Below are 57,671 nucleotides of genomic sequence, written 5' to 3' on the forward strand. Positions count from 1 at the left end.
CCGCGAGCGGCCATAACGGGCGACCGCGTATTCGCTGGCCTCGAGGCCACGGTATTCGATGCCCGGCCGGAGCTTGCGCAGCACCGCCCGCCATGGGGCCTCGCCGCAACCCACGTCGAGCACGTTGCGCACCGGGCGGCCGAGGTAGAACTCGGCCTGCCCGAGCACCATGGCGACCTTCCGCTGGAGTTCGGCCGGCGAGCGGACGGCGTGGTCCGCGCTGCGGTACCACTTGTCGAAATAGGCCTGGTCGTAGGTCTTGGTCATGGGCGTCGATGCGCAAAGAAAGCGATGGTAGCCGGGCGTACACTTCAGGCATACATGTCCGGCCGCAGCATCGGACGATATCGACCGAAGGAGATCACCATGCCCCGCATCCAGCTGCGTATTACCGGCGACCGCGATGTGTTCGAAGACGTGCAGACCGCGATCCACGGTATCGACCGTGTTGAGCGGGTGGAGGAAATCGACGATTTCATGAACGATTTCCGCGACGACTCCAGCTCGCAGAATCTGTCGGACGACATGAGCTCGCGGACCTATACCCTCGAGGTCGAAGTACCCAACGAGAAGATCGGCGAACGCGTCCGCGAGATCGCCGAAGAAACCGCCGGCACCCGCGAAGCGGCCATCGAGTTCGTCGATCCGGACGAAAACGAGATCTGACGGACCGGTTGCGTTTCAGGCGTGCGCTTACGCGTGATGGGTGCTCGCCACGGGAACGCATCGCGCGCGAGCGCGCTCCCACAGGAGTAATCCACGGAGGGGTTTGCACGAGCTGTCGCTCACGGCTGCCACACCTGCCCCTGTGGATGCGACAGCTGCCTGTCGAGGTAATAGGCGGCGCTGATGAACGCCAGGTGCGTGAGCGCCTGAGGGAAATTGCCCAAGGGATCGGCGCGAAGGCTGAGTTCCTCGGAAAACAGGCCGAGGTGGTTCGCGAACTGCACCCCGCGCGCCATTACTTCGCGCGCCTCCTGCAGCCTGCCCGCGCGGGCAAGGCATTCGACGTACCAGAACGTGCACGTCGTGAACGCGCCCTCGCCACCTTCCAGCCCGTCCGCATTGCGGTAACGAAACACGAGCCCGTCGTCGGTGAGCTGGTCGCGTATGGCGTCCAGCGTCTTCAGCCAGACGGGATCCGTCGCCGACACGAACCGCACCAGCGGCATCATGAGCAGCGAGGCGTCGAGGTCGGTGCCGCCGCGCGACTGCACGAAATGCCCCAGCTCCGGATGGCGGAAGTTCGCCCAGATGTCTTCGGCGATGCGGTCGCGGTCGTAAGCCCACTCGACCAGCGGACCGGGTAGCGAGCGCTTGATGGCGAGCCGCACCGCGCGGTCCAGCGCGACCCAGCACATCAGGCGCGAATGGAGGAAATGCCGCGGCGTGTCGCGGATCTCCCAGATGCCTTCGTCGGCATCGCCCCAGTGCGCACGCACGTGGTCGACGAAGCGCTTCACGTGCTCCCACTCCGCGTGGCTGATCGCCGAGCCGTACTTGTTCGAGAGGTACACGCTGTCCATCAGCTCGCCGAAAATGTCGAGCTGCGTCTGCGTGCGCGCGGCGTTGCCGATGCGTACCGGCTTCGATCCCGCGTAGCCCGCGAGGTGGTCGAGCGTGGATTCTTCCAGCGCTTCGTCGCCATCGAGCGCATACATGATCCGCAGCGACGCGTCCTCGCCCAGCGCCATGATTCGCGCGGCCGTCCAGCGACGGAAATGCTCCGCCTCGTCGGTATGGCCCAGCCGCATGAAGGCGTAGACGGTGAACGACGCGTCCCGGATCCAGCTCGCCCGGTAATCCCAGTTGCGTTCCGCGCCCGTCGCCTCGGGCAGGCCGAACGTGGCCGCCGCGGCGATCGACCCGTGCTCGTGCGACGTGAGCAGCTTCAGCACCAGCGCCGACCGCTCGACATGCTCCCGCCAGCGGCCGCGATACGTCGACCGGCGGGACCACGCTCGCCATGCGGCGTTGGTCGCTTCCAGAGCACGGGCGCACTCCGCGACATCCGGCGGATCGATGGCCTCGTCGCAAAGCGCGAACCACACCTCGCCACCCGGCTCGAGCTCGAACTCCGCGGCCGCCTCGCCATCGCCGACGAGCAGCGGCACGCTGGCGCCGAGACGCAGCGAATGGGCGCCATCGTGGAAGACCACCGTGTCGCCGTACTCCGCGGCTTCGGGCACGCAACGCGCGTAGTCGAGGCGCGGGCGGCAGCAGACGCGGATGCGCACCGTGCCGCGCAACACGCGGATGCGGCGCATCAGGCTGCGCGGTACGCGTGCGCCGGCGTCGGGATGCGGCATGACGTCGAGCAGTTCGACGCTGCCCTCCTCCGCCATCCAGCGAGTCACCAGCACGTTGGTCTCGGGCACGTACAGCTGCATGTTGCGGGCGTCGCGGAGCGCGGGCGTCACCGAGAATTCGCCACCCTCGACCGGGTCGAGCAGCGCGGCGAAGACGGAGGGACTGTCCATGTGCGGCCAGCACATGAAGTCGACGGTGCCATCGAGGGCGACCAGCGCCGTGGTGTCCATGTTGCCGATGATGCCGTGGTCGCCGATGGTGCGCCCGGGCATCGGGTTCGCGCGGTGGGGCACTGCCGTTTCTCCGGGACCATTCCGTGCAGAGAAATGCCACACCGGATGTGAAGAGCGGCTCTTCAGAACTCGAGACGGTATGCCACCTTCACCAGCCCCTCGTTGACGTCCTTCAGGCTGAACCCGTGGCGGAACTGCGAGCTGACGTCGTCGTTCGTGTCGTCGACGTAACCGCCGCGGTTGTAGACGACGTAGAGGTTCGACAGCGGCGCGATCTCGTAGCGATAGCGGATCTGGAAGCCCAGGTTCGCCACGCCGAGATCGTCGACGGGCTCGTTACTCGCCACGGTACCGCCCGTCGGCGTCACTTCCAGCCGCTGCCGCAGCGTGGCGCCCACCGCGAGCGTCTGCAGCTTCACGCGAAGCTCCTGCTTGTTGCCGAGATTCCAGTTGAGGCCGCTGTCGAGGCCCACGGTGCGCCCGTCGAACACGCCCACGAGGTTGTCGTGCTGCCAGATCAGCCAGTTCGGGTCCCACTCGTAACTGGCCCCCGCGAAGACGCTGAAGGCGTCGGTGATGAAGTACGTCGGCGTGAACTTGAAGTAGTAGCTCAGCCGGTGATACCCGGTGAGCTGGTTGCCCATGACGAAACCTTCGGCCTCCCAGCCCCAGCGTCCGACACGCGGACGTTCGCGCTCGTACGTCAGGCGGGCGGTGGGCGGCGTGTGCAGGTTGTTGTGACCGCGCGTCAGCAGGTCGTCGTAGGCGGCGCTGAAGGCGTCGAGTCGCCACAGCTCCTCGCCGCCGTCGCGCCGGTGGCTGTCGCGCTGCACGCGGAAACGGCGATGCACCGTGACGCCTTCGGTGTTGTCGAGCGCGGAGATGCGATACCGCCACAGGTGCGAGGTATAGGCCGAGTCGGCAGGAAGGCCGGTGACGCGGCGACGCACTTCGTAGTGCAGGTAAGTCATGTCGTTGCGCGGCAGGTAACCGAAATCGTCGATGTCGAGCCGCTTGCCGAAGAACATGCCAAGCCATTGCTGGCTCCACACGTCGTTCATTTCCCAGAACGCGACGCTGGTGGCGGCCAGGCCCGACGACTTCGCCTGCGGCTGATCGATCTTGCTCCCCACGACGTTGCTCGTGATGGTGAAGGCCTCGGTCGGCTGCCAGCGATGGTCGATGCCCAGCACGTTGGCGTCGCGATCGAGGTAAGGGTGGCTGACATGCGTGGCGAGCATGCCGAACGTCTGCGTGCCGGCGTTCTGGCTCAGGCGGAGCGCGCCGAAGGATCGCCCCGCATCGCCCTTTTCCTGCGCCGTGAGGATGCCGTAGCTCGTCGAGCCCACGCTGCCGTTGACCTTCACGGCGGCCGAAATGTCCGCGGCGCCGTGCCCGTCGTCCGACGCGCCACCGACGCGGCGCGTGTACACGAGCTGCGAATAGTCGTTGAGCAGGCTGAAATCGAAGATGCCCTGGTTCTCGGTGAAGAACGGGCGCTTGTCGGTGAAGAACGTTTCCTCGGGCGAGAAATTCACCACGAGGTCGTCGCTCTCCACCTGGCCGAAATCGGGATTGATCGTGGCGGTGAGCTGCGTCTGGCCGTTCGGCTTCCAGAGGATGTCGGCGCCTTCCTCGAACGACGCGCCGCCATGGCCGTGCTCCACCTTGCCCACGACATAAGGCGTCACGGCGAACAGCGATTGCGTATAGGCCGGCAGTTCCACACGCTGGAAACTGGACAGGAAACGCCCGCGATCGAAGCTGACGGCCGGCCAGGCCATGCGCTCGCCGGTGCTGCCGATCACGCGATCGATGTACAGGCCGATCGTGCGCGTGTCGCCGCCAGGCTTGCGCATGGGAGCGATGTACCAGGGGATAAGCACCTCTACCGTGTAGCCGTCGGCATCCTCGCTGACCGCGTGATCCCAGCGGCCGTCCCAGTCGTAACTGAAGTCGGATTCGTTGGTGATGACCTCGTCGGCGACACCGCCCTGCGACTTGATCTCGAAGTCGTAGCCCACGCGTCCGTCCGCGTCGAAGTCGACCATCACGTTGACGCGGTCGACCAGCGCGCTCTCGTCGCGGCGGCTCTGCTGGCGCGAACGCGGGATATCGGACGACTGCACCACCCGGATCGCCACGGCCAGTCCCTTCGGCGTCGACAATACCCACGCCTCCGTCGGCTGCGTGCCCGGCTTGCCGGTCATCGGCTGCGTCTGGCGAAAATCGACGATGTGGCGCGCACCCGACCATTCGGCGGGATCGATACGGCCGTCGATCGTCACGTCCGCGAAGGCGGGGGCGGCGAGGCCGAGCAGGCTGGCGAGGACGAGGCGACGGCGCATGAACTTTCCGGGACGTGGAAACTTACGAAAGGATGCCTGCACGCCCGGAAAGGTTTGCCATGACCCTTGGCCCATTGCGCTTCAGCCCGTTTCCTTGATCAGGCCGATCAGGGCCCGGAGCGCGGCCGGAACATGGCGGCGCCCGGGGTAGTAGAGGCAGAGTCGCTCGAACGATGGCGTCCAGTCTTCGAGCACGCGCTCGAGACGCCCGTCGGCGAGCGCCGGTGCCACGTTGAACTCCGCGAGGTACGCCAGGCCCAGTCCGGCCTCGGCCGCTTCCACCATCAACTGCGATTCGCCAAGGGTGAGGGGGCCGTCGACGTCCACGGCGATCGCCTGTCCGTGACGTTCGAACTCCCAGTGGTAGATGTGACCCGCGGGCATGCGCGCACGAATGCAGGCATGGCGCGCGAGATCGGTCGGCACGCGCGGCCGGCCGTGCGCGGCGAAGTAGCCCGGCGAACCGACCACCGCGAAACGGACGGCGGCGCCGAATGGCACGGCGATCATGTCGCCCGGCACGGTATCCACCGTGCGGAACCCCGCATCGAACCCTTCGCGCACGATATCGATCAGGCGATCCTCGGTGACGAGGTCGAGGTGCACTTTCGGATAACGCCGCAGGTAGGGGATCAGATACGGCGCCATCACCCAGCGCGCCGCGCCGGTCGACGTATTCAGTCGCAGCGTGCCCGACGGCTCGCCTGTTTCGTCGCTCGCGCGCTCGAGCGCCGTGTGGATGTCGGCCACCGCGGGGCCGATGTCCGCCACGAAGCGCTCGCCCGCTTCGGTCAGTCGCACGCTACGGGTCGTCCGGTGAAAAAGGCGGGTGCCGATGCGGGCCTCCAGCGCGGCGACGGACTGGCTCAGCGCGGAGGTCGACATCTCCATGGCGCCCGCGGCGGCGCGGAAGCTGCCATGACGCGCCACGGCGAGCACGGCTTCGAGTTCGGTCAGTCCCGGGCGCATTGTCCGTCTCCGCTTAACAAGTCATTTGGATTTATCCGTCTTATCAGATTAATCCCTCGTCCGCATCCTTGGGATCGAACCCGCTAACCGTCATTCCGAGGACATCCCCATGCACAGCATCGACCACATCTACATCGACGGCGCCTTCGTCGTGCCGCACGGCGACGAACGCTTCGACCTCTTCAACCCCGCCACCGAAGAGCGCATCGGCACCGTCCGGCTGGCCGACGCCGACGATGCCCGGCTCGCCATCGCCGCCGCGAAGCGCGCCTTCGCGACGTTCTCGCGCACCACGGTCGACGAACGCATCGCCCTGCTCCAGCGCATGCACGACGCGGTGGTCGCGCGCGAAGACGACCTGTTCGAGGCGGTCCGCCTCGAATACGGCGCGCCCGTGTCGCGCGGCAGCTGGATGACGAAGCACGCGTCCAGCGTGTTCCTCGATGCGATCGCCACGCTGCGCGACTACGCCTTCGAACGCCGCATGGGCACCGCCACGGTCGTCATGCAGCCGGTCGGCGTCGCGGGCCTCATCACCCCGTGGAACAGCAACGCCGGATTCATCTGCGGCAAACTCGCCGCGGCGATCGCCGCCGGATGCACGGCGGTGATCAAGCCCAGCGAGATGAGCGCGCTGCAGACGAAGATCGTGACCGAGGCCCTGCACGCCGCCGGCGCGCCGGCAGGCGTCTTCAACATCGTCACGGGTCGCGGCGACGTCGTCGGTGCCGCGATCGTGTCCAGTCCGGACGTCGCAAAGGTATCGTTCACCGGTTCGACCGCCGTGGGCAAGGGCATCGTCCGCGCCGGTGCCGACACGATGAAGCGCGTGACCCTGGAACTCGGCGGCAAGTCGCCCAGCATCGTCCTCGACGATGCCGACTTCGCCAAGGCCGTGCCGCTCGCGGTCGCCGCTGGCTTCAACAACAGCGGCCAGGCCTGCATCGCCGGCTCGCGCATCCTCGTGCCGCGTGCGCGGCTCGCCGAGTTCGAAGCCCTGGCGAAGGACGTCGTCAACGCCGTGGTCTCGGGGGATCCCGCCGATCAGGCGACGACGGTGGGCCCCATGGTGAGCGCGAAACAATGGGAGCGCGTCCAGGGCTTCATCCGCAAAGGCATGGAAGAAGGCGCGCGCCTGCTGGCCGGTGGCGAAGGCCGCCCCGATGGGCATACCCGCGGGTGGCTGGTGCGCCCCACGCTCTTCACCGACGTCAGCAACGACATGACGATCGCCCGCGAAGAAATCTTCGGGCCCGTGCTGTCGATCATCGCGTACGACGACGAGGAAGACGCCATCGCCATCGCGAACGACACGCCGTACGGCCTGCAGGCGTACGTGCATTCGACCGATGGAGCGCGTGCCCTGCGCGTGGCGTCGCGCATCGATGCGGGGCGCGTGCTGATCAACACGCTGAGCCACGAGCCGAAGGCACCGTTCGGCGGCTTCAAGCAGTCGGGCCAGGGCCGCGAATACGGCGTCTTCGGCCTCGAGGCCTATCTCGAACCGAAGGCGATCCTCGGCGCCTGATCTCCGACAATCCCGCTCATCTCTGCTAACGTCCCCGGGGTCAAACCACCCCGGGGATCCCATGCTCGCACGCACCTGCCTGACGCTCGCCATCGCGGCCGCCGCCCTGCCCGCCCTCGCCGACGACGCCGCGAAGACGCCCACGCCCAAGGAAATCCTCGCGAAGGCACCGGCCGCCGACTGGCGCACGCCGGATCCGCAGAACCTCGTCTACATGGACCTGCCGCAGGGTCGCGTCATCATGGAGCTCGCGCAGGATTGGTCGCCGCTGCACGCCGCGAACATCCGCACGCTGATCCGCGAGCACTATTTCGACGGCACGCAGGTGATCCGCGTGCAGGACAATTTCGTCACGCAGTGGGGCGACCCCGACGGCGACGACAAGAAGAAGGCGAAGTCGCTCGGCACCGCGAAGGAAACGCTCGCGCCCGAGTTCACCCGCAAGGACGGCAAGGCCTATCCGTTCACCAGGCTGCCCGATGGCGACGTCTACGCGGCGGAGGTCGGCTTTTCCGACGGCTTCCCCGTCGCCCGCGACGGTCAGGGCGAAGCGTGGATCACGCACTGCTACGGCACCGTCGGCGTGGCGCGCGACACGGGTGCCGAGACCGGCAACGGCAGCTCGCTCTACGCGATCATCGGCCAGGCGCCGCGCAACCTCGACCGCAACCTCGCCGTCGCCGGCAAGGTGATCAAGGGCATGGAGATCCTGTCGGCGTATCCGCGCGGCGGGGAACCCATGGGTTTCTACGACAAGCCCGAGCAGCGCGTCACGATCAGGAGCGTCCGCCTCGCGGCCGACGTGCCCGAAGCACAGCGCACGCCGATCCAGGTGCTGCGCACCGACAGCAAGACGTTCGCCGCGGTGGTGGAAGCCAAGCGCAATCGCAAGGACGCCTTTTACGCGCGCCCGGCGGGCAAGATCGACCTGTGCAACATCAGCGTGCCGGTAAGGGATCCGTCGAAGAAATCCTGATCGCTCTGGTGGGAGCCAGCCTGCTGGCGATGGGTGCTTGCCGCGAGCACCCATCGCCAGCAGGCTGGCTCCCACCAAGTCGGCATCGGGTCAACGAACCGGCGCCGTTTCCACCGGACTCGCATCCGCCGGCGCATCCGCCACGATCGCCTCGCGCAATGCCTTCAGCTTGGCCTTCAGCGTCGCCTCGTTCTCCGGCCCGACGCGGATCATGAACTGCTGCCCCACCGAGAGCTGCTCGTACGCCGGATTGGCGTAGACGTAGCCCTCCTTCGCCGGAATCAGCTGCAACGCCCCCTTCGGCTCGGGCGCCTCGAGCAGATGGTCGATCACCTCGATCAACCGATCGTTGAAGTACCCACCCGTGCCCAGATCGGCGTACGCATGCTGAAACAAGGGGTAGTTTCGCTTGTACCAGGCCGCCGCCGTCGCGGGATTCACACGATTCGCCACGTACATGTAAGTGGCGTAGCGCTCGGCGTTCTTTTTCGACACCACGAACATGCCGTCGTCCGGCTGCACCTGGAACCGCCCCGTCGGCGTGCGCAACGGCAGCACGTTCATGCCCACCGTCTTCTTCGGCAGCGCATCGATCGTCGCGACCATGCGCGACACGATGGCGTCGGAGCGCAACAGCGATTTCAGCGCGTCATCGCTGGTCAGGGCGAAAAGCCCCGCGAGAATGGCGTCGTCGCTCTGGTCGAGCGGCGGAAGTGCCGCGGTCGACGAGGAAGCCGGATCCACCGGATGCTTTGGCGCGTTCGCCTTGCCGGGCGCGGCGGACGCCGCCGATGTCGAGGACGACGCGACCGCGGAAGGCGGTGCGGCGGCACGCTCGCGAGCCTCTTTTTCCCGGTAGACGAAGACGCCCGCCACGATGGCGATAGCGACGATCAACCCACCCGCGATCCACTTCGAACCCGACGACTGACTGCTCAAAACGACCACTCCAACGGCAAAACCAAGCCTCCATGGGACTACGAAGTGGCGGTGGAGTTCAAATCCGACGTTCTCACCGACGAGGTCGCCGACGGTAAGGAGTGCGCGGAGCTCGCGAGGGGCCGCGGAATAGCGACACGTCAGTCTGGCGCACACCGGGGTGATGGTAGGGAATGCGCAGAGCTTGCAGAAGCCCGCGAAATAGCGACACGTCATCCCGGCGCACACCGGGGTGACGGTAAGGAATGCGCGGAGCTTGCAGAAGCCCGCGGAATAGCGACACGTCATCCCGGCGAACGCCGGGATCCACGGCGACGCAATCGGTCTTCGCGAACGCCCTTCCCTGCTGTCCGACCGGCGAACCGTCCCGCCCGAAGGAGGCGACGGCTGCCGTTTTCCGCGCGTCTCCGCAGGGAGGCGAAGGCCGGACGAGGACTGAGCGAGGAAAACGACAGCCGTCGCATCCCCCTCACCGCCACGCGAACGAATGCGATGGCGAAGCCGAGCCCGGCGAGCCGGCCCTCACATGTTGCGCCGGTACTCCCCGCCCACGTCGTAAAGCGCATGGCTGATCTGGCCGAGTGAATTGTGCTGCACCGCCTCCATCAGCTGCTCGAAGACGTTGCGACGCTCGCGGGCCGTGGCCTGCAGCGTCTTCAGGCTCTCCGGCGCGAGGCCGTTACGGGCCTTGCCGTAGAGCAGCACGTTGTCGATCTGCTGGCCCTTCTCTTCCGGCGTCGAACGGATGAGTTCGATCTCGGTGGCGATCTCGCCGCCATGATCCTTCGGCAGGAACGTATTGACGCCGATGAGCGGCAGCGAGCCGTCGTGCTTCTTGTGCTCGTAGTACATCGACTCTTCCTGGATCTTGCCACGCTGGTACATGGTGTCCATCGCGCCGAGCACGCCACCGCGCTCGCTGATCGCCTCGAATTCCTTGTAGACGGCCTCTTCCACCAGGTCGGTCAGCTCGTCGACCACATAGCTGCCCTGCCACGGATTCTCGTTGAAGTTCAGCCCGAGCTCGCGATTGATGATCAGCTGGATCGCCACCGCGCGGCGCACGCTCTCTTCCGTCGGCGTGGTGATCGCCTCGTCGTAGGCGTTCGTGTGCAGGCTGTTGCAGTTGTCGAACAAGGCGTACAACGCCTGAAGCGTGGTACGGATGTCGTTGAACTGGATCTCCTGCGCGTGCAGCGAACGGCCCGACGTCTGGATGTGGTACTTCAGCATCTGGCTGCGCGCGCTCGCGCCGTAGCGCTCGCGCATCGCGCGGGCCCAGATGCGGCGGGCGACGCGGCCGATCACCGTGTATTCCGGGTCCATGCCGTTCGAGAAGAAGAACGACAGGTTCGGCGCGAAGTCGTCGATGGCCATGCCGCGCGCGAGGTAGTACTCCACGATGGTGAAGCCGTTCGACAGCGTGAAAGCGAGCTGGCTGATCGGATTCGCGCCGGCCTCGGCGATGTGATAACCCGAGATCGACACCGAGTAGAAATTGCGCACCTTGTGGTCGACGAAGTACTGCTGGATGTCGCCCATCATCCGCAACGCGAACTCCGTGCTGAAGATGCACGTGTTCTGGGCCTGGTCTTCCTTCAGGATGTCCGCCTGCACGGTGCCTCGCACCGTCGCGAGCGTATACGCCTTGATTCGCGCGTAGGTCTCGGCATCCACGACTTCCTCGCCCGACACGCCGAGCAGGCCCAGGCCGAGCCCGTCGTTGCCCTTGGGCAGGTCGCCGTTGTAGCGCGGACGATGGCCATCGGGGTAGAGCTCGGCGATGCGCGCGTTGGCGGCCTCCCACCGCGACGCGTCCTCGTTGAGGTACTTCTCGATGTTCTGATCGATCGCGGTGTTCATGAACATCGCGAGGATGATCGGCGCGGGCCCGTTGATCGTCATGGAGACCGAGGTCGACGGAGCCGAGAGGTCGAAGCCCGAATAGAGCTTCTTCATGTCGTCGAGCGTGGCGATCGAGACACCGGAATTGCCGATCTTGCCGTAGATATCGGGGCGCGGCGCGGGATCTTCGCCGTACAGCGTGACGGAATCGAAGGCCGTGGACAGACGCGCGGCACCGCCGCCCAGCGAGAGGTAGTGGAACCGACGATTGGTGCGCTCGGGCGTGCCCTCGCCCGCGAACATGCGGGTCGGATCCTCGCCGGCGCGACGATACGGAAAGACGCCGCCCGTGTACGGATAATGGCCCGGCAGGTTCTCGCGCATGAGGAACGAGAGCAGCTCGCCCCAGTCCTTCGTCTTCGGCGGCGACACTTTCGGGATCTTCTGGTGGCTCAGCGATTCGCGGTAGTTCTCGACGCGGATGACCTTGTCGCGCACCTGGTATTCATTGAACTCGGCCGTGACCGACTCGAATCGCGCCGGCCACTCGCGCAGAAGGTGCACGGCTTCGCTGGACAGCTCGCGCACGGCCGAGTTGTAGCGCTGGCGAAGTACCGACAGCGCACGGTCGCCATGCACCGCCAGCAACGCGTGGTCGTACAGATCGAACGCGCGCGGCAGGTCCTCGTCGCCGATGTCCTTCAGGGACTCGTAGTAATGCTGCGCCTTGCTGGCCGCCTCGGCCTGCTTCGCGATACCCGCGTTGACGCCGCGCCCCTGCTCGGCGATCTCGGCCAGGTACCGCACGCGGTTGCCCGGAATCAGCACCGTGGCCCGCGGTTCGCGCAGGCGGGTGTCGACGTCGGGCGTCCATGCGGCCTCCGGCAGCGCGAGCTTCTCGCGCATGAGGCGGCAGAGATTGGCGAACATCCAGGTGACGCCCGGATCGTTGAACTGGCTGGCGATGCTCGGGTAGACCGGCACCTTGTCGTCCGCCAGCTGGAACGCGGTGCGGTTACGCTTCCACTGCTTGCGCACGTCGCGCAGGGCATCCTCGGCACCGCGCTTGTCGAACTTGTTCAGTACGACCAGCTCGGCGAAGTCGAGCATGTCGATCTTCTCGAGCTGGCTGGCCGCACCGTATTCGCTGGTCATCACGTAGACCGGGAAGTCGACGAGGTCGACGATCTCGGAATCGCTCTGTCCGATGCCGGCGGTCTCGACGATCACCAGGTCGTAGGCTTGTGCCTTCAGGAAATCGATGCAGTCGTGCAGTACGACGGACGTCGCGGCATGCTGCCGACGGGTGGCCATCGACCGCATGTACACGCGCGGACTGCGCAGCGAGTTCATGCGGATGCGGTCGCCCAGCAGCGCGCCACCGCTGCGACGGCGCGTCGGATCGACGGCGAGCACGGCGATGCGCATCTGCGGGAAGGCGTGCAGGAAGCGCAGCAGCAGCTCGTCCACCACCGACGACTTGCCGGCGCCGCCAGTACCGGTCAGACCGAGGACGGGCGTCTTGCCGCCGGCCAGTTTCCAGGCCTTGCGCAGACGCGCCAGGTCGTCGGCGGAGAGACCGTCTTCCTCGATCGCGGAGAGCATCGCTCCGATGGAGATCTCGTCCTCGACCGACGCATCGGACTGCACGTTCGGTGTGCGTTGCTTCGCGGCGGCGCGCGTGCGCGACATCACGTCTTCGATCATCTCGGTCAGGCCGAGCTTCATGCCGTCGTTCGGATGGTAGATGCGCTCGACGCCGTAGGCCTGGAGTTCCTTGATCTCCTCAGGCGTGATCGTGCCGCCACCGCCGCCGAACACGCGCACGTGGCCCGCGCCGCGTTCGCGCAGCATGTCGACCATGTACTTGAAGTATTCGACATGGCCACCCTGATAGGACGACAGCGCGATCGCATCGGCGTCTTCCTGCAGAGCCGCGCGCACGACGTCTTCGACCGAGCGGTTATGGCCGAGGTGGATCACTTCGGCGCCCTGGCTCTGGATGATGCGGCGCATGATGTTGATGGCCGCGTCGTGGCCGTCGAACAGACTCGCGGCCGTGACGAATCGCAGCGGCGCCGCCTCCGCATCGGTGTGGCTGGCGGGGATGTGCTTGGGCTGCGAGCTCATGGAAACTCCGGGAACGACCGACGACGGGGGGTGGGAACCGGTCGATTCTACTGCGGAGGTGGTCGGACCCCTTGCTGCGCCGCAGCGTCGCGGGTACGCACGCGAGCTACGCGTGGGAATCCGCGCCGCCCAGGAAGGCGATCGCGGCGGCCACCACCGACGCGTCGTCGACGATGCGCCGATGTCCGAGGTGCCGCGTTTTCAGCAGCGTGGAGCCGGGCCAGTGCATCGCATACTGCTCGGCCTCCTCCACCGGCACGTCGCGATCGAACTCGTCGTGCACGATGAGTGCCGGCTGGGTACGGCGCGGTGCATGGTGTTCGATGTGAAGGCCGTCGATGGGCACGCCGGTACGTCGCGCCAGCATCTCGTGAAGACCGGGCCGCAGGTGCTCGCCCAGCCGGACGAAACGCGCGAACCGTCGCGTCGCCGCCTTCGGGTCCGCCGCGGCCGCGATCAGCACCACGCGCTTCGCGGTCCATCCGTCGTCCAGCGCCAGCGTCACGGCCGCGCCGCCGAGCGAATGGGCAACGACACCTTCGGCATCGCCGTAATGTTGGCCTACCACCGTCACGGTGCGCACGAAGTCGGGCAACGTGCACAGGCGGCCACCACTGAGGCCGTGAGCCGGCTGATCGAACGCCACGGCCGCCCAGCCTTTCGCAAGAAGCTGCGGTACCCAGTTCTCCCAGCGCAGGCCCATGCTCGACCAGCCGTGGGCGAGTAGCACGTAGGGCTGACGTGATGGATCGCCCCATACGTACGTGGCTACCGACTCGCCATCGACCGTCACCGTCTCGCGTCGCGCGGTCATCGAGCGCGCGGCGTGCTCGGCTCGCTCGCGACTGCTCGGCAGCGGTGTCTGGAACACACGCGCCGCGTGGGCCACGGTACGCACCGGCGCGAAGCGGCTGCCAAAACGGTAAGCCACGCGAATGCCGAGCAGGGTCGCTACGGTACGAACGCCGAATCGGCGGGGTGGCTTCATGCGGGAACCGATAGTCGAGGGGGCGTGATGCGGGGGCCTGGAGCACGCGTCGATCAGGAAGGTTCTCGTCGCCCGGCGCTTTCACGAAGCTGAACATTCCCGGAGGCGGTGGTCAACCACCGCTGCGAGCAGGCGTTCTGTCGCCCACGAGTCCGCACCGTGCGGCCGATGCAAAGGAGGTATCCCATGACCTTTCTGACCCGCAGTCTCGTCGCCGTGGCCGCTCTGGGCCTCGCCATCGGCGCCGCGAGCTATGCCCCGCCCGCCCCCGCGCGCGAGTACGTCTCGGTCACCGTCGGCTCCCGCCCGCCCCCGCCGCGCTTCGAGCGCGTGCCGCCGGCGCGCGCCGGCTATGTCTGGGCGCCGGGGTACTGGAACTGGGCCGGCGGCCGGTACGTGTGGGTCGGTGGCCACTGGTACGGCGCCCGCCCGGGCTACGTCTATCGTCCGCCGGTCTGGCGCCCGTACGGCCGCGGCTGGCGGATCGAGCGTGAGACCTGGCACCGCGACCCCCGCTGGCACCGCTGAGCCCCCTTGCTGCGGCGCACCCACACGGACGCGCGCAAGGGTTTAAACTAGGCAGCTGACACGACATATCGCCCCACCTCCCAAGGTTGGGGCGATTTTTTTGATTCGTCCCATACCGGTGGTCCCCACCACCGGTTTTTCATCCAGACGGCAGTGCTGACCGCCGCCGCTTGTAACCGGAGTAACGCGTTCGATGATTTTCGAAACCATCGCCAACACGGGCCACGAAGAAGTCGTCTTCTGCCATAACAAGGACGCAGGCCTCAAGGCCATCATCGCGATCCACAACACCGTGCTGGGTCCCTCGCTGGGTGGCCTGCGCATGTGGCCGTACAAGACCGAGCAGGACGCCGTCAACGACGTACTCCGCCTCTCGCGCGGCATGACGTACAAGAACGCGGTGGCGGGCCTGAACCTCGGCGGCGGCAAGGCCGTGATCATCGGCGATCCCTCCAAGGACAAGTCCGAAGCGCTGTTCCGCGCGTTCGGCCGTTTCGTCAACTCGCTCAACGGCCGTTACATCACGGCCGAGGACGTCGGCATCGACGTCAACGACATGGAATACGTCTACCGCGAAACCGAGTACGTCACCGGCGTGCACCAGGTCCATGGCGGTTCGGGCGATCCGTCGCCGTTCACCGCGTTCGGCACGCTGCAGGGCCTGATGGCCGCGCTGCAGGCGAAGCACGGTAACGAAGACGTCGGCAAGTACAGCTACGCCGTGCAGGGCTGCGGCCACGTGGGCAGCGAGTTCATCAAGCTGCTGCGCGAACAGGGCGCCAAGGTGTTCGTCACGGACATCAACAAGGATGCCGTGCAGCGCTGCGTCGACGAACTGGGCTGCGAAGCGGTCGGCCTCGACGAGATCTACGACGTCGACGCCGACGTCTACAGCCCGTGCGCCCTGGGCGGCACGGTCAACGAGCAGACGATCGACCGCATCAAGGCGAAGATCATCTGCGGCGCGGCGAACAACCAGCTCGCCACCGACGCCATCGGCGACGAGCTCGCCCGCCGTGGCGTGCTCTACGCACCGGATTACGCCGTCAACGCGGGCGGCGTGATGAACGTCTCGCTCGAAATCGACGGCTACAACCGCGAGCGCGCGATGCGCATGATGCGCACGATCTACTACAACGTCGGTCGCATCTTCGAAATCTCCGGCCGCGACAATATCCCGACCTACAAGGCCGCGGACCGCATGGCCGAAGAGCGCATCAACGCGATCGGCAAGATCCGCCTGCCGCACATGGGCAACGGCGCGCCCCGCTTCCAGGGTCGCATGCGCGGCCAGTAAGCCGTTCGCGCCACACCACGAAAAGGCCGCCCGCGTAAGCCGGCGGCCTTTTTCATGCCTGAAATGGGCCGACGTTCCTACACCCGATGGAAGATCGCAGTGCGGAGCCGCGGAGCGTACGTTGGACCCACACTGCAACGGTTGGCCAGGGAGAGTGACATGCAAGGATACGTAAAATTTTATAACCTTGAAAAAGGCTTCGGCTTCATCACCCCCGATGATGGCGGACCCAATGTCTTCGCTCATTACAGCGCGATCGTCGGCGCGTTTAAGGAACTCAGTGAAGGTCAACGGGTGGAATTCGATCTCGTGGGAGGCTCGGACAAGCCGCGAGCCAGCAACATCAACCCTATCTGAATTACTGAGGCCGCGTCCCCGATATCCGCTCTGGACAGCGTCATGGTGGAGGCAGCCGCGACATCGCGCCCGAACGTTCACCGCGAAGAAGCCGCCGGAGCGATCCGGCGGCTTCTTTGCTCCTGGACGGCAGGCGCCGACAGCGCACGGCACCCATCGGGTCATGCCGAAAAATGCTATCGGCACCTACGACGTTCTGCGGATGGCCATGACTGCGCCACCTGCGTAGAGTCGTCCCGAGCCGATGCGGAGTTCGTCGGCGTGCGCAGATCAGGGATGAGGCCATGAATCGCAGACACACGCACGACGGAGAGCACCACCGCGCCGGACCCCTGACACCGTCGAAACTCGACGGGGAGTTCGGCGTTGGCGGCGTGCTGCGAATGAAGGGCGATCGCGCGTGGGCGGCGAACGCCTCTCGCCCCGCCGTTGGCCCCGACGGCAGCCTGTACGTCGCGTACTGGGGTTTTTACGAGGAAACGGGTGCGCTCGCGCGATGGGCCGTCGTCAAATCCCGCCCCGGCGGCGCCCCCGATGAGTCATTCGGACCCTCCGGGGATGGCTTCAGCTTTGGGCCAGCGACGGATCCGCGCGAGCCGACGCGTCTCTGTGTCCTGCCGGACGGCCAGGTACTGATCGCGCTCCATCTGAAGCCACGGGGCGAGAACAGGAATTTCGCCAGTCTATCGATGATGTCGCGGGAGGGCGCCTTCGAATCGGCCTTTGGCGAGCAGGGCATCCTCGTTCCGCAGCTCGGCGAAGGCTTCGTGCCGATTTATGGAATCGATCTCTTTCTGCACACGCAGAACGCCATCTACGTGTCGGGACGCGCCCAGAACGCCATGCAGGAAACACGAGGGTTCGCCGTGCGCCTCGTACGGCAGGGCCCTGACGATACCTTCCGGCAGGATCCGTCGTTCAACGGCGACCTTGGGTACATGCTCATGCCGTTCCATGTCGGAGATCGCTCTCACGGCGGCGAGCAGATGTTCGGGTGGCCGATCGACGGCGATCGTTTTCTGCTGGCCGGAAGCACGCAGAGCCAGGTCGAGGTGCGTCGTTACGTGCCGGGCGACAACGGCGACATGGTGCTGGACCCGACCTTCGGCAAAAACGGGACCTACGTGGTGCCCAACGATGCGAACCCCAGCGACGCCGCGGATCTGCTGGTGGGAATCGCCGAGACGAACTCCCGCTATGTCCTCGCAGGGCGCAGACGCGACGACCTCGGCTTCGTCGTCGGCATCACGAAAGACGGTTATCCGGACATCACGTTCGCGAGGGGCGCGCCCGCTCTCACCCCGTCCTGGGCGGGTGGCTGTTTCTACACGGACGCCGGGATCGACAAGGACGGCCATGTCGTCGTGACGGGCGAACCGACGGGAGCCAACATGCGTGCAGGCTTCCTTGCCGCCCGGTACCTCGGCGATGGTGAACTCGATCCGAGTTTTGGCGACCGCGGTTTCGCGTGGGACCCGATCACGCATACCGTCCGTTCATCGGGCGTCGTCGTGCAGGGGGATCGCGATGTAGTGATGACAGGACTCACCGGAACGACGGGCGGCTATGACCTGGAAGTCATCTTCGGCCGCTTTCGTTTCCCCCGAACCGGGTCCACCGAGCGGTCGGCGGATGCCGAAGTTGGGTCGGCATACCGATAGCCGCCGGAACGCTTCGCCTGCCGCACATGAAGTTCTTCCGGCCCGACCAGGGATCGACAACGAGGTCGTCTCGGCGGCCCAAGCACGAAACACGACGATGGCATGGAGCCATCGCGAATCGACCAAGGGAGTGGAGCGCGACATGAAAGGTACGGTGAAGTGGTTCAATTCGGCGAAGGGATTCGGATTCATCACCCCCGAGGATGGCACGAAGGACGTCTTCGTCCACTTCAGTGCCATCGAGGCATCGGGCTTCAAGTCCCTGGAGGAGCACGACGAGGTTTCGTTCGACAAGGTGCAGGCGCCGAAAGGGCCGCAGGCCGTGAACGTCAGGAAGCTCGGGCACGCCACTGGCACGCCGATGCACGGCGACGACCACGAAGGCCTGCGCAAACGGCAACGTTGATCGCAAGCCGCTGACCCGAAGGAAAATCCGGGCCGCTCACCTACGACAAGTGGCCGAGCCGGCCGGGACGACCGCGCGCAGGAATCGGCATACGCTGGAAACGGCGGCGACGGGCGCCGCCGTTGGCACGACCATCCAGCGGAGCGACATGTCATGAACGAGGCAGACACGCGGCACGCGAAGCACCGCGCTTCAGAGCGCACGATCGTCTCTATCGGCGGTCACGGCAAGGTCAAGTGGTTCAACGAACCCAAGGGCTTCGGATTCATCTGCCAGGACGTCGGCGAAGATCTCTTCGTGCATTATCAAGACATCGACGTCAAAGGATTCAGGACGCTCAAGCAAGGGCAGCGCGTGAAATTCGACGTCGCAAAAGGCGAAAAAGGCCTTTCCGCCACGAACGTCGTCCCGGTAGAACCTGTTGCCGACGGCCAGCGGAACCCATCGGGCAGCCCCAGGGAGAAACGCCATGAGCAGTCATCGGCATGAGTCGCCACGGAACGACGGGGCATCGCGCATGCCCGCCGACGCACGCCGGCTGATGCCGGGCGATCGCGTGGCGTTCGATCTCTTCGAGGGCGACGACGGTCCACCGTATGCGCTGAACGTGACGCTGATCGACGCGACGGATGCGACGCCCCGCACCGACGAGTCTTAAGCGGAATCGGAAGGGACCGCGGGATCGCGCTGATCCGTCATCGGCTTCGCGTATCCCCGCCTACGACGCATGGCCGAGCGCGTGCGATAGGCCGATACGGCATGACCGACATACGCTGTATGCGGCGGCAGGCAGATGTCGTCACAGGCTGCACCACATCAAGGAGTGGATACGGTCATGAGCGAGACGCTGCATAAAAAGCACAGCGGGAAGGTCAAGTGGTTCAACGACCAGAAGGGATTCGGCTTCATTACCCGCGACGTCGACAAGGAAGATTTCTTCGTGCACTTCAGGCACATCGTGGGAACCGGCCATCGCACGCTGCTGGACGGCCAGAAGGTGACTTTCAGGGGCGTGCGAGGTCCGAAGGGACTGGCCGCCGAGGAAGTGACCGCGGCCTGACGCGAGGCCCCGCGGCAACCGGCCACCCGTCCGCGAGGGCGGGTGGCCGTCTCCGCCGTCAGCGCGCCTGCGCGACGAGCTGCGCGGTCGCGGTGGACGGCGCCACCACCATGGCCCCGAAGGTCAGCGCGCAGGTCAGCACGGCCGCGGCGAAGAAGGTCTTCAGCAGGAGGGTTTCGAATTTCATGGTCGGTGTCCTTTCTCGATGGAGGGAGTGGCTTTCGCGGGAGATGTCGCAAGAGCCGTGCCAACCCGGGAAACATCGCGCAGACCGCATTCCTCCATCTTCCCCTGGCCCCCGACCGTCGCAACGACGGTGTCCGCGGACGTTGTGTCCGGGGCGGCCGGACAGCATCGGCCGCCCCGGGACCGCCTTCACGTGAGAATTTTCGCAAGTCCGATTGTCACGGATTGCGATCTGCTACACTTTGCCGGCCCCAACGATCTTGTAAGGCTTTGCCTGCACGAGGCTTTTGGGACAGGGGATGCCACCGGCCGGTGGCGACAACCAATGTATTTCGATCACCTTCGTCGCCTCGGTGGTGGCGCGGTCGCTTTCGCCCAAGGGCGCTGGCGTGCAGCGCGATCCGGGGATGAAATGGACTTACCGAGCTATGAGCGCGATCCCAGCTGACACCTTCACCTCCGACGACGTCCTCGTGCGCCTGCGCTCCGTGCTGCATGAAACGTTCGAAATCGACCCGGCCCGGGTCGTTCCGGAAGCGAACCTCTTCACCGACCTCGAACTCGACAGCATCGACGCGATCGATCTCGCGATCCAGGTCCAGGACATGACCGGCACCCGGATCAAGCCCGAGGATTTCAAGAGCGTGCGTACGGTCGGCGACGTCGTCGCCACCGTGCAGGCGCTCGTCGCGCGCTGAGCGACACCGATGTCGGGCAGCACCGGACCGCTCGTCGACGCGGCGCGAGGTTTCGCGCCGTGCGCCGTCATTCCGATCTACAACCACGGCCGCACCATCGCGGCCACCGCGAACGCCCTCGCCGCCCATGGCCTGCCGGTCATCATCGTCGACGACGGCTCCAACGCCGAAACGCGCACGATCCTCGACGCGCTCGTCGCGGGACGCGACGATCTGCGCCTGATTCGCCTGCCGCATAACGGCGGCAAGGGCGCGGCGCTGACCGCCGGCTTCCTCGCGGCCCACGACGCGGGGCACTCGCACGTGCTGCAGATCGACGCCGACGGCCAGCACGACACCGCGGACGTACCGCGCTTCCTCGCGGAAAGCGCGAACGCGCCGGATGCGATGATCTGCGGCCGCCCGGTCTACGACGACTCCGTACCGAAGGCCCGGCTCTACGGCCGCTACGTCACGCACGCCTGCGTCTGGCTCGAAACGCTTTCGTTCGACATCGACGATTCGATGTGTGGGTATCGGCTCTATCCGCTCGCCGCGACGCGCGCCGAGATCGCCCGCAAGCCGCTGCCCGCACGCATGGATTTCGACACGGAGATCGCGGTGCGCCTGCACTGGCGCGGCGTGCCGGTCCGCAACGTACCGACGCGCGTGACCTACCCGGAAGACGGCCTTTCGCACTTTCGCATGTGGCGCGACAACGTGCGCATCAGCGCGATGCACACGCGCCTCATCCTTGGCATGCTCCCGCGTGCGCCGCGCCTCGTCATGCGCCGGCTGGCACGCGCGGGCAAACGATGAACCCGCACACGATGAACGCACAGCAGCACAGCACGACGGGACGCGCGCCGAAACGCGTCGTCGTCACCGGATTCGGCGGCATCACCCCGCTCGGTCACGACTGGCCTACCATCGCGGCGCGACTCCGCGCGGGGCGTAACGCCATTCGCCGCATGGGCGAGTGGGATTACTTCGACAAGCTCAACGGCCGCCTCGGCGCGCCCGTGGACGACTTCGTGCAGCCCGCTCACTGGTCGCGCAAGCACGTGCGTTCGATGGGCCGCGTGGCGCAGCTCGCGGTGGCGGCCAGCGAACGCGCGCTGACCGACGCCGGCCTTCTCGGCGACGCCCGGATCACCGATGGCCGCATGGGCGTCGCGTACGGATCCTCGGGCGGCAGCATCGAGCCTGCGCGCACCGTCGGACGGATGCTCGAGACCGGCTCCATGCAGGGCGTCACCGCGACCAGTTACATCCAGATGATGGCGCATACGACGGCCGTGAACGTCGGCGTGTTCTTCGGCCTGAAGGGCCGCGTCGTCACCACGTCCAGCGCGTGTACGTCCGGCAGCCAGGCCATCGGTTATGGCTACGAAGCGATCCAGCAGGGCAAGCAATCGCTGATGCTCTGCGGCGGTGCCGAGGAACTCTCCGGCCCCGGTGCCGCCGTGTTCGACACGCTGTTCGCCACCAGCACGCGCAACGACGAAGCCGGCCTCACCCCGCGTCCGTTCGACGCGCGTCGCGACGGGCTCGTCGTCGGCGAGGGTGCGACGACGCTCGTGCTCGAGGAATACGAGCACGCCGTGGCGCGCGGCGCGCGCATCTACGCCGAGATCGTCGGCTTCGGCACCAACTCCGACGGCGCGCACATCACGCAGCCCACCCGGGAGACCATGGCCGCCGCCATGCGCATGGCGCTCGACGACGCCGGCCTCGACGCCTCGGCGATCGGCTACGTGAGCGCGCACGGCACGGCCACCGACCGCGGAGACGTCGCGGAAAGCCACGCCACCGCGGACGTTCTCGGCGGCCGCGTTCCGATCAGCTCCATGAAGAGCTACGTCGGCCACACGCTGGGCGCGTGTGGCGCGCTCGAATCCTGGTGGGCGATCGAGATGATGCGCTCGGGCTGGTTCGCGCCCACGATCAACCTCGACACCCCGGATCCGGAGTGCGCCGCGCTCGATTACATCGCCGGCGAAGGACGCGAGATCCGCACCGGGCACGTCATGAACAACAACTTCGCGTTCGGCGGCATCAATACGTCGCTGATCTTCCGGGCGCACCCCTGATGCGGCGAGTGGTGGTCACGGGCATGGGCGCGGTCTCGTGCCTCGGCGCGGGGCGCGCGGCGCTCTTCGACGGCCTGCGCGCCGGGCGCGCGGGCTTTCGCGCGATGGACGACTTCGGCGCGCTCGGCATGCGCTGCCGGGTCGCCGCGCCAGCGGACGTCTCCACGCTGGATCCGCCCCCGCGCAAATTGCGCCGTTACCTCCCGCAGGCGGCCGAGCACGCCTGGCACGCCACGCGCGAGGCCCTGGACGAAGCGGGACTCGACGACGCCCGCATCCGCGAGCGCGACGTCGGCATCGTCATGGGCGGCGCGGCGGCACTCAGCGAATACGAGGCGGGCCTCGACGTCTTCCACGCCAAGGGCATCTCGCGCCTGTCGCCCTTCATCGTGCCGCGAAGCATGGGCAGCGCCGTCTCCGCGACCCTCACCCAGGCCTTCGGTTTCGGCGGCCGCGGTTTCACGGTGGGCTCCGCGTGCACCAGCGCCACGCACGCGATCGGCCAGGCGATGGAACTGATCCAGCTCGGCCGGCAGGAAATCGTCGTCTGCGGCGGCGCCGAGGAACTGCACGACAAGGCCGCCATGTGCTTCGACGTGATGAACGCGCTGTCGACGACGAGCGTCGCCGGCGAACGCGTGTCCACGCCGTACGCGGCGGATCGCGACGGCATCCTTCTCGGCGGCGGCGCGGGCGTGCTCGTGCTCGAATCGCTCGATCATGCGCTCGCCCGCGGTGCCACGATCCTGGCCGAGATGGCGGGTTACGGCGCGGCATCCGATCCCGACGGGATGATCAGCCCCGCCGCCGACGGCATGGCCGAGGCGATGCACCAGGCGATCGACCTCGCCGGCACCCTGCCCGGCTACGTGAACACCCATGCGTGCGCCACCGTCGCCGGCGATCTCGCCGAGTGGCAGGCGCTACGTCGCGTCTTCGGCGATCGTGGGCATCCGGTGCCCCCCATGTCGTCGATCAAGGGGCTGATCGGCCATGCGCCGGCCGCGGCCGGGGCGTTCGACGCCATCGCGTCGATCGGCATGATGGAGCACGCGGTGCTGCTCGGCGCGGCGCTTCCGCGCGCACGCGACGCCGCGTTCGACGACGCGCCGCTCATCGACGGCGAACTCGACGTGCGCGTCGACGCGGTGCTCTCGAACAATTTCGGGTTCGGCGGCAGCTGCGCGGCGCTGATGATCCGCCGCTACCACGGGTACGACGCATGATCGACCTGAGCATCCAAGCGTGGCGAGCCTGGGCGCCGGGCGTGGACTCCGCGGCGGACTGGGCAACATGGGCAGCGACACCGCACGCGATCGTCGACGCCGGCGAGCAGCCGGGCTGCGAGTTCGTGCCGCCGATGCAGCGCCGGCGCCTCAGCCGCATGGCGCGGATCGTGATGCATGCCGCGTGGCCGCTGTGCGCCGACGACGAGCAGCTACCGTTCGTGTTCGCGTCACGCCACGGCGAGACCACGCGCACCTTCGCGATGCTCGACGAGATCGGCCGCGGCGCGCCGTTGTCGCCGACGCAGTTCGGCCTTTCCGTGCACAACGCCATCGCGGGCCAGTGGTCGATCCTCCGGGGGCAGCGTGGCGAGTCGGTCGCCATCGCCGGTGAGGCCGACACCTTCGAACACGCGATCGTGGAAGCGGCGACCCTGCTCGACGAAGGCGCGCCAGCGGTGATCGCCGTCGTCGCCGAGGAGCGCCCCGCACCCGCCTACGACGGGTGGATCGACGACGTGCCGTTCTCGTATACCCTCGCCCTGCGGTTGTCGCGCGCCAACGGCGGCCCCGGCTGGCGCCTGTCGCTGGACGAGAACAACGGCGACGCGGCTCCCGTCGACATGCCGCATGCGCTGCGCTTCGTGCGAGCCCTGCACGATGGCGCCTCCCTCGACCACCCGTGGAAGACACGACGATGGACCTGGCAGCCGATAGCGTGACCCGTCGCCGCGACGCCTGGGCGTGGCGCTTCCTGTGCACGGCGCTCAGCTTCGCGCTGTTCGGCGTCGGTGGCGTGCTGCTTCGCGTGCTGATCCTGCCTGTCGTGCTCCACTGGCCCGGTCCGGCCACCGTGCGCCGGCGCCGCGCGCGACGCACCGTCGGGCGGGCCTTCTGGCTGCACTCCCAATTCATGTATCGCACGGGCGTGATTCGCTACCGTTTCGAAGGGCTCGAGCGCCTCGGGCGTCCCGGCCAGCTGATCGTCGCGAACCACCCGTCGCTGATCGACGTGGTATTCCTGCTCGGCCACGTGCCCGATGCGAACTGCATCGTGAAGCACAGCCTCTGGAAGAATCCCTGCATGCGCGGCCCCGTCCGGGTCGCGGAATACATCAGCAACGACGGCAGCGCCGACATGCTGGAACGCGCCGCCGACGTGCTTCGCGAGGGCCAGACGCTCATCGTGTTTCCCGAAGGCACCCGGACGACGCCGGGACAGCCGCCGGTCTTCCATCGCGGCGCCTCCGCCATCGCCGTACGCGGCGCGACGGTCGTCACGCCGGTCTTCATCACAGTGCGCCCGACGACGCTCACGAAGGCGGAGCCCTGGTATCGGATCCCGCACCGCCGCGTGGACATGCACCTTCGGGTCGGCGACGACATCGTCGTCGCAGCCTTCAGCGAAAGCACGCCCGCGCCGATAGCGTCGCGACGTCTGAACGAACATCTCCACGCCCTCTACGCCAGGGAACTGCAGGCATGAACGACCTGGAACGCGACATCGCCCAACTCATCGTCGACACGCTGGCCCTCGAGCACCTGACCGCCGACGACATCGCCGTCGATCAGCCGCTCTTCGGGCAGGGGCTGGGCCTCGACTCCGTCGACGCGCTCGAGCTGGCGCTGGCCCTGCAGAACCGCTACGGCCTGCGCGTCGCGGCGGATTCGAAGAGCGCGCGCGAGCACTTCGCGACCGTGCGCAGCCTCGCGCTCTACGTGCGTGCGGAAGTCGACGCATGCGCAAGCTGAGCAGCGCCATCCTCGTGGTGATCGGGGTCCTGTACCCGTTCATCGTCTACTTCGGCATGGACCACGTGTCCACGCCGCTGTTCGGCCTGATCCTCGGCGCGCTCTGGCTCGTTCGCGCGCCGGCGCTGCTGCGCCAGCCGGGCGGCCGCTGGATGCTGGCGATCACGCTCGTCTACTGCGCGGTCCTCGGCTTCGGCGGCGAAGACAAGCTGCTGCGCTGGTATCCCAGCCTGATCTGCGCGCTCCTGCTCGGCGCCTTCGGCCTCAGCCTGAAGTTCGGGCCGCCAATGATCGAGCGTATCGCTCGCGTCACGGAACCCGATCTTCCGCCCGTCGCCGTGCGCTACACGCGCCGCGTCACGTGGGTCTGGGTGGCGTTCTTCGCCCTCAACGGCACCGCCTCCGCGCTGCTCGCCGCCTGGGGCCCGCTGTCGTGGTGGACCTTCTACAACGGCATCCTCGCCTACTCGGTGATGGCAGCGCTCTTCGTCGGCGAGTGGCTGTTCCGCCAGCGGCTGCGCCGTCGGATCAACAAGGCACCGATGGATGGCGCCGCCACACGCCTGCTTTCGCACCCCTGGGTCGCGGACGCGGCGGGCGGCTACGCCGGCAAGCTCGGTCCCGGCATGGTCGTGGCGCTGTCGCCATCCGGCCGGCATGCGTTGCTCCGCCATGGCCGCGCAGGCCTGATCAACGAACTCGGCCAGCACGCGGCGGGCGACGATGCGCTGTCGACCCCGCTGGTCTGGCGCTTCGTGGAGGCGCTTCCCGAAAGCGTCGCCGTCGACGCGCTGCTCAAGGCGCCGCTGCCGGTGGCGGCCACGCTGCTGGACGAACGGCGCGACGGCGACGGCTGGCTGCTCGACCTCGCTCTGCCGCTCGACCTCGCGTGCTTCGCCGAGCATTTCCCCACCGCGCCGGTGCTTCCCGGCGTATTGCAGATCGAATGGGTGCTCTCCTACGCGGCGACCCGCCTCGGAACGCCGACGGCGTGCCGTGCGATCGACGCCCTGAAGTTCCAGCGCCTGCTGCGTCCCGGCGACCGCGTGCAGCTGGCGCTTCGCCACGACGCCGCGCGTGGCCGCCTGCACTTCGCCTGGCGTGTCGGCGACGACGCCGTCTCGTCGGGCTACCTCCAGCTGGCGGCGACGCATGCCTGAGTCGACGGCGCCACGGCACTGGGCGGCGCGCAAGGAGCGCGGCAGTTTCATCGGCATCAAGCTCACGGCCATCGCCGTGCGCGTGCTGGGGCGGCGCGCCGTCGCCCCCGTGATCCGCCTGATCGTGCTGTATTTCTTCGCCACGGGGCGCGATGCGCGTCGACACGTCCACGAATATCAGCAACGGCTCGCGTCGTGGAGCGGCAGGACGGACCTTTTCCCACATGCCCGTTCCGTGTTCGCGCAGTACCTCGCCTTCGGCGAGTGCATGCTCGACCGCTTCGACGTGTGGCGCGGCAAGCTGCGCCTGTCGTCGATCGACATGGACGACCCGGACGGCGTGCGGAACGCGCTGGTATCGGGAGGCCGCGGGCAGTTGCTGGTGTGCACGCACCTGGGCAACCTCGACGTCTGCCGTGCCATGGCCGAGGTCGGCGAAGGCGTCGCGCTCAACGTGCTGATGCACCTGCCCGACGCGGCGCACTTCAATCGTCTGCTCGGCGAATCCGGCGACCGCCGGTTGCGCCTCATGCACGTGGGCGACCTCGACACCTCGGCCATGCTCGACCTGTCGCAGCGGCTGGAGCGCGGGGAATGGATCGCCATCGCCGGCGACCGTGTGCCGGAGCACGGCGGACGGACGGTCGATGCCGACTTCCTCGGCGCGCCCGCGCCCTTCCCGCAAGGGCCCTGGCTGATGGCCGCGATGCTCCGCTGCCCGGTCAACGTCGTCTGCTGCCTCAGGCATGCGGGACGCTACCGCATCCACCTGCGCCGCTTCGACGACGCGGCCGGATGGGAGCGCGGCAAACGCGACGCCATCGTGCCGGCGATCGTCGCGCGCTACGCCGCGTGGCTCGGCGAGCGTTGCCTCGACGCGCCCCTCCAGTGGTTCAATTTTCATGCGTACTGGCACGGTACGAACGGAGCTTCCGATGCGCGCTAAGGGTGTGCACGCCACCGCGATCGACGTCACGGTCCCGTTCTTCGACGTGGACTCGATGGAGGTCGTCTGGCACGGCCATTACGTGAAGTACCTCGAGATCGCGCGCTGCGCGCTGCTCGACGAACTCGGCCATAACTACACGCGGATGAAGGACACCGGCTTCGTCTGGCCCATCATCGACATCCAGCTCCGCTACGCCCGCGCGGCCCGTTTCGGGCAGGCGCTCGTCGTACGCGCGGAGCTGATCGAGTGGGAAAACCGGCTGAAGATCCACTACACCGTCAGCGATGCCGCCACCGGCGAGCGCCTGACGCGCGCCAGCACGATCCAGGTGGCCGTACGCCTCGCCGACGGCGAGATGCAGCTGGTGTCGCCCTCCGTGTTCGTTACCGACATCGAGCGAGGCCTCGCTCGCCTCGCCCTCCTCCGCTCCCCTGGAACGCCGCCATGAAGTACGCCAGCGCAACCTATGTCGAGGAAACCCGCATCGGGTTCGTCTTCCTGCGCACCCACACCTGGCAGCACCACGTCCTGCGCGTGGCCATCAACGACCTCAAGCGCCTGACCGGCGAGCCGCTGCCCCGTGGCGGCACGCTGCTCGACGTCGGCTGCGGTCAGGGCCGTTCGTTCCGTCTTCTGCGCGATGCGTTTTCGCCGTCGCGCGTCATCGGCCTGGACGCCGATCCCGAAAGCATCGCGATCTCGCGCGCCGAGGCGGATCGCGAAGGCATCGACGCGACGATGATACTGGGCGACTGCGCGCGCATCGACCTGCCCGACGCGAGTGTCGACGTGCTGTTCTGCCACCAGACGTTCCACCACCTGGTGGAACAGGAGCGCGCGCTCGACGAGTTCTGGCGCGTGCTGAAGCCCGGCGGCCTGCTGCTGTTCGCAGAGTCGACCAAGGCTTACATCGACACCTGGGTGATCCGCTGGTTCTTCCGTCATCCCATGCACGTGCAGAAGACCGCCGACGAATACCTCGCCATGCTGCGCCGCCGGGGCTTCGTCTTCGCCGACGCGAACGTTTCGCTGCCCTACCTCTGGTGGAGCCGGTCGAAGGATTTCGGGCTGCTGGAGCGCTGGGGCATCAAGGCGCCGCCCCCGCCGGGCAAGCGCGACGAGACCCTCGTGAACGTCGCGGCACGCAAGCCGCTCGCCGACGCATGATCGCGTACCTCAACGCGCTCGGGCTCGCGTGCTCGCTGGGCGTCGGCAAGGCCGACGTCGCCGAGGCCCTGTTCGGCGCATCGCCCGACGGCCTCCGCGAGCTCGATGGCTGGGTCCCGGGACGCAGGCTGCCGCTCGGCAGCGTGGACGCGGCGCTGCCCGACATGCCCGGGCACCTCGTGCATCGGGACACCCGCAACAATCGCCTGCTGATGCTCGCGGCGCGTGAGATCGAAGACGACATCCGTGCGGCCATCGGGCGCTTCGGCGCGGCGCGCATCGGTGTCGTCGTCGGCACCAGCACCACCGGAATCGAGGAAGCGACCCACGGCATCGCCGCGCGCGGCGTCACGGGTGCGTGGCCCGAAGCCTATCGCTACGCCGACCAGGAGCTCGGCGCGCCCGCCGCGTTCCTCTCGGAATGGCTCGGCATCGCCGGGCCGTCGTACGGTATCTCCACCGCGTGCACGTCCGGCGCACGCGCGCTGCTCACCGCGCGGAGGCTCCTGCGCCTGGGCCTCTGCGACGCCGTGCTCTGCGGCGGCGCCGACACGCTCTGCCGCCTGGCGACGAACGGTTTCCATGCGCTCGAAGCCATCGCGCCCGAGCGCTGTCTGCCGTTCTCGCGTGCTCGTGGCGGCATCAACATCGGCGAGGCCGCCGCGTTGTTCCTCATGACGCGCGACGCCGCGCCCGTGGCCTTCCTCGGTGGCGGCGCGAGTTCCGACGCGTACCATATGTCGTCGCCCGAACCCGACGGACGGGGAGCCACCGAAGCGATGCGCCTCGCGCTCGCGGCGGCGGGCATCGACGCCGGAGACATCGACTACGTGAACCTGCATGGCACCGCCACCGAACACAACGACGCCATGGAAAGCCATGCCGTTGCGGCCACGTTCGCCCGACCCGTCCCGTGCTCGTCCACGAAGGCGCTGACCGGCCACACCCTGGGCGCGGCCGGCGCGCTCGAAGCGGCGTTCTGCTGGCTGGCGCTGAACGATGCCGGACGACGGCTCCCGCCGCACGTATGGGATGGCGTGGCCGACCCGACGCTGCCGCCGCTGGCGTTCACGCGCGCCGGCGACACGCTGGCTCCGGGACGCCGGCACCTGATGAGCAACTCCTTCGCGTTCGGCGGCAACAACGCGAGCCTCGTGCTGGCGGGGGACGCATGACGCTCTGGCCCATCGATCAGCTGCTCCCGCACGCGGGCCGCATGATCCTCCTCGATCGCGTCGTCGCATGGGATGCCGAGCGCATCGTCGTCGAACGCGCGGTGCGCGCCGGCGACGCGTTCGTCGACGCCGGCGGCCTGCCCGCCTGGGCGGGGGTGGAACTGATGGCGCAGGCCATCGCCGCATGGAACGGTTGCCAGGTGCTCGCCGCCGGCGGCGACGTCCGTCCGGGATTCCTCCTCGGCACGCGCTCCTACCGCGCCGACGTCGACACGTTTCCTCCGGGCACCCGCCTCACCATCGAAGCCGTGCGCCAGTTCCACGACGACGACGGCATGGGCGCCTTCGCCTGCCGCATCGACGCGCCCGGCATGCATGCCGAGGCACGCCTCACCGTCTTCAGCCCACCGGATCCGACGCCCTTCCTCGATCCGCGTCATCCACTCGATTCCCGGGGTACCCCACCATGACCGACACCGTTCTCGTCACCGGCTCCAGCCGTGGCATCGGCCGCGCCATCGCGCTGAACCTCGCCGACGCCGGTTACGACCTCGTGCTGCATTGCCGTTCACGGCGGGACGAGGCCGAAGCGGTGCAGCAAGCCATCGCCGCGAAGGGTCGCGCGGCGCGCGTGCTGCAGTTCGACGTCGCCGACCGTGCGGCTACGGCCGCCGCGCTGGAAGCCGATGTCGCCGCCCATGGCGCGTACTACGGCGTCGTCTGCAATGCCGGCCTCACCCGCGACGGCGCGTTTCCGGGCCTCACCGCCGACGACTGGGACCAGGTGCTCCGCACGAACCTCGACGGCTTCTACAACGTGCTGCACCCGCTCGCGATGCCGATGATCCGGCGCCGCGCCGCGGGTCGCATCGTCTGCATCACGTCGGTCTCGGGCCTGATCGGCAACCGCGGCCAGGTGAATTACAGCGCGTCGAAGGCCGGCGTCATCGGCGCGGCGAAAGCCCTGGCCGTCGAACTGGCGAAGCGCAGGATCACCGTGAACTGCGTCGCCCCGGGCCTCATCGATACCGACATGCTCGATCCCGACGTTCCCGTCGAGCAGATCCTGAAGGTCATCCCGATGGAACGCACCGGCACGCCCGAGGACGTCGCCGCGGCCGTGCGCTTCCTCATGAGCCCGGAAGCCGGCTACATCACGCGACAGGTGCTGGCGGTGAACGGCGGCCTCTGCTGACCGTTACGCGCTGCGGTTAAGCTGCACCGATGCCGTCCCTGCGCACGCTCGTCCAATCCGACCGCTTCGCCGATGTCGTGCGCGTGTGCCTCGCGCTCGGCGGCATCGTCGTGTGGTGCGCGGCGAGGGGAACGGGCCAGGCGCTCGTGCCCGCGCTACTGGGTGCGATCGCGTGCGCCCTCGCCGAAACGGAAGACGCGTGGTGGGGCCGCCTCCGTGGACTCGTCGTCACGCTGATCTGCTTCGCCGCCGCCGCGGTCGTGGTGAAGGCGTCGATCGACACGCCGCCGCTGTTCGCCGTGGTGCTCGCGACGGGCACTTTCGTACTCGTGATGCTCGGCGCGGCCAGCGGACGCTACGCGACCATCGCCACGGCGACGCTGATTCTCTCCTTGTACACGATGATCGCGTCGGACGCCGTGAGGCCCGCGTCGCCGGACTGGCGCGACACCGAAGCACTGCTGTGCGGTGCGGCGTGGTACGGCCTGCTCTCGCTGCTCTGGAGCGCGCTCGCACCGCAGCGCGCCGTGCGCCATGCACTCGCACGCCTGTTCACGTCGCTCGCCGCCCTGATGGAAGCGCGCGCCGCGCTGTTCGAACCGGTGCGCGGGATCGATCGCGACGCGCTCGCGATCGCGTTCTCGCGCCATCATCGCGACACCGTGGACGCACTGGCGGCGGCACGTGTCGCGCTGCTCGACCGGATCGGACGCCGCCAGCCGCGCGGGCGATCGGCGGCGCGACTGGCGATGTTCTTCGTGGCGCAGGACATCCACGAACGCGTGAGTTCCTCGCATCATCCCTACGACGAACTCGCCGACGCGCTCTACCACAGCGACGTGATGTTCCGTTTCGGCCTCCTGCTCCGCCAGCAGGCGGTCGCATGCCGCGCGCGCGCCGATGCCATCCGGAACGGCAGACCACTCGCACCCATCGCCCCGCCTCGCGGCGCGCTCGACGACGTGCGCGACGCGATCGCCTGGGAGCGTCGCCACCGCGACCCGAACCCGGCACTCGACGATGCGCTGAGCGCGCTCCTCGCGAACATGGCCGCGCTGCAGGATGCCATCGGCAACGAGGGAAGCCTGAGCGCGGAGGCCGACAATGCCCTGCAGGACAACGAGCCGGATTCCTTGCGCGAGGCGTTCGCGCGCATCCGCGTGCGCCTGAACCGCCGGTCCATGCACTTCCGCCATGCGGTGCGGCTCGCCACCGGCATGCTCGGCGGCTACGTGCTCATGCAGCTGCTACATCCCAGCCATGGCTACTGGATCCTTCTGACCACCCTATTCGTCTGCCAGCCGGGCTATGGGGCCACGCGCCGTCGCACCGTGCAGCGGATCGCCGGAACCGTCGTCGGCCTCGTCGCCGGATGGGCGATGCTCCGCCTGCTGCCCGGCGGCGACTGGCGACTGCCCGCGATCGTCGCCTCGGGCGCCGCGTTCTTCGCGTTCCGTCTGCGCCGGTACGCGCAGGCGACCGCGGTCATCACGCTGTTCGTGGTGCTTTGCTTCGATCTCGTCGGTGCCGGCTACGAGGCCATCGGCCCACGGCTACTGGATACCCTGCTCGGGGCCTTCGTCGCCGTCGTGGTGATCCGGTTCGTGCTACCCGACTGGCGCGTCCGTCGACTCGACGAGATCGTGGCGGACGCGCTGCTCGCGTATGCGCGCTACCTGCAGGCGATCGCGGCCCAGTACGCGACCGGCAAGCGGGACGACCTTCCGTATCGCATCGCGCGGCGCGACGCGCATGCGGCGCAGGCGGCCGTCGCAGGCAACGTGACCGAACTGCTGGCCGAACCGGGCCATCCGCCGGCACGCGGCGAACAGGCGCTGCGCCTGGTCTCCGCCCTGCAGGCCGGCCTGTCCCATCTGTCGACCCTGGGCTCCCATCGGCAGGCATTGCCGGCGGACGACGCGCGCCTCGCCCTTGGGCAGGCGACCGACCTGGCTCACCGGTTCGACGCCCTCGCGGAGCACGTCCGCGCCGGGACCGCCGAGCGTCTCATCGGCACCCTGCGCGATCCGTTCGACGACGGCGAGACATCCGACGCGCTCCGGCTCGTACGCGGCCAGTACCGCCTGCTGGCCGCGGTGCACGACCGCATCGCGGCCCTGCCGCCCATCTAGGGACGCCCCGGATTGCTGCGTCGCGCCGTGGCTTGACGGTGTCCGCACGCTACGATGGGTAGCTTTTTCAACGCTTACCCCCGGAGTTGCTTGCATGCGCCCGTTTTCCCTCGGTGAAGACCTCGACCTCCTGCGCGAAAGCGTCCACGCCTTCGCCGAGAAGGAAATCGCGCCGCGCGCCGACCGCATCGACCGCGAAAACGTGTTTCCGGAAGACCTCTGGCGCAAGTTCGGCGAGATGGGGCTGCTGGGTGTCACCATCCCCGAGGAATACGGCGGCTCCGGCCTCGGCTTCCTCGCGCACATGGTCGCCATGGAAGAGATCTCGCGCGCGTCGGCCTCGGTCGGCCTGTCGTACGGCGCGCATTCCAATCTGTGCGTGCAGAACATCTACCACAACGGCAACGACGCACAGCGCCGGAAGTACCTCCCGAAACTCGCCAGCGGCGAGTGGGTGGGCGCGCTCGCGATGAGCGAGCCCGGGGCCGGCTCCGACGTCGTCGGCTCGATGAGCTGCCACGCCGAGCAGAAGGGCGACGTCTGGGTCGCCAACGGCACCAAGATGTGGATCACCAACGGCCCCGACGCCGACGTGCTGCTGGTCTACATGCGCACCGCGCCTCGCCCGGCCGGCAGTCGCTGCATGACCGCCTTCATCGTCGAAAAAGGCATGAAGGGTTTCTCCACGGCCCAGAAGCTCGACAAGCTCGGCATGCGCGGCTCGAACACCTGCGAGCTGGTCTTCGACAACTGCGAGATCCCGGCGGAAAACATCGTCGGCGAGGTGAACGAAGGCGTGCGCGTGCTCATGGGTGGCCTCGATACCGAGCGCCTCGTGCTCTCGGGCGGCCCGATCGGCATCATGCAGTCGGCGATGGACCTCGTGCTTCCCTACGTGCGCGAGCGCAAACAGTTTAATGCGCCGATCGGCACGTTCGGCATGATGCAGGCCAAGGTCGCCGACATGTACACCGCGCTGCAGTCGTCGCGCGGTTTCGCCTACATGGTGGCGCAGCAGTTCGACAATGGCGTGAAGTCGCGCATCGATCCGGCCGCCTGCCTGCTCAACGCGTCGACGAACGCCGTGAAGGTCGCGCTGGAAGCGATTCAGGCGCTCGGCGGCAACGGCTACATCAACGAGTTCCCGGCGGGCCGCCTGCTACGCGACGCGAAGCTCTACGAGATCGGTGCCGGCACCAATGAAATCCGCCGCATGCTGATCGGCCGCGAGCTGTTCCACGGCAAGTCGTAAGGCGAAAGCATCGAAAGAAAAAGGGCCCCGAGGGGCCCTTTTTCGTTTACCACGTCATCCGGAACGTCGCACTCGCCGAGCGCGAGTGATCCCGATCGGCGAAGCGCTGATCGACATCGACGCCGATCTGCGTACGCTCGCTCATGTCCCAGCCGAGGGTCATGCCCGCCACGCCAGCGCGGCGCGAGAGGCCGATGCCGTCGACCGGCGCCCACTGCGCGATGCCGTTGTAGCGCGCTGAGAACACCTCGCCCTTCGTGGCGAAGGCATTCTGCCAGCCCAGCTTGGCGTCGAGGTGCAGCTTGCCGACGTTGGTCAGCCACGAGGCCCCCGCGCGAAGGCCGAAACCGGCCTGCCAGCGCGACGTCGTCTGGCCGTTGGCACTGAGGCCGAAGCCCTGGCCGCCGAGTTCCTGGAAGCCGTCGCGACGGATGCTGGCGTATTCCACGTTAGCGAACGGCGTGAGCGAGAACGCGCCCGCGGTCGTGCGATAGCCGACTTCACCGTAAGCGGCGTTGTAATGCCCCGTGTTGTCGCCGCCGGCGAACGACGCCTGGTCGCCGAATCGCAGCAGGCGCTGCGTGGTACCACGGAACGTGCCGAAGCCGAGACGACCGACGCCGTACCAGTTGGCGCCGCGCGAACCCGCGTAGAGCATGCTTTCCGTCGAGCGGCTGCGCTGGCGATCGAAATTCCCCGACAGCTGCCCGTTGCTCTGCATCTGCGCGAACGCGACGCCCGCGAAACCGTTGGCGCCGATGCGGATATCGTTACCCGCCAGCCCGCCGGCGAGGTTGAAACCGACGCTGCCGAAGCCGGAGCGGCTGAGACCACCCTGCCCGTTCAGCGACTGCATCCACGCACCGCCAGCCCCGTCCTTGTCCAGGTGCCCGATCAGGGCGTCGTTGCCGGCCTCGATACCCGCCAGCGTCACTGCGGTGCTCGCTGCGTAGAGCTGGCCCGAGAGCGATTCGAGCGATGCCTGCGCCACCTTCGTGTCAGCCGACTGCTGGATGCCGCCGGCGGCGAGCAGCGTGCCCGTCGCGAACGACGAACCATTGTTCGTGGGATCGGCGAGGCTGCGCTCGATCTGCTGGAACGCGCCGTCCAGTCGCTGCGCGGACGACTGCGCGGCGGCGGACTGGCTCATCGAATTGCTGGCGACCTGGGTCACGCTGAGGGTGGAGGTGTCGATCCAGACTTCGGACGGCAGGTACTGCAACGTGGCATTGAGGAACACGCCGGCTGCGAGCGTCGTCGAAGTGAACTTGCCCGAGATCGACTGTGCCGTCAGAACCTGCTGGTGTGTCGTGGGTACATAGCCCGGGATCGCGCCGGCGACATAGAAGTTGCCGGCAAGCTGCGCGGTACCGCTGACGATGAGCGGCGCACCGAGCAGTTGCGACAGTCGGCCGGTTGGCGTCTGCAGATAGTTACCCGTGATGTGCGTCGATGTCTCGGTCGTCTGCAGGATGGACGATACGCTTGTGTCGCCGCCGATGTCGCCGTGCACGATCGCGCGCGCCGAGCTACCGACGGACAAGGCGCCAGGGATGCCGTGCATCGTCTCGAGGGTGAGACTCGAGCTCACGGAGGTGAGGCCGGTATAGGTGTTCGTACCGCTCAGTGTCAGTTTCGAATCGCCGTACACGCTGAGCCCGCCGGCACCGGAGATGTCGTTCGCGAACTCGCCGTTACGACCGTAGAAGCTCGCTTCGAACAGGCCCCAGTCGAGCTTCGCCGGACCACGGATCGCGCGACCCACGTTGAGGCGCCCGTAGCCGTAGACTGCATCCGGGCCAGGATCGCCGAGATCGTCCGCCGTTCCGAGCAACACGGTCCTTACGCCGTTGAGGCTGAGACCCGGGAACGCCTGTGCCACGACCGCAGCGGCACCCGATACCTGCGGCGCGGCGAACGACGTGCCGGCACCATAGACATGCGAGATCTTGTCGGCGGTCGCATCGGGCGCGGTCACGATAATGGTGCCCGGGGCGGCCAGGCAGTAGTTCTTCGCCACGCCGCAACGATTCGAATACGACGCGATCTGACTCGTGTTGTCGCTGTCGAGCGCGACCACGGTGAGCCAGCCTTGCTCGAGGTTCGACACGAGGCTCGGCAGTTTGGCGATCGTCGAAGGATCTGATTTTCCTTCGTTACCCGCCGCGAAGACGAAGAGCGAGTAACCGAACCGGGCGGCGAGATACGCGTCGCCGAAAGTGTCGCTCGTATCCTTGTCAGTTTCGTCCCAGTAGATGCCGCCCCACGAGTTGTTGATGATCGTGGCGCCGGCGGCGCGCAGCTTGTCGTTCACGTCGCCGAGCGGATCTGACGAGGTGACCTTGTTGCCCTTGCCGGAACCGTCGTCCTTCGGTTCCTTGTCCGCGATGATGCGCGCCGAGACCAGGTTGGCATCGGGTGCCACGCCGCCCACGAAGTTGCCGACCGGTCGCCCCGCCGCGACCTCCGCGACGAACGTGCCGTGACCGAGCACGTCGCCCACGGCGAGATTGTTCGCGGCGGGATCGACGTAATTGAATTGGGGGCCGACGCGGCCGGCAAGCGCCGGGTTGTTCGCGTTGATGCCCGAATCGGCGATACCGATCGTGACGCCCTTGCCCGTGAACCCGGCATCGTGCGCCGGCTTCACGTTGGTCGCGACGATCTGCACGTCCACCGGCGGCTGCTTGATCGAGGCGCCGGTCGAAGGCGTCTTCGGGATGTTGAAGTTGGTATTGGCGTCGCTGGGGAGGTTGTTCGACGGGACGGAGCCCCCCGGAATGTTCGAACTGCGGATACCGCTACCACCACCGCCGCCACCGCAGGCGGTCAGTCCGACGCTCACGCAGATGGCAAGCGCGAGTTCGCGCCGACGCGGCAATTGCACCGTATTCATTTTGTTCCCCTGGTCCCGACATCAATGTCCGTGCCCGCGGTCCGTGGGCACACCCTGTGGCCGATGGTGCCACAAGATCCAGGCATAAATATCAACGACATCGGTGGAATGTGCGCTGGCGCACGGCCGGCCCGCGCGGGCCGGTCGTGCCTTTCTTACCAGGCCAGACGGTAATTCACCCGAGCCGATCGGGACCGGTCCCGATCCGCGAAGCGCTGGTCGACATCGAGCCCCAGCTGGCTACGGGTACTCACGTCCCATGCGAGTGTCACGCCGGTGGTCGTCGCGTGCCGCGAAAGACCGATGCCTTCGACGGGCGCCCATTGGGCGAAAGCGTTGTAACGCGCCGAAAACGCCTCGCCGCGGGTGGCGAAGGCGCCCTGCCAGCTCAGCTTGCCGTCCAGCCGCACGGTGCCGAGCGTCGTGAGCCAGCTGGCACCGGCCCGTACGCCGAGTCCAGCCTGCCACCGCGAGGTCGTCTGTCCATTGGCACGGAGCCCGAAGCCGCTGCCACCCAGTTCCTCGAAGCCCGCGCGCCGGATGCTCGCGAACTGCGCGCTGGCGAACGGTGTCACCAGGAAGGCTCCCATCTGCGTGCGGTACCCCATTTCGCCATAGGCGACGTTGTATCGCCCGTTCGCCTCGCTGCCGGCGAGCGTCGCCTGGTCACCGAAGCGCAGCAGGCGACGTACGTCGCCTCGGTAGCTGCCTACGCCGAATCGGCCCACGCCGTACCAGCGATCGCCCCGGGTCCCGGCATAGAGCGTGCCTTCGGTCGCGCGGCTGCGCTGCCGGTCGAAGGTGCCAGAGAGCTGCCCGTTGCTTCGCGACTGCCCGATCGCGAGACCCGTGAACCCGGCCTGCCCGACAGGGACATCCACACCGACGAGACTGCCGCCAAGACTGAAACCGACGCTGCCAAATCCACTGCGGCCGAGACTTCCCTGCGACCCGAGCGATCCCGTCCATGCACCGGAGGCCGGCGGCGCGTCGAGGTGCGCGACGAGCGCATCGTTGCCCGCGTCGATGCCCGCCAGGGTGACGGCGGTGCTGGCCGCGTAGAGCTGACCCGAGAGCGACTCGAGTGACCGCTGCGCCACGGCGACATCCCGCGACTGCTGGATGTTGCCGGCGGCGACGAGCATCGACAACGCTTCCACCGACGGCGTGGACGCCGGGTCGATGAGGCTGGCGTCGATTTGCGCAAAGGCGCCATCGAGGCGACGCGCCGAGGATTGCGCGGCCACCGATTGCTGCATGGTCGTGGTGGCGACGTTCGACACGCTCAGCGTACGCGTGTCCAGCCACACCTCCGTCGGCGTGTACTGCAACGTCGACGACAGCAGCACGCCGGTGCCCAGGGTCATCGTCTGGAACGCACCGTCGATGGCGCCAGCCTGCAGGACCGTCTGATGCGACGTCGTGACGTAGCCCGGCACGGCGCCGGCGATCGTGAGGTCACCGGCGAGATGCGCGGTCCCCGCGACCGTGACCGGCGCACCGAGCTTCACCGTGAGCTGACCGTAATCCTCGAGCTGCCAGTAATCCTTGCCGACCCGTATGGGTTTGTCGCCGGTGACGAGCTCGCGGTCGACCCATACCGTGCCGCCGATGTCGCCGTGCGTGACGGTCCGGCCCTCGTTGGCCAGATCGCCTGGGAAGCCGTAAAGGCTTTCGACGTTGCCATAGACGCTCGTCCGCCCTTTATAGGTGTTGTGGCCCGCGAGCGTGATGGTGTTGTCGCCATAGGTCCTCAGGCGAAGCGCGCCGTTGCCTCCAATGTCGTTGCGATACGTCACCGATGGCCCGCTGGTCGCAGAGAGGTCGAGCAGTTCGTCGTCGATGCTCGCGGGACCGCGGATGGCTCGCCCGATATTGAGCCGCCCGTTACCGAATACGGAATCGATGCCCGGCGCGCCGAGGTCGTCCGCCGTCGACAGAAGGATCTGCCGGAGCGTGTCGTAATTGCTGTCGGGAAACGCCTGGATCACGAGCGCGGCAGCGGCGCCGACCTGCGCGGCAGCGATGCCCGTCCCGGTTCGTCGGCGCCACCCCAGGAGTGGACGTTCACGCGCGAGTTCAGGCCGGAACCGGCCGCGTTCTTCATAGCCTGGAGCGCTGCCGGCGTGACCGCCGCCGTCGGCAGGCCGACCGGCGCCTTGTCCGGGACGATGCGTGCGGACTGGATCTGCGCGCCCGGCGCGATGCCGCCGCCGAAGTCGCCCAGCGCGAGTCCCGCGACGATCTGCGCGACCGCCGTGCCATGGCCAGACACGTCGCCCTTGCTCGTGTCGTTGGTCGACGGGTCCACCAGCGATGTCTGGAATGCCACCTTCCCGGCCAGCGCCGGATGCGTCGCATCGACGCCGGTGTCGTAGATCGTGACCGTCTGGCCGGCGCCGGTGAGCCCTGCCGCCTGTGCGACATCCGCGTGCGTCACGATGAGGTGCGCATTCAACGACGGATCGGGCGGCGGCGTGGCGGGCGGTGGGTTGGTAACGGCCGGTGGCGGCGAAACCACGCCACCCGCGCCTCCGCCACCCTTCGTGCCGCCCCCGCCACCACCACACGCGGTCAGGCCGAGACACACACAAACCGCCAGCGCCAGCTCTCGCTGCCGCGGAAAGACCGCTGCCTTCATGCTTTTCCCCTTGCGACGTCAATGTCGGCCGACGCCTGCGCGCCGGCACCCCTCGCAAGATCCTGCCATACCTGCCCGGTTGTGGCACGCCGCGCGGCCGCAGGCCTTGCCGCGCCGCAGATTGCTCCCGCCCCGGCCCCACTGCGATACTCGAACGGTTTTCCGCCCGATAAGGCGGCCTCTGCGAGCATTACGGAGTCACCATGTCCGACATCGTCATCGCCGGTGCCAAGCGCACCGCCATCGGTTCCTTCCTCGGCCAGTTCACCGGCGTCCCCACGCCGAAGCTCGGCTCCATCGCCATCAAGGCCGCGCTCGAGCAGTCCGGCATCGCCCCGGCCGACGTCAGCGAAGTGATCATGGGCTGCGTGCTGCCGGCCAACCTCGGCCAGGCGCCCGCGCGTCAGGCGTCGCTCGAGGCCGGCCTGCCGACCTCCGCCGGCTGCACCACCATCAATAAGGTGTGCGGTTCCGGCATGAAGGCCATGATGCTCGCGCACGACCTGATCAAGGCCGGCTCGGCGACCGTCGTCGTCGCCGGCGGCATGGAGTCGATGACCAACGCCCCGCACATGGTCAATGCGCGCACGGGCATCCGTTACGGCGACGGGCAGCTCGTCGACCACATGGCGTGGGACGGCCTGACCAATCCGTACGATGGCAAGGCCATGGGCATCTTCGGCGAGCAGTGCGCCGACAAGTATCACTTCACCCGCGAAGAGCAGGACGCCTTCGCCATCGCGTCGGTCGAGCGCGCGCAGGCCGCGCAAAAGGCGAACGCATTCGCCAACGAGATCGTTCCCGTCACCGTGCAGGGCCGCAAGGGCGCGCAGGACTTCGTCGAAGACGAGCAGCCGGGCCGTTCCGACACCGCGAAGATCCCCACGCTGCGCGCCGCGTTCCGCAAGGAGAACGGCACGATCACCGCTGCCAGCTCGTCGTCGATTTCGGACGGCGCGGCGGCGCTGGTGATGCTTTCGGCCGACGAGGCCAGGGCCCGTGGCGTCAAGGCGCTGGCACGGGTCGTCGCCCATGCCACCCATTCTCACGAGCCGGAGTGGTTCACCACGGCGCCGGTGGGTGCGATTTCGAAGCTGCTGGAAAAGACCGGCTGGGCCGTCGGCGACGTCGACCTGTTCGAAATCAACGAGGCGTTCGCGGTCGTGCCGATGGCCGTGATGCGCGAACTGGGCGTGCCGCACGAGAAGGTCAACGTGCACGGCGGCGCCTGCGCGCTGGGCCATCCGATCGGCGCCAGCGGCGCCCGGATCGTGGTCACCCTTCTCAATGCGTTGACGGAGCGTGGGGCAAAAAGGGGTGTCGCCGCGCTGTGCATCGGTGGCGGCGAGGCAACGGCGATCGCCATCGAACTGGTGTGAACCTGACGTCTACAAGGTAAAACGCTTGTTCTTTTGTTCGATCACGCCATGTCGATGGGCTTTAATGCCCCCTGAAGCTCGCATGGCGTCGTATATGGCTAAGTCATATCAACTAGGCTATTAATACGCCCGCCTAACGGCATTCCACGGCTAAGGAGAACCATAATGAATTTGACGCGTACCCTTCTCGCCTCTGCGCTCGTCGCGCTTCTGGCAGCTTGCAGCAACGGCGCGCAGGATTCCGCGCAGGATGCCCAGAAGTCGGCCGCAGACGCGCAGCAGCAGGCCGACAAGGCCCAGCAGGCTGCCGATCAGTCGCAGAACGCCGCGACGACGCAGGCCGCCGACCAGGCTCAGCAGTCCGCCGATCAGGCCAAGGACGCTGCTTCGCAGGCCCAGGCCGCCGCTTCGGCCTCCACGGCCGGTGGCACCGAAGCCACCAAGGATGCCGCTTCCAACGCTGCCGATCAGGCCGACAAGTCGGCTGACCAGGCGAAGGACGCTGCAGACAACGCCAAGAGCGCTACGGACGATTCCAACAAGAAGTAAGCCCTCGCGCTTGCATGCTGGATCGGGACGGCCACCTTCGGGTGGCCGTTTTTTTTGGTGTCGCGGCGCAGCGTTCTCGTGGCGTCGCTGCCCGCTATCATGGCCGTTTCGTCCTCGTGCGACCGACTTCATGCCTATCCTCACCTCGCAGCTCGACACTCGCTCCGCCGATTTCCAGGCCGCCAGCCAGCGGCTGCGGGGTCTGACCGACGAACTGCGCGACACCCTCCGCCGGACCGCCGAAGGCGGCGGCGAGAAGGCTCGCGAAAAGCACGTCGCACGCGGAAAGCTGCTGCCGCGGGAGCGCATCCGCGCGCTGCTCGATCCGGGATCGCCGTTTCTGGAGATCGCACCGCTCGCCGCGCATGGCATGTACGACGGGGCGGCACCGGCCGCGGGCGTCATCGCCGGCATCGGCCGCGTGATGGGCCAGGAGGTGGTGGTGCTGGCGAACGATGCCACGGTCAAGGGTGGCACGTATTTTCCGATGACCGTGAAAAAGCACCTCCGCGCGCAGGAAGTCGCGATGGAGAATCGCCTGCCCTGCGTCTACCTCGTCGACTCCGGCGGCGCGTTCCTGCCGCTGCAGGACGAAGTCTTCCCCGACCGCGAGCATTTCGGTCGCATCTTCTACAACCAGGCGCGCATGAGCGCGCAAGGCATCCCGCAGATCGCGGTGGTGATGGGCTCGTGCACCGCTGGCGGGGCCTACGTGCCGGCGATGAGCGACGAAACCATCATCGTGCGCGAACAGGGCACGATCTTCCTCGGCGGTCCGCCGCTGGTAAAGGCGGCCACCGGCGAGATCGTGGATGCGGAAGCACTCGGCGGCGCCGACGTGCATACGTCCGTGTCCGGCGTCGCCGATCACTACGCGGAGAACGACGCGCACGCGCTGTCGATCGCACGCGACATCGTCGGCTCGCTCAACCGGGTGAAGAAGCAGCCGCTGGCGGTGCGCGAACCGATCGAGCCGCGCTTCGCCGCCGACGAACTCTATGGCGTGATCCCCGAAGACACCCGCCGCCCCTTCGACATCCGCGAAGTCATCGCGCGACTGGTCGACGGTTCCGAATTCCACGAGTTCAAGGCGCGCTACGGCAAGACGCTGGTCACGGGATTCGCGCACATCCACGGCTACCCCGTGGGCATCGTGGCGAACAACGGCATCCTGTTCGGCGAGTCGGCGCAGAAAGGCGCGCATTTCATCGAACTGTGCAACCAGCGCAACGTGCCCCTCGTGTTCCTGCAGAACATCACCGGCTTCATGGTGGGCCGGAAGTACGAGAACGGGGGCATCGCGAAGGACGGCGCGAAGATGGTCACGGCCGTCGCGTGCTCCCACGTGCCCAAGTTCACCGTCGTGATCGGCGGCAGCTTCGGCGCCGGCAACTACGCGATGTGTGGCCGTGCCTATGGCGCGCGTTTCCTCTGGATGTGGCCGAACGCACGCATCAGCGTGATGGGTGGCGAGCAGGCGGCCTCGGTACTGGCGACGGTGCGCCGCGACGGCATCGAAGCCGGCGGCGGCACCTGGAGCGCCGAGGACGAAGAAGCGTTCAAGGCGCCGGTGCGCGAACAATACGAGCGGCAGGGACATCCCTACTACGCCAGCGCGCGCCTCTGGGACGACGGCATCATCGATCCGGCCGATACGCGTCGCGTGCTCGGCCTCGCGATTTCGGCGTCGCTCAACGCGCCCATCGAGCAAGGCCGGTTCGGCGTGTTCCGGATGTAACGTTTCGCTCTGGTGGGAGCCAGCCTGCGGGCGAAAGTGGCTCGGGGCAACATCCTTCGCCACCAGGCTGGCTCCCACCAGAGCGACGCCGCCACTCTTACGGAATCGATCAGGAAGAACCGCTAAGTCACCGCCCCGTCGACATTCGTTCGCGGCGTGCTAACCTCTCCGGTCCATGTCCGCCTCCGATGAAAGCGCGCGCCGCGAGATCTTCACGCCGTCCGGCCTGAACCGGCTGGTACGCGACCTGCTGGAAGACGCCCTGCCAATGGGCGTGTGGATCGAAGGCGAACTGTCGAACGTCGCGAGGCCGGCCTCCGGCCATGTCTACTTCACGCTGAAGGACGCCAGCGCGCAGGTGCGTTGCGCCATGTTCCGCACGGCCGCCTCGCGCCTGCGTTTCCGTCCCACCGACGGCATGCACGTGCTGATGCGCGCGAAGGTCGGCCTGTACGAAGCACGCGGCGAGTTCCAGCTGGTCGCCGACCACATGGAGCCGGCCGGCGAAGGCGCCCTGCAACGCGAATTCGAGCAGCTCAAGGCCCGCCTCGGCGCCGAAGGCCTCTTCGATGCCGACCGCAAGCGCGAGCTGCCTGCCTTCCCCGCGCGTATCGGTGTCGTCACCTCGCCGTCGGGCGCGGCCGTCCGCGACGTCATCAGTGTGCTGGGCCGCCGCTGCCCGCTGGCCGAGGTGGAGATACTCCCCGTTCCGGTGCAGGGCCGCGAAGCGCCGCCGCTCATCGCCGCGATGCTCCGCAGCGCCTCCGCGAGCGGTCGCTACGACGTGCTGCTCGTGACGCGCGGCGGCGGTTCGCTCGAAGACCTCTGGGCATTCAACGACGAGGCGGTCGCGCGCGCGATTCACGCGAGCGCAGTTCCTGTCGTCTCGGCCGTCGGCCACGAGGTCGACTTCACCATCGCGGATTTCGTGGCGGACCTGCGCGCGGCGACGCCCTCCGCGGCAGCCGAGCTGCTGGTGCCGGATCGCAACGACCTCGAACGCCGCCTCGACCGGCTGCGCCAGCGCATGGCCACCGTCATGTCGCGGCGATTGCAGGCGGCCGCGCAGCGGGCCGATCAGGCGCAGACACGGCTGAACGCGCAGCGCCCCCAGGCACGCCTCGCGCGCGACGCACAGCGTCTCGCCTCGTTGCGCCGGCGCCTCGAACTCAGCATCGACCAGTCCAACCGCCTGCGGCGGGCGAGCCTCGATCGCCTGCAGGCACGCCTCGGGGCGCACCATCCACGTCTTCGGCTCACGCCATCGCACCTGCGACTGGCCGAGTTGCGCAAGCGGCTCGCGGACGGCATGGCGCGACGCATCGAGCGCGACCGTGCGCGTCTGGCGCAACAGGCGCGCACGATGCACGCGGTGAGCCCGCTCGCCACGCTCGAGCGCGGCTACGCCATCGTCTTCGACCAGCGCGACGCCGTTGTCCGGCGCGCCACCGATGTCGCCGTGGGCGATCGCCTGCGCGTGATGCTCGGCGAAGGCGAGATTCGGGTTCGCCGCGAGGACTGAGGTAAGGCGCCTGCAGGCTGGCTCCCGCCAACGCTTATACTCGGGTTTCCCGCGACACATCGAGGCGAAGCCATGCTCGCGAAGAGCTACCCCTTTTACCTTGCCAACAAAGCGGTGAAGTCGAATCGCAAGCTCGACGTGACCGACAAGTATTCCGGCAAGGTCGCGACACGCGTCGCCCTGCCCGACGCAGCCGCACTCGACAAGGCGATCGCCGCGGCCCATGCCGCGACGCAGGCGATGAAACGCTTCCGGCCTTACGAACGCCAGGCCGTGCTCGAGCATTGCGTGCGGCGCTTCACGGAACGCCACGACGAGCTGGCTTACGCGCTCTGTGTCGAAGCCGGCAAGCCGATCAACGACGCCGCGGGCGAGGTCGCCCGTCTCATCGAAACCTTCAAGATCGCCGCCGAGGAATCGGTGCGCATCAACGGCGAAACCCTCAACCTGGAACTCTCGCAACGGTCCGCCGGCTATCACGGCTACACGCGACGCGTTCCGCTGGGTCCCGTCGGGTTCATCACGCCGTTCAATTTCCCGCTCAACCTCGTGGCGCACAAGGTCGCACCCGCCATCGCGGCCGGCTGCCCATTCGTGCTGAAGCCGTCGGAACGCACGCCGCTCGGCGCGCTGATCATCGGCGAGGTGCTCGCCGAAACACCTCTCCCCAAAGGCGCTTTCTCGATCCTTCCCCTCGATGGAAAGCACGCCGAACCCCTGGTGACCGATCCGCGCCTCAAGCTGCTGTCATTCACCGGCGGCCTGATCGGATGGGACCTGAAGGCGCGCGCCGGCTACAAGAAGGTGACCCTCGAACTGGGCGGCAACGCGGCGTGCATCGTGGACGCCGACCAGCACGACCGCCTCGATGCGGTCGCCGACCGTCTCGTCTTCGGCGCGTTCTACCAGTCGGGCCAGAGCTGCATCAGCGTGCAGCGCATCCTCGTGCACGACGACGTCTACGACGCGCTCCGCCGTCGCCTCGTCGCGCGGGTGAAGGCGCTCAAGGCCGGCGACCCGAAGAAGACATCCACGTTCCTCGGCCCGATGATCGATGAGGCCGCGGCCGAGCGGCTCGAGGGATGGATCGCCGAAGCGAAGAAGGCGGGCGCGCGCATCCTGTGCGGCGGGCACCGCAAGCGCAACATGCTCGAAGCGACATTGCTCGAGAACGTGCCGCGCGACGCGAAGCTACAGCGCATGGAGGCCTTCGGCCCCGTCGCGCTCCTGCAGCGCTTCATGACGTTCGACGAAGCGATCGCCACGGTCAACGACTCGGATTTCGGCCTGCAGGCCGGCGTTTTCACGAACGACCTGCGGCACGCGATGCGCGCCTGGGACGAACTCGAGCAGGGCGGCGTCATCGTCAACGATGTGCCGAGCTTCCGCGTGGACAACATGCCCTACGGAGGTGCCAAACAGTCCGGCATTGGCCGCGAAGGCGTGCGTTACGCCATCGAGGACATGACCGAAACCCGCCTCATGGTGATGCGGGAGGTCTGAGGTCGCCGATCACGGTCGGGATCAGCTCGGACACCGTGGGATGGATCGGCACGGCCCACTGCAGTGTGCCGATCGCCGCGTCGGCGTTCATCATGTCGAGGATGCCGTGGACGGCTTCGTCGCCGCCGGTACCGAGGATGGCGGCACCGAGGATGCGCTTCGTCTCCGCATCCGCCACGATCTTCATGAACCCGTGCGTCTCGCCCTTCTCCACCGCGCGCCCGACGCGCGTCATCGGGCGTTTCGACACCAGCAGCGGACGGCCGCTCGCGCGTGCCTGGGTTTCCGTCATTCCGACGCGACCCAGCGGCGGGTCGACGTAGAGCGCATAGCCGAGAATGCGGTCGCTGACCTTGCGCTCGTCGCCGTCGAGCAGGTTCGCGGCGACGATCTCGTAATCGTTCCACGCCGTGTGCGTGAACGCGCCCTTGCCGTTGCAGTCGCCCATCGCCCAGACACCGTCGGCGGTCGTCGCGAGATGGTCGTCCACGACGATGTAGCCATGCTCGTCCACCTGCACACCCGCCCTGTCGAGTCCGAGATCGTCGGTGTTCGGTACGCGGCCGACGGCGAGCAGGACATGCGAACCGGTGACCACCGGCGCGCCTTCGGTGCAATCGACGCCCACGGCGACGCCGTCGACGTGTTTCGCCAGGGTGATGCAGCAGGCGCCGGTGCGCACCTCGATACCCTCCTCCTCCAGGAACGCGCGGATCTCGGCGGACACGTCCTCGTCCTCCCGCTGCACGAGACGCGGTCCCTGTTCCACCACCGTCACCTTCGCGCCGAAGCGCCGGTACATCTGCGCGAATTCCAGCCCGATGTAGCTACCGCCCACGACCACCAGATGCTCGGGCACCGACTCCAGCGGAATGATCGTGCTGTTCGTCAGGTAATCGACCTCGTCGACCCCCGGAAAATCGGGAACGCGCGCACGTCCGCCGACATTGAGGAACACCTGCGCTGCCTCGATCGTCTCGCCGTTGACTTCGAGCCGCCGCGGGCCGGTGAACCGCGCGTGCCCGCGGATCAGCTCGAGGCCCGGCATGCCGCCGAGCCAGGTCTCGTTGCCTTTGCGCGAGTCGAGGATCACCTTGCGGGCGCGGGCGGCGATCGTCGGCATGTCGATCGTGACGGCACCGACACCGACGCCGTACTCGGCGCCGCGCTGGGCGATGCGCGCGGCATAGGCGCTCGCGACGAGCGTCTTCGTGGGCTTGCAGCCGGTGTTCACGCAGGTGCCGCCGACGAGGTGCCGCTCGATGATGGCGACGGACTTGCCCGCGCCCGTGAGACGGTTGGCCAGGGCTGGACCGGCCTGGCCGGCGCCCACGATGATGGCGTCGAAGGTACGGACCACGTGCGTTCTCCGGAGGCGATGACCGCCCCATCCTAACGGATGCCGTGGGGAACGCCTTGGACGAAGCCACGATGCGGGGATGGTGACCCCGGCCCGATTCGAACGGGCGACCTTCCCCTTAGGAGGGGGACGCTCTATCCAGCTGAGCTACGGGGCCTCACGGCACGCGGAAGTGTACCCAATCGCCTGCAAAGCCGTCCAACCGCGCTTACCACCGCCCGGATCCGAACTAAAGCCCTACGCAACGCAGGCTTCCACGGCCGTATCCCAATCGGCGCATCGAATAGGACGCGCGGTCACGCGCACCGGAGATATCCACGCCTATACTGGACCGGCAATCGTCACGCACGACATACCCATGGATCGGGAGTCAGCCATGAGCGAAACGAATCAGAACTACACCAGGGTGGCTTTTCTGAGAGTCACGATCGACGCCGCGATCGGTCAGGACGCGCACCAGCATGCGTACCTTTTCAACAATACGCGACAGGCCTGCCCGATCGTGATCAAGGTGAGGGCTGAAGACGACAACCATAACCCCATCAAGATTCCGGACGACCTGGATCATGTCTATCTGATCGAGTACGACGGCGGAGAGCCGCTTCCCACTTGGTCGAAGGGCGGTCACTGGTGGCAAGGGACCGCAACGCTTGGCTATGATTACGATGCCGATTACGCGCAGGACGTGGCGACGCTCTACTTCGACGCCAACCTCGCACTGGACCGTCCACAGCTGCTTTCTCTGGCGGCGGAGAAACAGTCGGCCTACCAATCGATCACGAACAAACGCCACACGTGGGATCGGCCATGGTTCGACGCGTTTCTCGCCGACCTGACGGCGGCACGCGAGAAGGGCTACGACTTCCTCGAAACGCCGCCGGCCATTGCCTGGCAGAATGTTTTCGCCGAATCCAGGATGTTGCGCACCGATTCCGATGCACACCGGGAACCCGCACCGGATGTGGATAACGTACAGGTTTTCCGTCGTTATCTCTTCACCGACGAGAAACACGGGTATACGAGAAAGGTCGCCGTGGCCATCTCACGCGCGACACCCAATGCGTCTATGCCCCTGGCCACGACCAACAGCCTCATCGAGGACCCGGACGGTCAAGGCGACGGCACCGGCCTGTTCAACTCGTCGGTGACCATGCACGCGGTGAAACCACCCTATCTTGGCTTATCCGCCTATGGCGAGAAGGTGCCGGGAGATGCGCACAAGCTCCAGGATACGATAGTGGAAGGCCAGGTCGGCAAGGGCATCCGGGCCTGCGAGCAGCGCATCAATGCGAACTTCAACGGGCGCAATCTGCCTCTCGGATGGTCGAGCGCCGGCTTGGGCGGCAACAATTACTCGGTATTCCGGAGCTACGGCGAAACGAGCAACGGCACCGAATGGTCGATCACCTATCGTGGGCAGCCCGGTTCGGGCGTTGTCGAATATTACGAGGATTTGCTTGGCTATCTGGCAGTGGGGTGGAATCAATCGCGATACAACATCCAGAATCTGATCCTCTACGATTACGGCCACTACATCAGATACCCTAGCGAAACGCACGTCGTCATCGGCCAGGTCATGGGCAACGACAACTGGTGGTTCTACGACTGGGACTGGAACGAGATGAGAGGCAGTTACTCGACGACGCCTCTCACCATCAGCGACCGCTACGGCAACCCCCACCATCTCACGCTGAGCATTACCGACGAACTCAACTATGTCAGTCTGTTCGATGGCGCCCGTTTGCCGCTCAATATGCTTCCTCCACCCAACCTGCTCACCAAGGCGAACATCAAACTGTCGACGCGGCGGGTCTATGCCAATGGACGTCAGCAGATCGCCGTTGAGATCTACATCGAAGCCAGCGAAGACGGTGTGTTCACGGCCCTGACCCCGGAGGAACTCGAATCCATCCGGCTGATCGACTTCACGCATCCCGAAAACGTCATTCCGTTCGCCGAAGGCCCTGCCGAAGACACGCCTTACATGGGCTGGCTGGCGCAGCGGCATCATCGCCACCAATATCTTGGATTCCCCGACCCGGCGCGCGGCGCCAGGGTCGCCGCCCGTAGCGACGTGGGCACCTACATCACGATGTTCCTCTCGGCAGAGCCTGGTGCCCGCGACCTGACGCTCGCCTTTAGTATAGAGGGGCGGGATGGTGCCACGTATCGAAGCAACGGTACGAAGTTGCTCGACGACGCACTCACGCAGGTTCCCGAAATCGAGGTGAAGGACTGCGTGGTGAGTTCCGAACCTGCGCTGCACTACGGAGCGGAAAGTTACCGCCTCGATGGCCTGATCGAGGGGCCGCCCGCTAATTTCGACACCAGGCTCGACCTCTCGATCATCGATGCATACGGCGCAGTCGTACCGCTCTACCAGGCGACGTGCGAACCGGCGGGTATCGTCATCTGGGACAAGTTCTCCAACGCGCGTGCGGTGTACACGGGATATGCGGGGCCCGGTGAAACGACGCTGCATTGGAATCAGGACATCCCCACCAGTGAACGGCCAAACCCCGAACTGGGCGCGCCGAACGACAGAACCTGCACGATCATGCTGTGTGGACGCGACGACATCCTTAAGCCCGGAAACGCGTTTCCTGCGGAACTCACCGTGTCGATCATCGACGCATACGGTAACGATCAGTCATGCCGACTCAGGCTGGTCTACGGCGAATGGGGCAAGCTGGAAATCGTCTGACCTTCGGGAGACTGAATGCCATGGAAGACACACGACGAAACGGCCGGGACGGCGGCGGAGACATGTATTCCACCGCCTTCAACTTCCTGAGCCATATTTCCGCGCAGGTGGATCCCCGCACGGGTTCTTACGGTGCGAGCGTCGAACTGAAGGCGGGCGAAGGTAACTGCCTGCGTGGGCCTGGGTTCGTCTTTCGACTCGTCTTCAACGCCCTCAGCACACGGGACGACGGTTTCGGCGAGGGCTGGGAGGTCGACGTCACACGTCTCGAAGTAGGCACGGCAGAACCGATGCTCAGCGTGAGCGGTGGCGAGATGCACCGCGTCGAGCGATTGAGCGAGGGAAACCCCGCCTTCTTCCCCGACCGCAAGCTCGACAGCTTCTCGCTGACGCCTGGTCCCGGACTGCGCAGCGCCACCCTCGAGCACATCACCGGCATGGTCGAAGAGCTGGCCGCACCCGCCGGGGACGATGTGCTGCGGACGGTGCGCGTGGTCCAGCCTAACGGGGACGGTATCACTCTCACATGGGAATCCGTCACCGCCCGGGCGCTGACGTGCCTGACGTCCGTGGTGGACGATGATGGCGTCGAACTCCTTCGCATCGCGTATCCGGACCTCGCCCGCATTCGATTGACGATCGCGCAGGGCGGAGACGAAGCCCTCGAGGTGAACTTCACGCGCGAGGGCGCGCAGCTGCGCGATATCGCCATCCCGACGCTCGCACGGCTGAACGCGGCGGCCGTCGCCGCGGAAGACGAGTCGCGCTGGACATTCGTCTACGACAACGTCGGCACGCCGCCGTTGCGCTTGCTCACGGAGGTCACCACCCCCAACGGCATACGCGAGGTTGTCACGTATGCCGCGCAGGGACTGCGCCTGCCCCCGAACGGCCCGCGCGCATACATGCCGGTCGTGGCATCGCGTACCCGGTATCTCGCGACGGATCCGTCCGTACGACTGGCGGCGTTCACCTATCGGTTCAACGACAGCCGCAACTACTTCGGGTACGGCGAGGTAGGCGACTGGAAAGACCGTCACGATCAGTTGCTTCATCTGGTCCGCCCTGGCGGCTACGACTACAGGTCGACGGAAACACAGCTCACGGATGACGGGAACACGTCGACCGATCGCGTCTTCAATCATTTCCACCTCATCGTGTCAGAGACCACGCGGAGGGGCGATGTCGTGCAGACGGTGGAGACAACGTATGGCGAAGTCCCCGGCATGTCGTTCGACGATCAGCCGGCGGCATTGCAACTTCCGCACCGCGTCGTCACCCGCCGGGTGCATGCGGCGAACCCTTCGATCGCGATGGAGACCGAGGTTCGCACGACCTATGACGACATGGGCAACGTCATCAGCTCGACGGACACCGCGACGGGCGTGGTCGAGACGTCGGAGTACTACCCCGCCGAAGGCGAGGCGGATCTGTGCCCGCCCGACCCGATCGGCCGTGTGCGACGGCTGAAGTGTCGCACCACCACGCCGGGCGCGGGTGGTGGACATGTGCGCCGGGTGAGTTACCGATACTGCGACGTGCCCGTGCTCGCCAGCCCGGTCGCGGGTCCGCGCGCCCGGACGGTCTACGTGCAGGCGTGCGCGGAAATCGAAGAGGTGGCCGACGGCGACGGCTGGCGTGTACTGAGCGAGAGCAGGCAAGGCTTCATCGACGACGGCGGACCGCAGCACGGATGCCTCCGGGCCGAATCGCGCGATATCGACGGCATCCTCGAGCGCCGTGACTACGACTATGTCATGAGTCGCCCGTCCGGCGATGGCGTGCCTCGGGGGCCGGGTACGCGGACCACCACCATCACTCATACTGTCGACAACGGCATCGACCGGTATGGCATGTCACGCGTTATCGTGAACCGGTCGAGCGAAATCCAGCGACTGATCGACGGGCTCGTCGTGGAGACGGTCGACGCCGGGGACAACCGCGTCGTCGTGACCTACGACGCACTCGGTCGGCGCCTCACTGAAACGGTGCACCCCGGCGTCGACGACTACGAGGCCACCAGCCGCTGGACGTACATGCTTTCCTTTCGCGAGCGCTGGATCGAAAGGATCGGGCGGACGGGGCTCCGCCATCGCCAGTGGTTCGACCCCGACGGCCATCGGGTGTTGCAGGAAGAGCCGCTCGAGGATGGCCGATTCTATCCTGCCATCGCCATGGAGTACGACACGCTGGGTCGATGCATACGACAGGTCACCACGGACCACCTGACCGACGACCAGGTACTCAGTCTCGAGACGAGATACACCTACGACGATTGGGGCCAGGTCGACCGTACGTGGGAGCCCGACGGGAGCGAAACCGTCGCTTCGACGGAACTCGTGCGCGACCCTGCCCTCTACGGCGACGAGACCGTTCAGCGTACGTGGGCATGGCGCGAGCATCAGGGCGTGCGCCCCGCCGGGTGGACGTGGACGGATACCGACGCGGCCGGGCGTCAGCGTCGCACGCAGACAGGCCTCTGGGCTGACGACGGTACGCCCGTCGCCGTCGCCACGCAGCAGTGGGAATACGACGGCCTCGGACGTTGCACCGTCGCCATCGATGCGATGGGCTACGAGACGAGGCAGGTGTGGGATGCGCGCGATCGCGTCTCGGAAACGCTGTTGCCCGATGGCACGCGTGTGACACGGGACTTCGCGCCGGGTCATGAAGGCGAGCTGGTATCTCGCCTGTCGGTCACGCCGGCCGACGGCGATCCGATCGAACTCGGTACGCGGCAATGGGACGGGCTTGGCCGCATCGAGGTCGAGCGCGCCGGCAGCCTCGTTTACCGTTACGGATACGTGCCCGGCCAGCTGAATCCCGCGACGAAGACGATGCCCGGCGGGGGCGTGCTCCACATGGCCTACGACAAGCGCCTCGGTGAAGCGCTCCTCGACCTCAGCCTGGACGATACGCCGGCTCGGGCCAACGGCCCGCGTTGACGACCTGGGGCGCTCGTGCGACCGGACCGCGCCGGGAAGGGGCGCATAGGGCGAAAAGGAGATCGCAATGAACGATGGATTATCCGCGAGAGGACCGACGCCCGCGCTTCGGTTGCTGGAGGCGTCGTACGATCGACGCCTCCAGCAGGCCCGGAACGTGACGTCGCCCTGCGGCGTCATGTCGATCGGCAGCGACTGGCTGGGGCGCATGACGGCGCAGCGCATCGCGCTCGTCGGCGATGCCGTCCGGTACATGGCGACATCCGTCTCTCCGGAAGGCCGCACCCTGACGGAAACCGGCGCGGACGGCGTGCCGCGGACCTTCACTTACGACAACGCCGGACGCCTCGTACGCCTTGGCGAGCCGGTGCTCGTCACGACGTTCTCGTACGATGGCCTCTCGCGCCTGGCGCGGCGACGTACACGCATCGGCGACAGCGGCAGGGCACTGACCGAGCATCGCCGCTACGACGCGCTGGGACGCATCGATACGGTGACGATCGCCCACGATGGGGTCGATGGGCAGCGTACCGTCCATTTCGGCTGGCGGCCCGACGGGAAACTCGCGACGCGGCGTTGGGAGGATGCCGACCGCAAACTCGTCCGCGACGAGGCGTTCGCTTACGATGCGCGCGGCCGGCTCGTCGATCACACGATCCGCTTCGCGCGAGCTGGCGAATACCCCCGGGACGCCATGAACATGGAGTTCGTGGCACAGCATTTCGTCTTCGACGCGATCGACAATCTGATCCAGGTCGATACCACCTTGCGGGACGGGCGTGTCGCCGCAGCCGTGTACGAGCACGATCAAGTGGATACCGACCGTGTGCTTAGGGTGCGCCACCGTCTTCCCGAATATGGTCCGGATCTCGTCCTGTCTTACGACGCCAACGGCAACATGACGCACGACGGTGCCGCGACGTCGTTGCATTGGGACGAAGCCGGGCGCCTCGAATCGATCACCGTGAATGGCGAGACGCGTACCTACCAGCATGGACCGGGTGGACGCATTTGCGCGAGTCGCGAGGGCAGCAGGACAGCATGGCGATTCCACAGCGAAGGACGGCTGACTTTCGAAACCTCGGGCGACGAGCACCGCCGCTATGTTCGAGCGACCGGTGTCGCCATCGCGGAAACCCACCAGATCGGTGCGACGAGCAACACCTGGCTGCTGGGTACGGACCCCCAAGGATCCGTGGTGACCGAGTACGGCGACGCGGCACGCACCCGGGTCTATGAGGCGCACGGCTGGCGAAACCTCGACGATGCGCAGGCACGCACCGCGTTCGCCGGCGAGGTCGCCGAGTCCACGGGTGGCTATTACCTCTTGGGAGAGCGCCTCTACTGCCCGGTGCTCAGGCGCTTCCTGAGCGTGGATCCGGTCAGCCCATTCGACGACGGTGGGCTGAATCGCTATGCGTACTGCCTCGGTGACCCCATCAATCGTATCGATCCCAGTGGCAACGCCTCGGAGGCGATGGCGGACGCCATATCCGGCCTGGTGCTGGCCTTGATCGGCGTCGCGATCACGGCCGTCTCGATACTCACGTTCACGGGCCCGGGACTGGCCGTGCCGGCCCTCGCAACCTTGTATTCGAGCGCTTCCGGCATAACCCTGTTGGCGTCGGCGGTCCTGGATACCAGCGCCCTCGTCGCCGCCGTAGGCGACATTGTCGCATTGGAAAACGATGACGAGGGACTGGGGAGGCTCTTCGGCAGCATCTCGCATACGCTCGGCTATGTGGGATTCGGCATGAGCGCCTTCCACAAGCGCATAGGGAGGGCGGGCAGCAACTTCGTGCGAACGGCGACCGAGGCCCGCCGGACCGTCACACGCGACATTCGGAACAGCGTGCGCCGGTTCGTCGGCGAGGTCGGCGACACATTGATCCCGCGCCCCGTACGTCGATCCTCGTCCACCGTGCGCGCGTTGGAACGCGCCGGCGCCGAGTCCCCCCCGTCGCCCAGCGCCGCGCCTGCCGCATCGCGGAGACCTCGCGTCCGCTTCCCTTCCAGGACCGCCTCGTTCAGGACGGCCGTACGCAGCGCGCCGGGAAGGCGAGCCGCCCGGAGCCGGCCAGGTCGGCAGAATCCCGACGATCCTCGCGTGATGTCGGCGGCCGTTCGGCGCCCACCGCTCCGACGCCAGGCGCCGATGCCCTCCGATCCCGCACAACCGACCCCGGCGCCGTCGGACGAGTCGCTTCGGTTCGACGAATCCTCGCCTTTCGACCTGACGGCGCCGTCCTCCCCGATAGACGCCGGCTCCGTGAGCGCGGGGAGCTCGGACACGCATCGGCGAGCGTTCGGCGCTGCCGACACCCTGCTCGACGATCTGCTGAACCTTTCTGACAGTTCGGTCTGAGCCACGGACGGGCCGGACGTGAGAACGCTGCATGACGACGAACCGCGGCCCTGCACCTGACCTCGCCATTCGAATCAGCCACACGTTCGCCAGACGCATGACACTCGATAGTGCGCCTTGAGAGGACCGGATCATGGACGACGACCACAAGGTGCGCTCCGACCCACGTGCCATGCACCTCACGCGTTACCTGTACGACGCGCGAACCGCGCGGCCGACGGCGATGACGGCTGGCCTCGACATGATCGACTTCGAAGCGGATTTCGCGGGTCGGCTTACGGCACAGACGGTACGGATGCCTGGCGTTCCCGAGGTCGATGTGCGGACGACCGTGTCCGCGGCGGGCCGCGAACTCCACCAGCGCGGCGTCGACGGCATCGAACGCACGTTTCACTACGACTCGGTGGGCAGGCTCTGGAACGTGCACGACGCCCACGTCGACATCACCCTTAGGTACGACGGGCTGTCACGCGTCGTCGAACGTCGCGCCGTTTCAGCCCACACGTCGTCGACCGAGAGCTATGTCTATGACGCCGTTGGACGGTTGTCGGTTCAGACATGGGAGCACGATGGTCCCGACGGCGTCCACCGCCATCATGCCGAGATGGATTTTCGTGCGGACGGAAAGCTTGCCCGACGACGTTCGTTCGAAGCGAGCGCCCTGACCCTCCATGAGCGGTTCGATTACGACGTGCGTGGCCGGCTCATCGACCACGACATCGTCGACGCCCCCGCAGGTCGACTTCCGCGCGACGAGACCGGACGCGAATACATCCGGCAGCGGTTCGCGTTCGACGCGCTCGATAACCTGTCGACCGTCGAGACGATCTTCGCTACGGACGATACCGACTGCGCGACCTACGTGTACGACACGATCGACCCCGACCGCCTGGTGCGCATCGGGCGTGGCGGCGTATCGACGGCCGAGTTTCGCTATGACACGGCTGGCAACGTACGTGAGCTCACGGATGAGAACGGCACGGCCGAGCTGACCTGGGATGGCGCCGGGCGACTCGAAACCATCGCGCATGCCGACGGCCATCGGGATGCGTACCGGTACGGACCTGGGGGACGCGCGACAGCGATCGCACACGACGACGCATGGACATACCGTGCGTTCCAGGATGGTCGCCTCGCATGCGAGTGGCTGCACGTTGCCGACAGGCGCCGGTACGTGCGGGTGAATGGCGAACTCGTTGCGGAGTCCCATCTGGAAGCATCGGCACGAACCGTTCTTGTCGGGGCCGACAGACAGGGCTCCGTCATCATCGATGGCAGCGATGCGGGCACATCACGCCTCTACGGCGCCTACGGTCTCGGCGACGGCGGATCCGGCCACATCGCGACCGCGTTCGCTGGCGAAGTCCCGGCCTCGAGAGCCGGCTGGTACCTACTGGACAGCCGTCTCTACATCCCGGCGTTGCGGCGCTTCATGAATCCGGACCCGTTCAGCCCCTTCGACAAGGGCGGTCTGAACCGCTACGCGTATTGCGGCGGCGATCCGGTCGGCCGCGTCGATCCGACGGGAAA

Annotated in this window: 46 protein-coding genes, 1 tRNA gene and 2 pseudogenes (2 of these 49 cut by a window edge); 36 read left to right on the plus strand and 13 right to left on the minus strand. The window is 67.1% G+C overall.

The window, feature by feature from the left end; all coding sequences use genetic code 11:
* Positions 1 to 267 carry the 5' end (the start) of a class I SAM-dependent DNA methyltransferase gene (locus BMX32_RS01260; RefSeq protein WP_089974009.1) on the minus strand. 330 nt of this gene lie to the left of the window's left edge, so 267 of the gene's 597 nt are visible here — the first part of the coding sequence; it begins with the start codon at positions 265 to 267; its stop codon lies beyond the left edge, outside the window.
* Positions 268 to 366: 99 nt separating this feature from the next.
* Here BMX32_RS01260 and BMX32_RS01265 point away from each other — a divergent pair, with 99 nt between their 5' ends.
* A complete protein-coding gene (locus tag BMX32_RS01265; RefSeq protein WP_139206648.1) occupies positions 367 to 666 on the plus strand; it encodes a hypothetical protein in 300 nt (99 codons plus the stop codon).
* 119 nt (positions 667 to 785) lie between these two features.
* Here BMX32_RS01265 and BMX32_RS01270 read toward each other — a convergent pair whose 3' ends face one another.
* From BMX32_RS01270 to BMX32_RS01280, 3 genes are all read right to left on the minus strand, one after another.
* Positions 786 to 2,603 carry a glycoside hydrolase family 15 protein gene (locus tag BMX32_RS01270; RefSeq protein WP_211664164.1) on the minus strand — a complete coding sequence of 606 codons (1,818 nt, stop codon included), beginning with the start codon at positions 2,601 to 2,603 and terminating at the stop codon, positions 786 to 788.
* Positions 2,604 to 2,665: 62 nt separating this feature from the next.
* A complete protein-coding gene (locus tag BMX32_RS01275; protein WP_089974012.1) occupies positions 2,666 to 4,891 on the minus strand; it encodes a DUF5916 domain-containing protein in 2,226 nt (741 codons plus the stop codon).
* An 81-nt stretch (positions 4,892 to 4,972) separates the two neighbouring features.
* On the minus strand, positions 4,973 to 5,860 hold the full coding sequence (locus BMX32_RS01280) for a LysR family transcriptional regulator (protein ID WP_089974013.1): 888 nt from the start codon (positions 5,858 to 5,860) through the stop codon (positions 4,973 to 4,975).
* Positions 5,861 to 5,969: 109 nt separating this feature from the next.
* On the opposite strand from BMX32_RS01280, the gene BMX32_RS01285 reads away from it, so the two are divergent.
* Together BMX32_RS01285 and BMX32_RS01290 are read left to right on the plus strand one after the other, a co-directional pair.
* The gene (locus BMX32_RS01285) at positions 5,970 to 7,388 is read left to right on the plus strand and encodes an aldehyde dehydrogenase family protein (protein ID WP_089974014.1); all 1,419 of its coding nucleotides are present in this window, start codon (positions 5,970 to 5,972) and stop codon (positions 7,386 to 7,388) included.
* Between the two features lie 61 nt (positions 7,389 to 7,449).
* Positions 7,450 to 8,364: a peptidylprolyl isomerase gene (locus BMX32_RS01290; protein WP_089974015.1), complete on the plus strand. Its 915-nt coding sequence runs from the start codon at positions 7,450 to 7,452 to the stop codon at positions 8,362 to 8,364.
* A 90-nt stretch (positions 8,365 to 8,454) separates the two neighbouring features.
* On the opposite strand, the gene BMX32_RS01295 is transcribed toward BMX32_RS01290, so the two are convergent.
* The 3 genes from BMX32_RS01295 to BMX32_RS01305 form a co-directional block, all read right to left on the minus strand.
* A complete protein-coding gene (locus BMX32_RS01295; protein ID WP_139206649.1) occupies positions 8,455 to 9,303 on the minus strand; it encodes a DUF3014 domain-containing protein in 849 nt (282 codons plus the stop codon).
* Positions 9,304 to 9,825: 522 nt separating this feature from the next.
* Positions 9,826 to 13,278, minus strand: coding sequence for a methylmalonyl-CoA mutase family protein (locus BMX32_RS01300; protein ID WP_089974017.1), 3,453 nt, complete (start codon positions 13,276 to 13,278; stop codon positions 9,826 to 9,828).
* A 106-nt stretch (positions 13,279 to 13,384) separates the two neighbouring features.
* Positions 13,385 to 14,266 (minus strand): alpha/beta fold hydrolase, encoded by an 882-nt coding sequence (locus BMX32_RS01305; RefSeq protein WP_089974018.1) that lies wholly within the window; start codon positions 14,264 to 14,266, stop codon positions 13,385 to 13,387.
* A 186-nt stretch (positions 14,267 to 14,452) separates the two neighbouring features.
* On the opposite strand from BMX32_RS01305, the gene BMX32_RS01310 reads away from it, so the two are divergent.
* From BMX32_RS01310 to BMX32_RS01340, 8 genes and pseudogenes are all read left to right on the plus strand, one after another.
* Positions 14,453 to 14,794 carry a YXWGXW repeat-containing protein gene (locus BMX32_RS01310; RefSeq protein ID WP_089974019.1) on the plus strand — a complete coding sequence of 114 codons (342 nt, stop codon included), beginning with the start codon at positions 14,453 to 14,455 and terminating at the stop codon, positions 14,792 to 14,794.
* Between the two features lie 193 nt (positions 14,795 to 14,987).
* Positions 14,988 to 16,091 carry a Glu/Leu/Phe/Val dehydrogenase dimerization domain-containing protein gene (locus tag BMX32_RS01315; protein ID WP_089974020.1) on the plus strand — a complete coding sequence of 368 codons (1,104 nt, stop codon included), beginning with the start codon at positions 14,988 to 14,990 and terminating at the stop codon, positions 16,089 to 16,091.
* Positions 16,092 to 16,250: 159 nt separating this feature from the next.
* Entirely contained in the window at positions 16,251 to 16,448 is a 198-nt protein-coding gene (locus BMX32_RS01320) for a cold-shock protein (protein ID WP_089974021.1), read from the plus strand.
* Positions 16,449 to 16,732: 284 nt separating this feature from the next.
* Positions 16,733 to 18,109 carry a hypothetical protein gene (locus tag BMX32_RS01325; RefSeq protein ID WP_089974022.1) on the plus strand — a complete coding sequence of 459 codons (1,377 nt, stop codon included), beginning with the start codon at positions 16,733 to 16,735 and terminating at the stop codon, positions 18,107 to 18,109.
* 142 nt (positions 18,110 to 18,251) lie between these two features.
* Positions 18,252 to 18,440, plus strand: a pseudogene (locus tag BMX32_RS01330) (cold-shock protein); the annotation flags it as partial.
* A 288-nt stretch (positions 18,441 to 18,728) separates the two neighbouring features.
* Positions 18,729 to 18,929, plus strand: a pseudogene (locus BMX32_RS18845) (cold-shock protein); the annotation flags it as partial.
* 55 nt (positions 18,930 to 18,984) lie between these two features.
* Positions 18,985 to 19,173 (plus strand): hypothetical protein, encoded by a 189-nt coding sequence (locus BMX32_RS18375; protein ID WP_139206650.1) that lies wholly within the window; start codon positions 18,985 to 18,987, stop codon positions 19,171 to 19,173.
* A gap of 189 nt (positions 19,174 to 19,362) precedes the next feature.
* A complete protein-coding gene (locus tag BMX32_RS01340; protein WP_343123851.1) occupies positions 19,363 to 19,575 on the plus strand; it encodes a cold-shock protein in 213 nt (70 codons plus the stop codon).
* A 58-nt stretch (positions 19,576 to 19,633) separates the two neighbouring features.
* Here the strand turns inward: BMX32_RS01340 and BMX32_RS18985 are convergent, their stop codons facing one another.
* Positions 19,634 to 19,762, minus strand: coding sequence for a hypothetical protein (locus tag BMX32_RS18985; protein ID WP_280140803.1), 129 nt, complete (start codon positions 19,760 to 19,762; stop codon positions 19,634 to 19,636).
* A 427-nt stretch (positions 19,763 to 20,189) separates the two neighbouring features.
* Here BMX32_RS18985 and BMX32_RS01345 point away from each other — a divergent pair, with 427 nt between their 5' ends.
* The 16 genes from BMX32_RS01345 to BMX32_RS01420 all read left to right on the plus strand — a co-directional run bounded on the left by BMX32_RS01345 (position 20,190) and on the right by BMX32_RS01420 (position 34,539).
* Positions 20,190 to 20,459: an acyl carrier protein gene (locus BMX32_RS01345; RefSeq protein WP_089974025.1), complete on the plus strand. Its 270-nt coding sequence runs from the start codon at positions 20,190 to 20,192 to the stop codon at positions 20,457 to 20,459.
* A gap of 9 nt (positions 20,460 to 20,468) precedes the next feature.
* The gene (locus BMX32_RS01350) at positions 20,469 to 21,257 is read left to right on the plus strand and encodes a glycosyltransferase family 2 protein (protein WP_089974026.1); all 789 of its coding nucleotides are present in this window, start codon (positions 20,469 to 20,471) and stop codon (positions 21,255 to 21,257) included.
* Between the two features lie 11 nt (positions 21,258 to 21,268).
* Positions 21,269 to 22,531 carry a beta-ketoacyl-ACP synthase gene (locus tag BMX32_RS01355; RefSeq protein ID WP_089974027.1) on the plus strand — a complete coding sequence of 421 codons (1,263 nt, stop codon included), beginning with the start codon at positions 21,269 to 21,271 and terminating at the stop codon, positions 22,529 to 22,531.
* Positions 22,531 to 23,757 carry a beta-ketoacyl-[acyl-carrier-protein] synthase family protein gene (locus BMX32_RS01360; protein WP_089974028.1) on the plus strand — a complete coding sequence of 409 codons (1,227 nt, stop codon included), beginning with the start codon at positions 22,531 to 22,533 and terminating at the stop codon, positions 23,755 to 23,757. The genes BMX32_RS01355 and BMX32_RS01360 overlap by 1 nt, the downstream gene beginning before the upstream one ends.
* Entirely contained in the window at positions 23,754 to 24,479 is a 726-nt protein-coding gene (locus tag BMX32_RS01365; RefSeq protein ID WP_089974029.1) for a beta-ketoacyl synthase chain length factor, read from the plus strand. Before BMX32_RS01360 ends, BMX32_RS01365 begins: the two co-directional genes overlap by 4 nt.
* Positions 24,455 to 25,243, plus strand: coding sequence for a lysophospholipid acyltransferase family protein (locus BMX32_RS01370; RefSeq protein WP_089976801.1), 789 nt, complete (start codon positions 24,455 to 24,457; stop codon positions 25,241 to 25,243). The genes BMX32_RS01365 and BMX32_RS01370 overlap by 25 nt, the downstream gene beginning before the upstream one ends.
* Complete coding sequence (locus BMX32_RS01375) at positions 25,240 to 25,509, plus strand: phosphopantetheine-binding protein (RefSeq protein WP_089974030.1); 270 nt, start codon at positions 25,240 to 25,242, stop codon at positions 25,507 to 25,509. The genes BMX32_RS01370 and BMX32_RS01375 overlap by 4 nt, the downstream gene beginning before the upstream one ends.
* Positions 25,497 to 26,669 carry an ApeI family dehydratase gene (locus BMX32_RS18850; protein WP_244511363.1) on the plus strand — a complete coding sequence of 391 codons (1,173 nt, stop codon included), beginning with the start codon at positions 25,497 to 25,499 and terminating at the stop codon, positions 26,667 to 26,669. The genes BMX32_RS01375 and BMX32_RS18850 overlap by 13 nt, the downstream gene beginning before the upstream one ends.
* On the plus strand, positions 26,662 to 27,615 hold the full coding sequence (locus BMX32_RS01385; RefSeq protein ID WP_089974031.1) for an LpxL/LpxP family acyltransferase: 954 nt from the start codon (positions 26,662 to 26,664) through the stop codon (positions 27,613 to 27,615). The genes BMX32_RS18850 and BMX32_RS01385 overlap by 8 nt, the downstream gene beginning before the upstream one ends.
* The gene (locus BMX32_RS01390; protein WP_089974032.1) at positions 27,605 to 28,066 is read left to right on the plus strand and encodes an acyl-CoA thioesterase; all 462 of its coding nucleotides are present in this window, start codon (positions 27,605 to 27,607) and stop codon (positions 28,064 to 28,066) included. The genes BMX32_RS01385 and BMX32_RS01390 overlap by 11 nt, the downstream gene beginning before the upstream one ends.
* On the plus strand, positions 28,063 to 28,785 hold the full coding sequence (locus tag BMX32_RS01395; protein ID WP_089974033.1) for a class I SAM-dependent methyltransferase: 723 nt from the start codon (positions 28,063 to 28,065) through the stop codon (positions 28,783 to 28,785). The genes BMX32_RS01390 and BMX32_RS01395 overlap by 4 nt, the downstream gene beginning before the upstream one ends.
* Positions 28,782 to 29,960 carry a beta-ketoacyl-ACP synthase gene (locus tag BMX32_RS01400; RefSeq protein ID WP_089974034.1) on the plus strand — a complete coding sequence of 393 codons (1,179 nt, stop codon included), beginning with the start codon at positions 28,782 to 28,784 and terminating at the stop codon, positions 29,958 to 29,960. The genes BMX32_RS01395 and BMX32_RS01400 overlap by 4 nt, the downstream gene beginning before the upstream one ends.
* Positions 29,957 to 30,430 (plus strand): hotdog family protein, encoded by a 474-nt coding sequence (locus BMX32_RS01405; RefSeq protein ID WP_089974035.1) that lies wholly within the window; start codon positions 29,957 to 29,959, stop codon positions 30,428 to 30,430. Before BMX32_RS01400 ends, BMX32_RS01405 begins: the two co-directional genes overlap by 4 nt.
* Complete coding sequence (gene fabG, locus BMX32_RS01410; RefSeq protein ID WP_089974036.1) at positions 30,427 to 31,155, plus strand: 3-oxoacyl-ACP reductase FabG; 729 nt, start codon at positions 30,427 to 30,429, stop codon at positions 31,153 to 31,155. The genes BMX32_RS01405 and fabG overlap by 4 nt, the downstream gene beginning before the upstream one ends.
* A gap of 29 nt (positions 31,156 to 31,184) precedes the next feature.
* Positions 31,185 to 33,287 (plus strand): YccS family putative transporter, encoded by a 2,103-nt coding sequence (gene yccS, locus BMX32_RS01415; RefSeq protein WP_089974037.1) that lies wholly within the window; start codon positions 31,185 to 31,187, stop codon positions 33,285 to 33,287.
* A gap of 94 nt (positions 33,288 to 33,381) precedes the next feature.
* Positions 33,382 to 34,539, plus strand: a complete 1,158-nt coding sequence (locus BMX32_RS01420) for an isovaleryl-CoA dehydrogenase (protein ID WP_089974038.1) — start codon at positions 33,382 to 33,384, stop codon at positions 34,537 to 34,539.
* A 46-nt stretch (positions 34,540 to 34,585) separates the two neighbouring features.
* Here the strand turns inward: BMX32_RS01420 and BMX32_RS01425 are convergent, their stop codons facing one another.
* The 3 genes from BMX32_RS01425 to BMX32_RS18855 all read right to left on the minus strand — a co-directional run bounded on the left by BMX32_RS01425 (position 34,586) and on the right by BMX32_RS18855 (position 40,076).
* Positions 34,586 to 37,435 (minus strand): S8 family serine peptidase, encoded by a 2,850-nt coding sequence (locus BMX32_RS01425; RefSeq protein ID WP_089974039.1) that lies wholly within the window; start codon positions 37,433 to 37,435, stop codon positions 34,586 to 34,588.
* Between the two features lie 155 nt (positions 37,436 to 37,590).
* Positions 37,591 to 39,426 (minus strand): autotransporter family protein, encoded by a 1,836-nt coding sequence (locus BMX32_RS01430; protein ID WP_089974040.1) that lies wholly within the window; start codon positions 39,424 to 39,426, stop codon positions 37,591 to 37,593.
* A complete protein-coding gene (locus BMX32_RS18855) occupies positions 39,423 to 40,076 on the minus strand; it encodes a S8 family serine peptidase (RefSeq protein WP_089974041.1) in 654 nt (217 codons plus the stop codon). Before BMX32_RS18855 ends, BMX32_RS01430 begins: the two co-directional genes overlap by 4 nt.
* A 203-nt stretch (positions 40,077 to 40,279) precedes the next feature.
* Here BMX32_RS18855 and BMX32_RS01440 point away from each other — a divergent pair, with 203 nt between their 5' ends.
* The 5 genes from BMX32_RS01440 to BMX32_RS01460 all read left to right on the plus strand — a co-directional run bounded on the left by BMX32_RS01440 (position 40,280) and on the right by BMX32_RS01460 (position 46,767).
* Positions 40,280 to 41,455, plus strand: coding sequence for an acetyl-CoA C-acyltransferase (locus BMX32_RS01440; protein WP_089974042.1), 1,176 nt, complete (start codon positions 40,280 to 40,282; stop codon positions 41,453 to 41,455).
* A 165-nt stretch (positions 41,456 to 41,620) separates the two neighbouring features.
* Positions 41,621 to 42,004 (plus strand): hypothetical protein, encoded by a 384-nt coding sequence (locus tag BMX32_RS01445; RefSeq protein WP_089974043.1) that lies wholly within the window; start codon positions 41,621 to 41,623, stop codon positions 42,002 to 42,004.
* A gap of 130 nt (positions 42,005 to 42,134) precedes the next feature.
* Positions 42,135 to 43,742 carry a carboxyl transferase domain-containing protein gene (locus BMX32_RS01450; protein WP_089974044.1) on the plus strand — a complete coding sequence of 536 codons (1,608 nt, stop codon included), beginning with the start codon at positions 42,135 to 42,137 and terminating at the stop codon, positions 43,740 to 43,742.
* Between the two features lie 175 nt (positions 43,743 to 43,917).
* Positions 43,918 to 45,264: an exodeoxyribonuclease VII large subunit gene (xseA, locus tag BMX32_RS01455; protein ID WP_089974045.1), complete on the plus strand. Its 1,347-nt coding sequence runs from the start codon at positions 43,918 to 43,920 to the stop codon at positions 45,262 to 45,264.
* Positions 45,265 to 45,336: 72 nt separating this feature from the next.
* Complete coding sequence (locus tag BMX32_RS01460) at positions 45,337 to 46,767, plus strand: aldehyde dehydrogenase family protein (protein WP_089974046.1); 1,431 nt, start codon at positions 45,337 to 45,339, stop codon at positions 46,765 to 46,767.
* On the opposite strand, the gene BMX32_RS01465 is transcribed toward BMX32_RS01460, so the two are convergent.
* Both BMX32_RS01465 and BMX32_RS01470 read right to left on the minus strand, forming a co-directional pair.
* Positions 46,745 to 48,127, minus strand: coding sequence for an FAD-containing oxidoreductase (locus BMX32_RS01465; protein ID WP_089974047.1), 1,383 nt, complete (start codon positions 48,125 to 48,127; stop codon positions 46,745 to 46,747). The two genes, BMX32_RS01460 and BMX32_RS01465, sit on opposite strands and share 23 nt — an antisense overlap.
* An 80-nt stretch (positions 48,128 to 48,207) precedes the next feature.
* Positions 48,208 to 48,284, minus strand: a tRNA-Arg gene (locus BMX32_RS01470).
* A gap of 219 nt (positions 48,285 to 48,503) precedes the next feature.
* Between BMX32_RS01470 and BMX32_RS01475 the strand changes: the two genes are divergently transcribed.
* The 4 genes from BMX32_RS01475 to BMX32_RS01490 all read left to right on the plus strand — a co-directional run.
* A complete protein-coding gene (locus BMX32_RS01475; protein WP_089974048.1) occupies positions 48,504 to 50,831 on the plus strand; it encodes a hypothetical protein in 2,328 nt (775 codons plus the stop codon).
* 62 nt (positions 50,832 to 50,893) lie between these two features.
* The gene (locus BMX32_RS01480) at positions 50,894 to 53,776 is read left to right on the plus strand and encodes an RHS repeat domain-containing protein (RefSeq protein ID WP_089974049.1); all 2,883 of its coding nucleotides are present in this window, start codon (positions 50,894 to 50,896) and stop codon (positions 53,774 to 53,776) included.
* Positions 53,777 to 53,984: 208 nt separating this feature from the next.
* A complete protein-coding gene (locus BMX32_RS01485) occupies positions 53,985 to 56,141 on the plus strand; it encodes an RHS repeat-associated core domain-containing protein (RefSeq protein WP_170843534.1) in 2,157 nt (718 codons plus the stop codon).
* A 133-nt stretch (positions 56,142 to 56,274) separates the two neighbouring features.
* Positions 56,275 to 57,671: the 5' portion of an RHS repeat-associated core domain-containing protein gene (locus BMX32_RS01490; protein WP_089974051.1), read on the plus strand. Its footprint extends 919 nt past the window's final position; 1,397 of the gene's 2,316 nt are visible here — the first part of the coding sequence; the start codon lies at positions 56,275 to 56,277; the stop codon falls past the right edge of the window.

It is taken from the genome of Luteibacter sp. UNCMF331Sha3.1 (genome assembly GCF_900109915.1).
Classification (GTDB): domain Bacteria; phylum Pseudomonadota; class Gammaproteobacteria; order Xanthomonadales; family Rhodanobacteraceae; genus Luteibacter.

Excerpts from the sequence above, each read along its gene's own strand:
- BMX32_RS01265 (WP_139206648.1), top strand. The coding sequence starts at position 367 with ATGCCCCGCATCCAGCTGCGTATTACCGGCGACCGCGATGTGTTCGAA.
- BMX32_RS01275 (WP_089974012.1), bottom strand. The coding sequence starts at position 4,891 with ATGCGCCGTCGCCTCGTCCTCGCCAGCCTGCTCGGCCTCGCCGCCCCC.
- BMX32_RS01280 (WP_089974013.1), bottom strand. The coding sequence starts at position 5,860 with ATGCGCCCGGGACTGACCGAACTCGAAGCCGTGCTCGCCGTGGCGCGT.
- BMX32_RS01285 (WP_089974014.1), top strand. The coding sequence starts at position 5,970 with ATGCACAGCATCGACCACATCTACATCGACGGCGCCTTCGTCGTGCCG.
- BMX32_RS01290 (WP_089974015.1), top strand. The coding sequence starts at position 7,450 with ATGCTCGCACGCACCTGCCTGACGCTCGCCATCGCGGCCGCCGCCCTG.
- BMX32_RS01300 (WP_089974017.1), bottom strand. The coding sequence starts at position 13,278 with ATGAGCTCGCAGCCCAAGCACATCCCCGCCAGCCACACCGATGCGGAG.
- BMX32_RS01305 (WP_089974018.1), bottom strand. The coding sequence starts at position 14,266 with ATGAAGCCACCCCGCCGATTCGGCGTTCGTACCGTAGCGACCCTGCTC.
- BMX32_RS01310 (WP_089974019.1), top strand. The coding sequence starts at position 14,453 with ATGACCTTTCTGACCCGCAGTCTCGTCGCCGTGGCCGCTCTGGGCCTC.
- BMX32_RS01315 (WP_089974020.1), top strand. The coding sequence starts at position 14,988 with ATGATTTTCGAAACCATCGCCAACACGGGCCACGAAGAAGTCGTCTTC.
- BMX32_RS01320 (WP_089974021.1), top strand. The coding sequence starts at position 16,251 with ATGCAAGGATACGTAAAATTTTATAACCTTGAAAAAGGCTTCGGCTTC.
- BMX32_RS01325 (WP_089974022.1), top strand. The coding sequence starts at position 16,733 with ATGAATCGCAGACACACGCACGACGGAGAGCACCACCGCGCCGGACCC.
- BMX32_RS18375 (WP_139206650.1), top strand. The coding sequence starts at position 18,985 with ATGAGCAGTCATCGGCATGAGTCGCCACGGAACGACGGGGCATCGCGC.
- BMX32_RS18985 (WP_280140803.1), bottom strand. The coding sequence starts at position 19,762 with ATGAAATTCGAAACCCTCCTGCTGAAGACCTTCTTCGCCGCGGCCGTG.
- BMX32_RS01345 (WP_089974025.1), top strand. The coding sequence starts at position 20,190 with ATGAGCGCGATCCCAGCTGACACCTTCACCTCCGACGACGTCCTCGTG.
- BMX32_RS01350 (WP_089974026.1), top strand. The coding sequence starts at position 20,469 with ATGTCGGGCAGCACCGGACCGCTCGTCGACGCGGCGCGAGGTTTCGCG.
- BMX32_RS01355 (WP_089974027.1), top strand. The coding sequence starts at position 21,269 with ATGAACGCACAGCAGCACAGCACGACGGGACGCGCGCCGAAACGCGTC.
- BMX32_RS01360 (WP_089974028.1), top strand. The coding sequence starts at position 22,531 with ATGCGGCGAGTGGTGGTCACGGGCATGGGCGCGGTCTCGTGCCTCGGC.
- BMX32_RS01365 (WP_089974029.1), top strand. The coding sequence starts at position 23,754 with ATGATCGACCTGAGCATCCAAGCGTGGCGAGCCTGGGCGCCGGGCGTG.
- BMX32_RS01370 (WP_089976801.1), top strand. The coding sequence starts at position 24,455 with ATGGACCTGGCAGCCGATAGCGTGACCCGTCGCCGCGACGCCTGGGCG.
- BMX32_RS01375 (WP_089974030.1), top strand. The coding sequence starts at position 25,240 with ATGAACGACCTGGAACGCGACATCGCCCAACTCATCGTCGACACGCTG.
- BMX32_RS18850 (WP_244511363.1), top strand. The coding sequence starts at position 25,497 with ATGCGCAAGCTGAGCAGCGCCATCCTCGTGGTGATCGGGGTCCTGTAC.
- BMX32_RS01385 (WP_089974031.1), top strand. The coding sequence starts at position 26,662 with ATGCCTGAGTCGACGGCGCCACGGCACTGGGCGGCGCGCAAGGAGCGC.
- BMX32_RS01390 (WP_089974032.1), top strand. The coding sequence starts at position 27,605 with ATGCGCGCTAAGGGTGTGCACGCCACCGCGATCGACGTCACGGTCCCG.
- BMX32_RS01395 (WP_089974033.1), top strand. The coding sequence starts at position 28,063 with ATGAAGTACGCCAGCGCAACCTATGTCGAGGAAACCCGCATCGGGTTC.
- BMX32_RS01400 (WP_089974034.1), top strand. The coding sequence starts at position 28,782 with ATGATCGCGTACCTCAACGCGCTCGGGCTCGCGTGCTCGCTGGGCGTC.
- BMX32_RS01405 (WP_089974035.1), top strand. The coding sequence starts at position 29,957 with ATGACGCTCTGGCCCATCGATCAGCTGCTCCCGCACGCGGGCCGCATG.
- fabG (WP_089974036.1), top strand. The coding sequence starts at position 30,427 with ATGACCGACACCGTTCTCGTCACCGGCTCCAGCCGTGGCATCGGCCGC.
- yccS (WP_089974037.1), top strand. The coding sequence starts at position 31,185 with ATGCCGTCCCTGCGCACGCTCGTCCAATCCGACCGCTTCGCCGATGTC.
- BMX32_RS01420 (WP_089974038.1), top strand. The coding sequence starts at position 33,382 with ATGCGCCCGTTTTCCCTCGGTGAAGACCTCGACCTCCTGCGCGAAAGC.
- BMX32_RS01425 (WP_089974039.1), bottom strand. The coding sequence starts at position 37,435 with ATGAATACGGTGCAATTGCCGCGTCGGCGCGAACTCGCGCTTGCCATC.
- BMX32_RS18855 (WP_089974041.1), bottom strand. The coding sequence starts at position 40,076 with ATGAAGGCAGCGGTCTTTCCGCGGCAGCGAGAGCTGGCGCTGGCGGTT.
- BMX32_RS01440 (WP_089974042.1), top strand. The coding sequence starts at position 40,280 with ATGTCCGACATCGTCATCGCCGGTGCCAAGCGCACCGCCATCGGTTCC.
- BMX32_RS01445 (WP_089974043.1), top strand. The coding sequence starts at position 41,621 with ATGAATTTGACGCGTACCCTTCTCGCCTCTGCGCTCGTCGCGCTTCTG.
- BMX32_RS01450 (WP_089974044.1), top strand. The coding sequence starts at position 42,135 with ATGCCTATCCTCACCTCGCAGCTCGACACTCGCTCCGCCGATTTCCAG.
- xseA (WP_089974045.1), top strand. The coding sequence starts at position 43,918 with ATGTCCGCCTCCGATGAAAGCGCGCGCCGCGAGATCTTCACGCCGTCC.
- BMX32_RS01460 (WP_089974046.1), top strand. The coding sequence starts at position 45,337 with ATGCTCGCGAAGAGCTACCCCTTTTACCTTGCCAACAAAGCGGTGAAG.
- BMX32_RS01475 (WP_089974048.1), top strand. The coding sequence starts at position 48,504 with ATGAGCGAAACGAATCAGAACTACACCAGGGTGGCTTTTCTGAGAGTC.
- BMX32_RS01480 (WP_089974049.1), top strand. The coding sequence starts at position 50,894 with ATGTATTCCACCGCCTTCAACTTCCTGAGCCATATTTCCGCGCAGGTG.
- BMX32_RS01485 (WP_170843534.1), top strand. The coding sequence starts at position 53,985 with ATGACGGCGCAGCGCATCGCGCTCGTCGGCGATGCCGTCCGGTACATG.